General features: G+C 66.1%; 49 protein-coding genes, 2 tRNA genes and 1 pseudogene (2 of these 52 cut by a window edge). 31 read left to right on the top strand and 21 right to left on the bottom strand.

Annotated features, from left to right (window positions below):
• The 9 genes from BOS5A_RS08510 to BOS5A_RS08475 form a co-directional block, all read left to right on the top strand.
• Positions 1 to 350, top strand: the 3' end of a protein-coding gene (locus BOS5A_RS08510; RefSeq protein ID WP_151954791.1) for a Do family serine endopeptidase. It extends 1,183 nt beyond the left edge of the window; the window shows 350 of its 1,533 coding nt (coding positions 1,184-1,533); the start codon falls outside the window, past its left edge; its stop codon occupies positions 348 to 350.
• Positions 351 to 413: 63 nt separating this feature from the next.
• On the top strand, positions 414 to 2,078 hold the full coding sequence (locus tag BOS5A_RS08505; protein WP_151954790.1) for a helicase HerA-like domain-containing protein: 1,665 nt from the start codon (positions 414 to 416) through the stop codon (positions 2,076 to 2,078).
• Between the two features lie 247 nt (positions 2,079 to 2,325).
• Complete coding sequence (locus BOS5A_RS08500; protein ID WP_151954789.1) at positions 2,326 to 3,006, top strand: outer membrane protein; 681 nt, start codon at positions 2,326 to 2,328, stop codon at positions 3,004 to 3,006.
• Between the two features lie 148 nt (positions 3,007 to 3,154).
• Positions 3,155 to 4,402, top strand: coding sequence for an HD-GYP domain-containing protein (locus tag BOS5A_RS08495; protein ID WP_151954788.1), 1,248 nt, complete (start codon positions 3,155 to 3,157; stop codon positions 4,400 to 4,402).
• Positions 4,403 to 4,556: 154 nt separating this feature from the next.
• Positions 4,557 to 5,276, top strand: coding sequence for an ImuA family protein (locus tag BOS5A_RS16155; RefSeq protein WP_234419275.1), 720 nt, complete (start codon positions 4,557 to 4,559; stop codon positions 5,274 to 5,276).
• Positions 5,182 to 6,708 carry a Y-family DNA polymerase gene (locus tag BOS5A_RS08490; protein ID WP_325058554.1) on the top strand — a complete coding sequence of 509 codons (1,527 nt, stop codon included), beginning with the start codon at positions 5,182 to 5,184 and terminating at the stop codon, positions 6,706 to 6,708. Before BOS5A_RS16155 ends, BOS5A_RS08490 begins: the two co-directional genes overlap by 95 nt.
• Positions 6,705 to 10,079, top strand: a complete 3,375-nt coding sequence (locus BOS5A_RS08485; protein ID WP_151954786.1) for an error-prone DNA polymerase — start codon at positions 6,705 to 6,707, stop codon at positions 10,077 to 10,079. Before BOS5A_RS08490 ends, BOS5A_RS08485 begins: the two co-directional genes overlap by 4 nt.
• Before the next feature lie 49 nt (positions 10,080 to 10,128).
• Positions 10,129 to 10,890, top strand: coding sequence for a hypothetical protein (locus BOS5A_RS08480; RefSeq protein ID WP_151954785.1), 762 nt, complete (start codon positions 10,129 to 10,131; stop codon positions 10,888 to 10,890).
• A complete protein-coding gene (locus BOS5A_RS08475; RefSeq protein WP_199857301.1) occupies positions 10,842 to 12,587 on the top strand; it encodes a hypothetical protein in 1,746 nt (581 codons plus the stop codon). The genes BOS5A_RS08480 and BOS5A_RS08475 overlap by 49 nt, the downstream gene beginning before the upstream one ends.
• Here BOS5A_RS08475 and BOS5A_RS08470 read toward each other — a convergent pair.
• Both BOS5A_RS08470 and BOS5A_RS08465 read right to left on the bottom strand, forming a co-directional pair.
• On the bottom strand, positions 12,574 to 13,908 hold the full coding sequence (locus BOS5A_RS08470; protein ID WP_234419274.1) for a sensor histidine kinase: 1,335 nt from the start codon (positions 13,906 to 13,908) through the stop codon (positions 12,574 to 12,576). The genes BOS5A_RS08475 and BOS5A_RS08470 overlap by 14 nt on opposite strands.
• On the bottom strand, positions 13,899 to 14,573 hold the full coding sequence (locus BOS5A_RS08465; RefSeq protein ID WP_151954783.1) for a response regulator: 675 nt from the start codon (positions 14,571 to 14,573) through the stop codon (positions 13,899 to 13,901). Before BOS5A_RS08465 ends, BOS5A_RS08470 begins: the two co-directional genes overlap by 10 nt.
• A gap of 119 nt (positions 14,574 to 14,692) precedes the next feature.
• Between BOS5A_RS08465 and BOS5A_RS08460 the strand changes: the two genes are divergently transcribed.
• Positions 14,693 to 15,367 carry a hypothetical protein gene (locus BOS5A_RS08460; RefSeq protein WP_151954782.1) on the top strand — a complete coding sequence of 225 codons (675 nt, stop codon included), beginning with the start codon at positions 14,693 to 14,695 and terminating at the stop codon, positions 15,365 to 15,367.
• 44 nt (positions 15,368 to 15,411) lie between these two features.
• Here the strand turns inward: BOS5A_RS08460 and BOS5A_RS08455 are convergent, their stop codons facing one another.
• From BOS5A_RS08455 to hisG, 6 genes are all read right to left on the bottom strand, one after another.
• Entirely contained in the window at positions 15,412 to 17,052 is a 1,641-nt protein-coding gene (locus BOS5A_RS08455) for a DNA methyltransferase (protein ID WP_151954781.1), read from the bottom strand.
• A gap of 166 nt (positions 17,053 to 17,218) precedes the next feature.
• Complete coding sequence (locus BOS5A_RS08450) at positions 17,219 to 19,384, bottom strand: sodium-translocating pyrophosphatase (RefSeq protein ID WP_151954780.1); 2,166 nt, start codon at positions 19,382 to 19,384, stop codon at positions 17,219 to 17,221.
• A gap of 95 nt (positions 19,385 to 19,479) precedes the next feature.
• The gene (gene thiL / locus BOS5A_RS08445; protein WP_151954779.1) at positions 19,480 to 20,367 is read right to left on the bottom strand and encodes a thiamine-phosphate kinase; all 888 of its coding nucleotides are present in this window, start codon (positions 20,365 to 20,367) and stop codon (positions 19,480 to 19,482) included.
• A gap of 30 nt (positions 20,368 to 20,397) precedes the next feature.
• Positions 20,398 to 20,853, bottom strand: coding sequence for a transcription antitermination factor NusB (nusB, locus tag BOS5A_RS08440; RefSeq protein WP_151954778.1), 456 nt, complete (start codon positions 20,851 to 20,853; stop codon positions 20,398 to 20,400).
• Between the two features lie 55 nt (positions 20,854 to 20,908).
• The gene (gene hisD, locus BOS5A_RS08435; RefSeq protein WP_151954777.1) at positions 20,909 to 22,204 is read right to left on the bottom strand and encodes a histidinol dehydrogenase; all 1,296 of its coding nucleotides are present in this window, start codon (positions 22,202 to 22,204) and stop codon (positions 20,909 to 20,911) included.
• Complete coding sequence (hisG, locus tag BOS5A_RS08430) at positions 22,201 to 22,863, bottom strand: ATP phosphoribosyltransferase (RefSeq protein WP_151954776.1); 663 nt, start codon at positions 22,861 to 22,863, stop codon at positions 22,201 to 22,203. Before hisG ends, hisD begins: the two co-directional genes overlap by 4 nt.
• 65 nt (positions 22,864 to 22,928) lie before the next feature.
• Here hisG and BOS5A_RS08425 point away from each other — a divergent pair, with 65 nt between their 5' ends.
• The 3 genes from BOS5A_RS08425 to BOS5A_RS08415 all read left to right on the top strand — a co-directional run bounded on the left by BOS5A_RS08425 (position 22,929) and on the right by BOS5A_RS08415 (position 27,560).
• Positions 22,929 to 24,032, top strand: a complete 1,104-nt coding sequence (locus BOS5A_RS08425; RefSeq protein ID WP_151954775.1) for a DUF2332 domain-containing protein — start codon at positions 22,929 to 22,931, stop codon at positions 24,030 to 24,032.
• An 85-nt stretch (positions 24,033 to 24,117) separates the two neighbouring features.
• Entirely contained in the window at positions 24,118 to 25,677 is a 1,560-nt protein-coding gene (locus BOS5A_RS08420; RefSeq protein ID WP_151954774.1) for an MFS transporter, read from the top strand.
• A 137-nt stretch (positions 25,678 to 25,814) separates the two neighbouring features.
• Positions 25,815 to 27,560 (top strand): chloride channel protein, encoded by a 1,746-nt coding sequence (locus tag BOS5A_RS08415; RefSeq protein WP_199857411.1) that lies wholly within the window; start codon positions 25,815 to 25,817, stop codon positions 27,558 to 27,560.
• 12 nt (positions 27,561 to 27,572) lie between these two features.
• Here the strand turns inward: BOS5A_RS08415 and BOS5A_RS08410 are convergent, their stop codons facing one another.
• The 4 genes from BOS5A_RS08410 to aroA all read right to left on the bottom strand — a co-directional run bounded on the left by BOS5A_RS08410 (position 27,573) and on the right by aroA (position 32,026).
• On the bottom strand, positions 27,573 to 27,854 hold the full coding sequence (locus BOS5A_RS08410; protein WP_151955911.1) for an integration host factor subunit beta: 282 nt from the start codon (positions 27,852 to 27,854) through the stop codon (positions 27,573 to 27,575).
• A 187-nt stretch (positions 27,855 to 28,041) separates the two neighbouring features.
• Entirely contained in the window at positions 28,042 to 29,754 is a 1,713-nt protein-coding gene (rpsA, locus tag BOS5A_RS08405; RefSeq protein ID WP_151954773.1) for a 30S ribosomal protein S1, read from the bottom strand.
• 292 nt (positions 29,755 to 30,046) lie between these two features.
• A complete protein-coding gene (gene cmk / locus BOS5A_RS08400; protein ID WP_151954772.1) occupies positions 30,047 to 30,688 on the bottom strand; it encodes a (d)CMP kinase in 642 nt (213 codons plus the stop codon).
• A 3-nt stretch (positions 30,689 to 30,691) separates the two neighbouring features.
• Entirely contained in the window at positions 30,692 to 32,026 is a 1,335-nt protein-coding gene (gene aroA, locus BOS5A_RS08395; RefSeq protein ID WP_151954771.1) for a 3-phosphoshikimate 1-carboxyvinyltransferase, read from the bottom strand.
• A gap of 116 nt (positions 32,027 to 32,142) precedes the next feature.
• On the opposite strand from aroA, the gene BOS5A_RS08390 reads away from it, so the two are divergent.
• From BOS5A_RS08390 to BOS5A_RS08375, 4 genes are all read left to right on the top strand, one after another.
• Complete coding sequence (locus BOS5A_RS08390; protein ID WP_151955910.1) at positions 32,143 to 32,463, top strand: TIGR02300 family protein; 321 nt, start codon at positions 32,143 to 32,145, stop codon at positions 32,461 to 32,463.
• Between the two features lie 142 nt (positions 32,464 to 32,605).
• Positions 32,606 to 32,681: transfer RNA gene (locus BOS5A_RS08385), tRNA-Ala, on the top strand.
• A gap of 109 nt (positions 32,682 to 32,790) precedes the next feature.
• Positions 32,791 to 33,525 (top strand): acyl-CoA dehydrogenase, encoded by a 735-nt coding sequence (locus BOS5A_RS08380; protein ID WP_199857300.1) that lies wholly within the window; start codon positions 32,791 to 32,793, stop codon positions 33,523 to 33,525.
• An 83-nt stretch (positions 33,526 to 33,608) separates the two neighbouring features.
• Positions 33,609 to 33,776, top strand: coding sequence for a hypothetical protein (locus BOS5A_RS08375; protein ID WP_199857299.1), 168 nt, complete (start codon positions 33,609 to 33,611; stop codon positions 33,774 to 33,776).
• Between the two features lie 14 nt (positions 33,777 to 33,790).
• Here the strand turns inward: BOS5A_RS08375 and BOS5A_RS08370 are convergent.
• Positions 33,791 to 33,880: transfer RNA gene (locus tag BOS5A_RS08370), tRNA-Ser, on the bottom strand.
• Between the two features lie 208 nt (positions 33,881 to 34,088).
• On the opposite strand from BOS5A_RS08370, the gene BOS5A_RS08365 reads away from it, so the two are divergent.
• The 10 genes from BOS5A_RS08365 to mazG are packed head-to-tail and all read left to right on the top strand — an operon-like array spanning position 34,089 to position 43,110.
• On the top strand, positions 34,089 to 35,018 hold the full coding sequence (locus BOS5A_RS08365; RefSeq protein WP_234419397.1) for a lytic murein transglycosylase: 930 nt from the start codon (positions 34,089 to 34,091) through the stop codon (positions 35,016 to 35,018).
• Positions 35,002 to 35,742 (top strand): septal ring lytic transglycosylase RlpA family protein, encoded by a 741-nt coding sequence (locus tag BOS5A_RS08360; RefSeq protein ID WP_151954768.1) that lies wholly within the window; start codon positions 35,002 to 35,004, stop codon positions 35,740 to 35,742. The genes BOS5A_RS08365 and BOS5A_RS08360 overlap by 17 nt, the downstream gene beginning before the upstream one ends.
• Positions 35,743 to 35,766: 24 nt before the next feature.
• Positions 35,767 to 36,942 carry a D-alanyl-D-alanine carboxypeptidase family protein gene (locus BOS5A_RS08355; protein WP_151954767.1) on the top strand — a complete coding sequence of 392 codons (1,176 nt, stop codon included), beginning with the start codon at positions 35,767 to 35,769 and terminating at the stop codon, positions 36,940 to 36,942.
• A 10-nt stretch (positions 36,943 to 36,952) separates the two neighbouring features.
• The gene (tmk, locus tag BOS5A_RS08350) at positions 36,953 to 37,579 is read left to right on the top strand and encodes a dTMP kinase (RefSeq protein ID WP_151954766.1); all 627 of its coding nucleotides are present in this window, start codon (positions 36,953 to 36,955) and stop codon (positions 37,577 to 37,579) included.
• The gene (locus BOS5A_RS08345; protein WP_151954765.1) at positions 37,576 to 38,556 is read left to right on the top strand and encodes an AAA family ATPase; all 981 of its coding nucleotides are present in this window, start codon (positions 37,576 to 37,578) and stop codon (positions 38,554 to 38,556) included. The genes tmk and BOS5A_RS08345 overlap by 4 nt, the downstream gene beginning before the upstream one ends.
• A 39-nt stretch (positions 38,557 to 38,595) precedes the next feature.
• A complete protein-coding gene (gene metG, locus BOS5A_RS08340; RefSeq protein WP_151954764.1) occupies positions 38,596 to 40,149 on the top strand; it encodes a methionine--tRNA ligase in 1,554 nt (517 codons plus the stop codon).
• On the top strand, positions 40,149 to 40,925 hold the full coding sequence (locus BOS5A_RS08335) for a TatD family hydrolase (RefSeq protein WP_151954763.1): 777 nt from the start codon (positions 40,149 to 40,151) through the stop codon (positions 40,923 to 40,925). The genes metG and BOS5A_RS08335 overlap by 1 nt, the downstream gene beginning before the upstream one ends.
• Complete coding sequence (locus BOS5A_RS08330) at positions 40,922 to 41,686, top strand: MBL fold metallo-hydrolase (protein WP_151954762.1); 765 nt, start codon at positions 40,922 to 40,924, stop codon at positions 41,684 to 41,686. Before BOS5A_RS08335 ends, BOS5A_RS08330 begins: the two co-directional genes overlap by 4 nt.
• Entirely contained in the window at positions 41,683 to 42,291 is a 609-nt protein-coding gene (locus tag BOS5A_RS08325) for a retropepsin-like aspartic protease family protein (protein ID WP_151954761.1), read from the top strand. The genes BOS5A_RS08330 and BOS5A_RS08325 overlap by 4 nt, the downstream gene beginning before the upstream one ends.
• A gap of 48 nt (positions 42,292 to 42,339) precedes the next feature.
• Positions 42,340 to 43,110, top strand: coding sequence for a nucleoside triphosphate pyrophosphohydrolase (gene mazG / locus BOS5A_RS08320; protein WP_151954760.1), 771 nt, complete (start codon positions 42,340 to 42,342; stop codon positions 43,108 to 43,110).
• On the opposite strand, the gene hflX is transcribed toward mazG, so the two are convergent.
• The 3 genes and pseudogenes from hflX to BOS5A_RS08305 form a co-directional block, all read right to left on the bottom strand.
• Positions 43,097 to 44,383, bottom strand: coding sequence for a GTPase HflX (gene hflX / locus BOS5A_RS08315; RefSeq protein WP_151954759.1), 1,287 nt, complete (start codon positions 44,381 to 44,383; stop codon positions 43,097 to 43,099). The two genes, mazG and hflX, sit on opposite strands and share 14 nt — an antisense overlap.
• 10 nt (positions 44,384 to 44,393) lie before the next feature.
• A pseudogene (hfq, locus tag BOS5A_RS08310) lies at positions 44,394 to 44,969 on the bottom strand (RNA chaperone Hfq); the annotation flags it as partial.
• Positions 44,970 to 44,975: 6 nt separating this feature from the next.
• The gene (locus BOS5A_RS08305; RefSeq protein ID WP_151954757.1) at positions 44,976 to 46,331 is read right to left on the bottom strand and encodes an AmpG family muropeptide MFS transporter; all 1,356 of its coding nucleotides are present in this window, start codon (positions 46,329 to 46,331) and stop codon (positions 44,976 to 44,978) included.
• Positions 46,332 to 46,390: 59 nt separating this feature from the next.
• On the opposite strand from BOS5A_RS08305, the gene BOS5A_RS08300 reads away from it, so the two are divergent.
• Positions 46,391 to 47,530, top strand: coding sequence for an aromatic ring-hydroxylating oxygenase subunit alpha (locus BOS5A_RS08300; protein WP_151954756.1), 1,140 nt, complete (start codon positions 46,391 to 46,393; stop codon positions 47,528 to 47,530).
• Between the two features lie 6 nt (positions 47,531 to 47,536).
• On the opposite strand, the gene BOS5A_RS08295 is transcribed toward BOS5A_RS08300, so the two are convergent.
• On the bottom strand, positions 47,537 to 47,965 hold the full coding sequence (locus BOS5A_RS08295; RefSeq protein ID WP_151954755.1) for a response regulator: 429 nt from the start codon (positions 47,963 to 47,965) through the stop codon (positions 47,537 to 47,539).
• A gap of 131 nt (positions 47,966 to 48,096) precedes the next feature.
• Between BOS5A_RS08295 and BOS5A_RS08290 the strand changes: the two genes are divergently transcribed.
• Positions 48,097 to 49,227 carry a pseudouridine synthase gene (locus tag BOS5A_RS08290; RefSeq protein WP_234419273.1) on the top strand — a complete coding sequence of 377 codons (1,131 nt, stop codon included), beginning with the start codon at positions 48,097 to 48,099 and terminating at the stop codon, positions 49,225 to 49,227.
• A 3-nt stretch (positions 49,228 to 49,230) separates the two neighbouring features.
• Positions 49,231 to 49,767, top strand: a complete 537-nt coding sequence (rsmD, locus tag BOS5A_RS08285; RefSeq protein ID WP_151954754.1) for a 16S rRNA (guanine(966)-N(2))-methyltransferase RsmD — start codon at positions 49,231 to 49,233, stop codon at positions 49,765 to 49,767.
• Here rsmD and BOS5A_RS08280 read toward each other — a convergent pair.
• The 3 genes from BOS5A_RS08280 to BOS5A_RS08270 all read right to left on the bottom strand — a co-directional run bounded on the left by BOS5A_RS08280 (position 49,745) and on the right by BOS5A_RS08270 (position 53,353).
• The gene (locus tag BOS5A_RS08280; RefSeq protein ID WP_234419272.1) at positions 49,745 to 51,007 is read right to left on the bottom strand and encodes an MFS transporter; all 1,263 of its coding nucleotides are present in this window, start codon (positions 51,005 to 51,007) and stop codon (positions 49,745 to 49,747) included. The two genes, rsmD and BOS5A_RS08280, sit on opposite strands and share 23 nt — an antisense overlap.
• Positions 51,008 to 51,203: 196 nt before the next feature.
• Complete coding sequence (locus BOS5A_RS08275) at positions 51,204 to 52,850, bottom strand: inorganic phosphate transporter (protein WP_151954753.1); 1,647 nt, start codon at positions 52,848 to 52,850, stop codon at positions 51,204 to 51,206.
• 110 nt (positions 52,851 to 52,960) lie between these two features.
• Entirely contained in the window at positions 52,961 to 53,353 is a 393-nt protein-coding gene (locus BOS5A_RS08270) for a GFA family protein (RefSeq protein ID WP_151954752.1), read from the bottom strand.
• Between the two features lie 102 nt (positions 53,354 to 53,455).
• Between BOS5A_RS08270 and BOS5A_RS08265 the strand changes: the two genes are divergently transcribed.
• Entirely contained in the window at positions 53,456 to 55,735 is a 2,280-nt protein-coding gene (locus tag BOS5A_RS08265; protein WP_151954751.1) for an ATP-dependent helicase, read from the top strand.
• A gap of 28 nt (positions 55,736 to 55,763) precedes the next feature.
• Here BOS5A_RS08265 and BOS5A_RS08260 read toward each other — a convergent pair whose 3' ends face one another.
• Positions 55,764 to 57,671, bottom strand: the 3' portion of a protein-coding gene (locus BOS5A_RS08260; RefSeq protein WP_199857296.1) for a catalase. It continues 162 nt past the right edge of the window; only the last 1,908 of its 2,070 coding nucleotides appear in the window; its start codon lies beyond the right edge, outside the window; the stop codon is at positions 55,764 to 55,766.

The raw sequence follows: 57,671 nt of genomic DNA, 5'->3' as shown, positions 1-57,671 counted from the left end.
ATAATGATGACGATGGCCTGCCCGATGAGAACGCGCCGGGTACAACGGCACCGGCATCAAGTTCGCTGGGGATCAATGTCGTACCGCTGACGCCTCAGATCGCGCGCTCGCTCGGCGTTGATGCAACAACGCAAGGTGTCGTCATCGCGCAGGTTGATCCGTCGAGTGACGCTGCCCAAAAGGTCAAGCGCGGCGACGTGATTTCGTCGATTAACAGTACGCCCGTTCGGACCGCGGCTGACGTGGCCCGGGTCGTGGCGCAGGCCAAGGCGGCTGGACGGCCGCAAGTGTTGCTCAATGTGTCGCGGGGGCGCACGGGCGGCGTCTTCATCCCCGTCAAGATCAAGTAACCGCTTGGCGGCATTGCTGCCGCGGCTTAGGCTCCTCCCCGACCGGTTCGGGGAGGAGTTTTCATGTCTGACGGCATCTTCATCGGCGCAGGTGTCAGCGGCGCCGATCCGCAGGTCCTCCAGCTCAAGCGCGCGAACCGCCACGGGCTGATCGCGGGCGCGACCGGCACCGGCAAGACGGTGACCGTCCAGGGCATTATCGAGGGCTTCTCGGCCGCCGGCGTGCCGAGCTTCGTCGCCGACGTGAAGGGCGACCTTTCCGGTCTCGCGATGGCGGGATCGTCGCAGGCCAAGACCCACGAGATCTTCGCCGCGCGGGCGAAGGAGATCGGTTATGCCGGCTGGGCCTATGCCGACACCCCGGTTCAGTTCTGGGACCTGTTCGGCAAGCAGGGCCATCCTGTCCGCACCACCGTCTCCGAAATGGGGCCGCTGCTGCTGTCGCGGCTCATGGACCTGAACGAGGTGCAGGAGGGCGTGCTGACGATCGCCTTCCATGTCGCTGACAAAGAGGGTCTGCTGCTGCTCGATCTCGACGACCTCCAGGCGATGCTCGCGAGCTGCGCCGAGCGGGCGGACGAGCTGACGACGACCTATGGCAACGTCTCGAAGCAATCGATCGGGACGATCCAGCGCTCGTTGCTGCAACTGCGTTCGCAAGGCGGCGAGCATTTCTTCGGCGAGCCGGCGCTCGATATCCACGATTTCATCACCACCGACGATAAAGGCCGCGGCACCGTCAACATCCTCGCCGCCGATCAATTGATGGCGAGCCCGAAACTCTACGCGACTTTCCTCCTCTGGCTGATGAGCGAGCTGTTCGAGCAGCTTCCCGAGGTCGGTGATCCCGACAAACCGATAATGGTCTTCTTCTTCGACGAGGCGCATCTGTTGTTCGCCGACGCGCCCAAAGCCTTGCTCGAGAAGATCGAGCAGGTCGTGCGGCTGATCCGGTCGAAGGGGGTGGGGGTGTATTTCATCACCCAGAACCCGATCGATATTCCCGATACGGTCGCAGGGCAACTCGGTAACCGCGTCCAGCATGCGCTGCGAGCCTTCACCCCGCGCGATCAGGCAGCGGTGAAGTCTGCGGCGACCACCTTCCGCGCCAATCCCGGCGTCGATGTCGAAAAGGCGATCACCGAACTGAAGGTGGGCGAAGCGCTGGTTTCCCTGCTCCAGCCCGATGGCGCGCCGACGCCGGTGCAGCGCACGCTTATCAAGCCGCCAGCGAGCCGGGTGGGGCCGGTCACGCCTGTGGAACGCGGCGTCCTGATCCAGACCGACCCGATCGGGACCAAATACGACACCGTCGTCGACCGGGAGTCGGCAGAAGAGCTGCTGGCGGCGAAGTCTTCTGAGGCGGCGGCAGCGGCGGCGGCCGCGCGGGCTGCGGACGATGCGGAAAAGGCTGCGGCGATCAAGGCGAAGGACGATGCGAAGGCGGCGAAGGAGGCCGAGCGCGTTCGGCTGGCGACCGAGCGGGAGGCGGAGCGGCAGGCGCGTCTCCAGGCACAGGCGCAGCGCACCGCCGAGCGGGAAGCCGCCAATTCGCCGTGGAACCGGGCGATCACCTCCGCGACGCGCTCCGCGTCGTCCGCGGTCGGCCGTCAGGTCGCGAACGAAGTGTCGAAGGCCGTATTCGGCTCCTCGCGCGGCGCTGGCTCCGGGATCGTCGGCGGGCTGGTGCGCGGTGTCCTGGGCGGGCTGTTTCGCGGCGGGCGATAAATTCGATCCTTGCTGCGCCGCAACAATGGCGAGACCATGGCGGTGCCTTTCGGTCGCCGCAAATCGTTCATCTTTGGTGCAGAAACCGTGGCATGCGAGCCACAGTGCCCGGATAGTTCCGTCAATCTTTGGTGTGCGGCGCAACAATTCGCGCATGCGGCGGTTGTGCGGGTTCCTCCGTGAATGGCCCGGGTCGCAAACCAACTTTCGGGCAGCGGAGAAGAAACAGATGAGAAGGTAGATCTCCATGCGTAAGTTTGCGTTGCTCGGCGCCACCGCCGTCGTGTTCCTCGCCGTCCCGGCCGTTGCCCAGGACATGGCGGCTCCGGCCGATCCCGCGGCAGCCACCGCGCCAGCCCCCACCTATGACCAGACCACCACCACCGACGACGCACCCAAGGCGCCCGACGGCACCCGCGCATTCGGTATCGATCCGTACGTCGGCGTGATGGGCGGCTGGGAGCAGTTCGACAACGAACGCAACCCGGCCGGCATCCCGCAGGCCGTGAATGCCGATGGCACGATCAATCGCCACTACAAGCTGGACGGCGCACTGGTGCAGGGCGTGGTCGGCTTCAACGTGCCGCTGGGTCCCGTCTTCGTGGGCGTCGAGGGGAACGCGACCAAGGGCGTGTCGGGCGATATCGATTGGGAATATGGCGCTGCCGGCCGCTTCGGCTTCCGCGCCGGCGAGAGCGGCCTGTTTTACGGCAAGGTCGGATATCAGTGGGTCAATTTCGACAAGTTCGGCGACGACAGCCACGACTATAACGACGTGACCTACGGCATCGGCGCGGAATTCGGACCCAAGGACATTGGTCTGAAGGGCCTGACGGGCAATGCCGGCTTCCGCATCCGCACCGAAGTTTCGACCTTCGGCGCGGCGCACAGCTTCCGTCCGATGATGGGTATCATCACCCACTTCTGATGAAGTCATCGATCCGCGTATCGGGATCGTCCGGGGGCGGGGCCAGCGATGGCCTCGCCCCTTTGTCTATTCCTTACAACACGCAAGCGATAACGGTTCGGTAAGCACGTCTGCAGTATCAATCCGGTTCGGACCAAACGGACTTGCGATGACGCGACGACTTGCGCCTACCGATGTTACCCTTGGCATGTATGTGCAGGGCTTCGAGGGAAGCTGGCTGTCGCATCCGTTCTGGCGTTCGAAGTTTCTGCTGACCGATCCGGAAGACGTGCTGCTGATCCATGCGAGCAGGGTCGAGGCGGTGCTGGTCGACGAGGCGCGCAGCACGGTGTCGTTTGTGGGCGAAAAGGTTGCGGCTGCCGAACCGCCACGGGCCGGCAATGTCGCCCGGCGCTGGGCTTCGTCCGAGCCGCCGGCGCGCGAGGTGTGGCCGGTTTCGGATCCCCATGCCGCCGACCGCGCGCGCGCGACGAAGGTCGCAGGCGCCTCGAAAAAGGTAATGAAACGCGTGTTCGACGGATGCCGGCTGGGCCGCGCCATCCGGATGGACGAAGTCACCGACGTCGTCGCCTCAATCGAGGACGAGGTCGATCGCAACCGCACCGCGCTGATCGGCATTACCCGCCTGAAGTCGAAGGACGAATATACCTACCTCCATTCGGTCGCGGTCTGTGCGCTGATGGTCAATCTGGCGCGCGAGATCGGGTTGAAGGAGACCGAGGTTCGCGAGATGGGATTGGCCGGGCTGCTCCACGACGTCGGCAAGATGGGGGTGGACGAGGCCATCCTGAACAAGCCCGGCGCCCTCAGCGAAGCGGAATATGTCGCGGTTCGCCGTCATGCCGAGATCGGCCACGCGATACTCGAAAAGGGCGGCGAGGTGCCGGACCGCGTGCTCGACGTGTGTCTTCACCATCACGAACGGCTTGACGGGCGCGGCTATCCGCACCGGCTCGCAGGCGACGCGGTGAGCCTGGCCGCACGGATGGGGGCGATTTGCGATGTGTATGACGCGATCACGTCGCGACGCTCCTACAAGGAACCGTGGACCCCGGTCGAGACGATCACCGCGATGGAGCAGTGGGCGGGGCATTTCGATCCCAATCTGCTGTTTTCGTTTATGAAGAGTATCGGGGTGTATCCGCCGGGCACGCTCGTGCGGCTGCGATCCAACCAGCTCGCGATCGCGATGCCCAATGGCCGGCGCGGCTCTCGACCCAAGATGCTCGCCTTCTACTCGACCTGCGACCGTGAGATGATCGAGCCGCATAGCATCCAGCTTGCCGATCATCTCGGCGGCGACGGGGTGATTTCGCGCGAGGACCCCGATCGCTGGGGCTTGAGCGACTGGCCCGCGCTGCGCGATCACCTGATGGGGGTGAAGTTCGCGGCCTGACTTTCCGCTGCATGGGCACTTGACGTTCGACGCGATCCGGAGCGATAAGAACATAAAGTGAACATGAGTATGAGAATCGATGGATCGCCTTACCGCCTTTCGGCGCACGGTGGCCGGGATCGAAGGATCCTGTACCCCGCCACCTGCGCGTGTGATGGCCATGGGTCATCCCGCGATCGATGCCGCGCTCGGTGGCGGCATCGCGGCAGGGCGCCTGCACGAGATCTTCGCTCGCGACGTGCAGGATGCGAGCAGCGCGGCGGGGTTCGCGGCGATGCTGGCGCGGTTGATCGGGGGTGCCTTGCTCTGGGTGCGGATGGGCAAGGAGGAGCGGATCGGCGGCAAGCTTTACGCGCCGGGGCTTTGCGAGATCGGTCTCGATCCTTCGACGGCGATCTTCGGTGTGCTGCCCGATGCGGTGTCGGTCTTGCGCGCGGGGATCGATATCGCGCGGTGTCCCGACGTGGGGGTCGCGCTGATCGAGCTGTGGAAGACGCCCCGCGAGCTCGATCAGGTCGCGAGCCGGCGGCTGGCGGTCGCGGCGGAAAATGCGGGCACGACCGTTCTTTTGCTGCGCATCGATGCCGAACCGTCGCCCAGCGTTGCGCAGACGCGCTGGTCGGTGACGGCGGCGCCCTCGGCTCCGTTGCCGGCGAACGCGCCCGGCCATGCGACCTTCGACGTGGAACTGCTGCGCCAGCGCGGACGCGCGCAGGCCGGCCGCTGGCGAGTGGAGTGGGATCGTGAGCGAGCACGCTTCGTCGAACCCGGACTTCGCGATCACGCAGCGCCGCTATCTGGCGATCGCGTGCCCGACGCTTTCGGCGGATCGCTGGCGCCGGGCGCAGGACCGCGCCGGCAAAGCGGAGGATGATGGCCCGCTTGCGCTGATCGAAAAGCATCGCGGCGCGCTGCGGATCGCCGCGATCGATCAGGCTGCACAGGCGACCGGCCTGAAACCAGGGATGACGCTGGCGGATGCCCGCGTACGCGTCACCGAACTTCAAGCGGTGGACCATGATCCCGTCGCCGACCAGCGCTGGCTCGATCAACTGGCGGGGGCGTGCGGCCGCTATACGCCGACGGTCGCGATCGATCTGCCCGATACCATCCTGCTCGACATCACCGGCTGCACGCATTTGTTCGGGGGGGAGGCGGCGTTGGGCGCAGATGCGGCGAAGCGGCTGAACGGCATGGGCGCGCGGACCCGCCATGCCTTTGCCGATACGCCGGAGGCCGCCGCAGCGCTTGCGCGTTTCCCGCTGGCCAAGGGCAATCTCCACCGCTTGCCGATCGCGGCGCTCCGGCTCGGTGCGGCAGCGGAAACGGCGCTGGTTCGGGCGGGGTTGAAGACGATCGGTGATCTTGCCGCACGACCCACCACGCCGCTGACCGCGCGTTTCGGTTCGCTCGCGACCGCAGCGCTCGACCGCCTGCTCGGCCGTGCCGACAGCCGCATCGTCCCGCGCCACAGTTTGCCGGCCTTGGTCTTCGAACGCCGCTGCGCCGAACCGATCGCGCGGACGGAGATGGCGCTCGAAATCCTCGCCGATCTTCTGGTCGAAGCGGGGGGTGCGCTTGCCGGCCGCGGTGACGGCGGGCGCTGTTTTGTCGCGCGCTTGTGGCGCACGGATGGCGCGGTGCGTGACCTGGCGGTCGAGACAGGGTTGCCGACGCGCGATCCGAGAGTGGTGATGAGGCTGCTGCGCGAACGGATCGACGCGCTGGCCGATCCGCTCGATCCCGGCTTCGGGTTCGATGTGATCCGCCTCTGGGTGCCCGTCGCAGAGCCGCTGGCGGCCGAACAGGCGGAGCTCGACGGGAAAGGCCGCGCTGGCGCCGATACGCTGGCAGCGCTGACCGATCGGCTGGGGGTAAGGGTCGGCGCCGAGCAGCTGTGCCGCCTCATCGCGCGTGACACACATATTCCCGAGCGAAGCGTATCGGCGGTGCCAGCCGCGCAGGTGCGGGCCAGCCTCGTTTGGGAGGCGCCGGTTCCCGGCGAACCACCGCTGCGCCCTCTCCATCTGTTCGATCCTCCGCAGCCGGTCGAGGTGCTGGCCGAAGTCCCCGATGGCCCTCCTTACCGATTCCGATGGCGCGGAATGCAGCATCAGGTGCTGCGGCATGAGGGGCCCGAACGGATCGGCTGCGAATGGTGGAGGCATCGAGATCGCCCGGGACTGACGCGCGACTATTACCGGGTGGAGGATGGGGGCGGGCACCGTTTCTGGATTTTCCGGCACGGCCTTTATGGTGATGAGGTCGTCGATGCGCGCTGGTATATCCACGGACTGTTCGCATGACCGGCTATGCCGAACTGGTCGCGGCAACCTCCTATTCGTTCCTGCGTGGCGCGTCGCAGCCTTCGGACATGGTCGGGACTGCTCTTGAGCGCGGCTATGCAGCGATCGGCATTGCCGATCGCAACACCGTGGCGGGCGTGGTGCGTGCCTATGTCGCGCTGCGCGATGCGCCGGACATGGCCCGCGCGGCGCTGATCGAAGCAAGATCCGCAGCGAACGAGCCGCCCGATCCGAGCGAAGCGGAAGACGCCGGCTGTCGCATCGACATGCGCTTGCTGGTCGGCGCGCGGCTGGTATTTGTGGACGGCACCGCGGATATCGTCGCTTATCCCGCAACACGTCGCGGCTGGGGACGACTGACGCGGTTGCTGACCCTCGGAAATCGCCGCGCCGTCAAAGGCGACTGCATCCTGCGGCTCGATGATCTTGCCGATCATCTCGACGATCTGTTGTTGATCGTGCTTCCGGAATCGACTGCAACCGAGCAGACGGCGCATCGCAACCCCCCACCATTCGCAGCAACGGAACGCCCGCCGCTCCGCCTCGCTCCGCCGGCGTCACGCGCGTTACCCGCTGTGCTGGCCTATCTTTCCGGCCAGGCGCCGGGGCGGGTGTGGCTTGGGGCAACGATACATCGCCGCGGTGCGGACGATCGCCGGATGATGCGGCTCGCATCCACCGCGGCGCACACTGGGGTGCCGCTGATCGCAGTCGGTGATGCGCTGTATGCGACATCAGCGCAGAGACCGCTCCACGATGTGATGACGTGTATCCGCGAAGGCGTTACGATCACCGAGGCCGGACGTCGTCTGGAATCCAATGCCGAGCGCCATTTGAAGCCGGTCGAGGAAATGAATCGGCTGTTCCGCCGTTATCCCGAAGCGATCGCCGAAACGCGGCGTTTTGCCGAACGGATAAATTTCACGCTCGACCACCTCCGCTACGAATATCCGCACGAACCTGTCCCAGAAGGGTGGGCGCCGCAGGACTGGCTGGAGCATATCGTCACCGCCGCCGCGCACGAGCGTTACGGCGCGACACTTCCTCTCAAGGTGCGCAGGCTTCTGGACGAAGAGTTTGATCTGATCCGGACCCAGGAATACGCCTATTATTTCCTGACCGTTCACGATCTGGTGCGGTTCGCGCGGACGCGCCAGCCGCCGATCCTGTGCCAGGGGCGGGGATCGGCGGCCAATTCGATCGTGTGTTTCCTGCTGGGCGTTACCTCGGTCGATCCGCTGAAATATGATCTGCTCTTTTCGCGTTTCGTGTCCAAGGAGCGCAGCGAGCCACCCGACATCGACGTCGATTTCGAGCACGAGCGGCGCGAGGAGGTGATGCAGTATATCTATGATCGCTATGGCCGCGACCGGGCGGGGATCGCCGCGACCGTCATCCATTATCGGCCACGCAGCGCCGTGCGTGAGATCGGCAAGGTGCTGGGTTTCACGGAAGACGTCACTGCGCGGCTGAGCGGCACCGTCTGGGGCAGCTTCGCCAGCGACATGGAAGAGAAGCGCTACGCCGAAGCGGGTTTTGACCCGAACAGTCCCGACGTGCTGCGCCTGCGCGGGTTCGTCGATCAGCTTCTGCGATTTCCCCGGCATCTGTCACAGCATGTCGGCGGTTTCGTGCTGACCCAGGATCGGCTCGACGAGACCGTGCCGATTCACAATGCCGCGATGGACGACCGGACCTTCATCGAATGGGACAAGGACGATATCGACGCGCTGGGGCTGATGAAGGTCGATGTACTCGCGCTGGGTATGTTGACCTGCATCCGCAAGGCCTTCGATCTCATGAGGCAACACGGTCTTGGCGATCACGACCTCGAGGTCGATCTCGATGCCGAAGATTCCAAGGTCTACGACATGCTATGCGACGGCGAGAGTCTCGGCGTGTTTCAGGTGGAAAGCCGCGCGCAGATGAACATGCTGCCGCGTCTTCGTCCCCGCAAGCTCTACGATCTCACGGTGCAGGTGGCGATCGTGCGCCCCGGGCCGATCGAGGGCGAGATGGTGCACCCGTATCTGCGCCGGCGGCAGGGTCTGGAAAAGGTCGAATACCCTTCGCCAGCGCCGCCGCATGATCCGAAAGAACTAGAGACGTTGCTGGGGGAGACATACGGCGTGCCGCTCTTCCAGGAACAGGCGATGAAGCTGGCGATCGTGGCGGCGGGCTTCTCGCCGGAAGAGGCCAATCGGCTGAGACGGGCGATGGCGACCTTCCGCAACGTCGGTAAGATGCACGATTTCCACCAGAAGATGACCGACGGCATGGTCGCGCGGGGCTATGAGCGTGATTTCGCCGAGCGTTGCTATCGCCAGATCGAGGGGTTTGGCAGCTACGGCTTTCCCGAAAGCCACGCGCTCAGCTTTGCGCGGCTCGTCTATGTCTCGTCGTGGATCAAGTGCCATCACCCCGCGGTGTTCGCCTGTGCGCTGCTCAACTCGCAGCCAATGGGATTCTACTCGCCGGCGCAGATTGTCGGTGATGCGCGCAAGAACGAGGTGGACGTGCGCCCGATCGATGTGAAGACGAGTTTCTGGGACAACAGCCTGGAAAGCCGCGCCGATGGCAGCCTCGCCTTGCGGCTCGGCTTTCGCCAGCTCGACGGGTTTCGCGAGGTGTGGGCAGGGGCGATCGCGCAGGCGCGAGCGTCGGCGCATATCGACACGATCGAAGACCTGGCACGCTGCGCGAACCTGCCGCGCGCGGCGCTCGACACGCTGGCGCAGGCGGACGCATTCGCTTCACTCGGTCTCGATCGGCGCGGGGCGCTTTGGGAGGCAAGGCGCACGCCGCGTGACGAGCTCCCGCTGTTCGCCGCGGCACGGGCGCGCGAGCTTGCGGTCGAACCCGACATGGCGCTGCCGCAAATGGGGGCGGGGGAACATGTCGCCATCGATTACCAGACCATGCGGCTGTCGCTGCGCGATCATCCCATGCGCTTCATCCGCCCCGTTCTGACGGAGGAGGGAATGGTAAGCAGCGCGGACATCGCCGGGATCAAGGCCGGCGCCCGGCTGACCGTCGCGGGGATCGTTCTCGTCCGGCAGCGGCCCGGCAAGGGCAATGCGATCTTCGTCACGCTGGAGGACGAGGCCGGCGTCATCAACATCATCATGTGGGCGCGCACCTTCGACCGGTTCCGCCGCGCGGTGATGTCCGCTCGGCTGATGGAGGTGACGGGCGAGCTTCAGCGCAGCCCGGAGGGCGTGCTCCACGTCATGGCGGCGCGCATCCGCGATCGCTCGGCACTGCTCGGCAAGCTGACCGAGGACCCCGACGATACCGCCACGGCAGCGCCCGTCCGGGCGCATCATCCCCGCGATGTGCGATTGCTGCCAAAATCACGCGATTTTCATTAGCTTTATTTTCATTAGCGTCGCAGGCCCCGGCATATTAGGCGAAGCGCCAATGCCCGCGGCGTCGTATCTGTCCGGTTCGAACCGCGAGCGCACCCCGCTTCGCCGCCGCATCCTTTCCCTTTCGCTGGCGATCGCAGCGCATGTGCTGGTGGTGCTCCTGCTGCTCCGCCTCGCGCCCTCGCTGACCCCGCCGCCGAAAGGCGAGACGAGCCTTTCCACCTTCGATGCCTTGCCCGCCGCAGCCCCTGCGGAGCAACACGCCAAGGCCACCACGAAAGCCCAGGCAAAACGCGGCGAGCCGACCAAGACCTCGCCGAAGACGGCACCGACCGAGCCACCACCACCCGCGCCGCCGGTCAAGGCGCCGCTTCTCCTACCGGGCGGGATGGAACTCTTCGATGCCGCCGACATCTCCAAACTCGGATCGAAGAGCGATGACGGTGCGCGCGGCAATGCCGACAGCGGCAAGGAAAGCGTCGCCGCCTATGGCCCGGGCGAAGGGCCGGGCGGTGTGCGGCTCTACAACGCCGAATGGTATCGCGAGCCGACCAACGCGGAGCTGACGGGGTATATGCCGCCGGGCGGGCCACCGATCGGCTTCGGCCTGATCGCTTGCCAGACGGTGCCGGATTTCCGCGTCGAGAACTGCCGCGCGCTGGCGGAGTCGCCCGCCGGATCGGGCGTCGCGCGCGCCTTGCGACTGGCGGCGTGGCAGTTCCGGGTCAAGCCACCGCGTGTCGGCGGAAAGCAGATGATCGGCGCATGGGTGCGGATCAAGATCACCTTCACGCCGGGCGGCATGTCGTATTGAGCCGCGTGCTTCCCTTCGACAGGCGCGTGGTCCTTCGGCCGGTAAGCGACGGCGCCGGCCCCAGTCACCTCATAGCGATTGGCGAATATCTGCTGGTGATCGACCCATGGGCTTCGGAAATCCGACGCTACAGCGCCGCCAACATCGATGCGCCGCCCCATGTTGTGACCTTTCCGCGCAGCTTTGCGCCGTGGCGCACGAGGTGGGACGGGGATGACGTCCAGCTGATCAGCGAGCCGTTCGGGGGTGAGGATTGCTACGATTTTCGTCCGCGCTCAAGCATGACGATCGCGCAGGCGATGGTCGAGGTGATGCCGCTTTCGGGCGTATCCGCGTTCCCCATTACGCCTTGGCGCGGCCCTGACGATGGCGCCAGCACGCCGTCTTTCATTCCTCTTGGTGGTGATGGAGCAGAGATCTGCGCCCTACGCCGGGCAGGCTCGCTTTCGGACGGACGCTCGCTGTGGTGGTGGAGTGAGATCGATGGCTCGGCGCACGATATCGCCAGAGGGGGGCGTGTGTCCGCTCCGCACTTTGTCGGCGTGTTCGATCGTGACGGGAGCGGACCGGTGTCGACGGTCCAAATCGTCACCGCCACCTATGGTCCGTTAGCTCCCAACTCGTCGTTGCCGAACCCTTCGCTGCTGGTAAAGCCGGGCTTCGAATATCTGGCGGCAACCGACGATACGTTGTGGATCGTCGCGGCCGATACCGCCGCGATCCCTGCGTTCAACCTCCTTGCTTGCGACCTCAGCGAACTGGCGCCGGGCGAGCATGCGACCCTGTCGCTCGTCGATCCGCATGCCAGTGCGGTCGATCGCGATAATCCCGTGCACTCCGCCCCGCCACCTGTCGTCGTGACGATCGACGAACCTCCGGCGGGACCGCGCGACGCGTGGTTCCGGTCCGTGCGGGATCGTTTGCGCGCGCAGGCCACGCATGCATGGGCCTACCCGGAAGGCGCGGCGGCGCGGCCGTGTGGCGGCGCGGATCGATGCATCGTCGGCGCGGATGCATCGGGCGCGCTCGGCAGCGGCGAAGCGTTCTCCACGCCGGTCGGCGACAAGATCGACGGCAGAGGCGGGGCGGAGTGGATGCGGCCCCGCGACCTGATCGACGCCAGGGCCGGTGAGACGTTCCGCGGCATCCCCTATTCGATCGGCGGGTTCGACCTTGTCGAGACGTTCGATGTGCGCCTGGCGGATACCTACCGCGCGGGATCGCCCGCGCTCCCACCTCCCATCGGGCACATTCGCGAGGGACTGGAATGGCCGGACGCGGCGGCGAATTATCCGCTTGGCATCGATTGTTCGGCACTCGTTGCACGCATCTTCGGGATCAGGGTCCGCTCGACCGCAGAAATGGTTGCGCCGCGCCGTCTCCGGCTCTCCGATGGCAGGTTCGTGGAAGTCCCCCACGGCCCGGATCATGGCTGCGCCGAGCCGGTGCGGCATCTGCGCGAGATCCTGCCGGGCGACGTCCTGCTGCGCGAAGGGCATATAGTCATCTATTCGGAAGCGATGCCCGTGCCGGGCGGCTGGGCGATGCGCGTGTTCGAGGCGAGTTCACGCACCGGCCGGGTTGGGGAAAGCGTCTATGATCCGAGTTTCTTCGATGGCTGGTGGATCTTGCGGGTGCGACTGGAGGGTTCACCGGATTGTCCGCAATGGATCGAGGCCGCGCTTACCCGGTCCTGAGCGCAGCGGGCAAAGCGACCGTCACGAGAAGCCCCCCCAAATCCGACGTGCCGAGCGCGAGGCTGCCGCCGTGAAGGTCCGCGATTTCCTGCGCGATCGAGAGCCCGAAGCCGTCCCCATCGCCGCGTTCGTCGAGCCGCACGCCGGGCTGGAGCGCGCGCGTCCGATCCGGCGCAGACATGCCGGCGCCGTCATCCGCGATGGCAAGGCGTATCTGGCGCCCGCTCGTCGCCGCGGAAATCTCCACGCGCTTGCGCGCGTGCCGCGCCGCATTGTCGATGAGATTGCCCGCGAGCTCCGACAGGTCGGCCGGATCGATCGCCGCGGCAAGGTCATCCGGGATCGTGCAGACGATATCGACAGAACGATTGACGTGGATGCGGGCGATCGTCGCCACGAGATCGTCGACGACGGGCAAAAGCGCGGTCGCCGAGCGTGTGTTCAGGCTGCCGGCGCGGGCGCGCGCGAGGTGATGGCGGATCGTGCGGTAGATGCGATCGACCTGGGCGGCACGCGAAGGGTCATCGCGCAGCTCCAGCGCCAGTGTCGCGACGGGCGTCTTGAGCGCATGGGCGAGATTTGCCGCGGATGCCCGCGCGGTCGCGAGTGATGCTGCGTTATCGCGGATGAGCGCGTTCAATTCGTCGATCAGCGGCACCAGTTCGGTCGGCTGCTCGGCCGACACGGCGTCCATCTGTCCCGTCCTGACCGCCGCCACCTCGCCGCGCAGACGGCGCAAGGGACGCAGGCCAAGGCGCAGCTGGACGACCGCGGCGACGCCAAGCGCAAGGCCGAGGACCGCGAGGATCGTCAGTAGCGGAACCACAGCCGCGCGAACGGGGCGGGCGATGATCTCCGCCGGCGCCCCCGCGGTGAGGGTGACGGCGCCGCGTGTCGTCTGGATGATCGCCTGCCGCGTGTGCAGCGGCTTCCCGCGCGCATCCCGCACGTCGCCGGGATGTGGTCGCTCATCGACTGCGCGAGGGCCGGGCCCGGGTGGCGGACCGGGCGGCTGCACGAGTGCCGGAAGATCGCCGGTTCCCATCACGCCATCAGGGCCCGCGATCCGCCACTCCCAATCCGGCCCGTCCTCGATAAGGCCGCGGACACGCCCGATGCGGGACTTGTCGATGTGGCCGTCTCCGTCGATCACGGTCGCGAGCAATGCAAGCTGCGCATCGAGGCGCTGGTCGAGCCCTTGCATCACGAACCGCTCCATCACCCCCGCGATCGCCGCCCCTGCCAGCGCCAGAGCGAGCAGCGTCGCGACGAACGAAAGCGCCAGCAACCGCCCATGGATCGAGCGCGGAATCAGGCGCACGCGCTGTGTTCCGCAGTCAGCCGATACCCCCGTCCGCGCACCGTCTCGATCAGCGACGCGCCGATTTTGCGGCGCAGGCGACCGACAATGACCTCCAGACTGTTCGAATCGACATCCGCGTCCCCTTCATAGACGCGCTCGAGCAGTTCCAGCCTCGGAATCACTGCCTCGCGCGCCAGCATCAGTGCGGAGAGCACGCGCCATTCGAATGCAGTCAGTTTCAGCGGCAGGCCGTCCAGTTCGAACTGCCCGGACAGGGCGTCAAAGGTCAGCGGACCGCATTCGATCCGGTTGGCCGCGTGCCCCGAAGCGCGGCGAACCAGCGCCCGCAGGCGCAGCATCAGCTCCTCAACGCGGAACGGCTTGGTCATGAAATCGTCGGCCCCGGCCTTGAACCCCGCGACCTTGTCGGGCCAGCCGTCGCGCGCGGTCAGGATCAGGACGGGCATGTCGCGGCCAGCCGATCGCCAGGCGGTCAGGATCGACACACCGTCCTTGCCCGGCAGCCCGAGATCGAGGATCGCGGCGTCGTATCGTTCGGTGTCGCCGAAATGCCCGGCATCGATGCCGTCCGCGACCAGGTCGACCGCGCAATTCTCGCTCCGCAACGCGCGCGCGATCGCGGGGCCGAGGTCGGGATCGTCTTCCACAAGCAGGATGCGCATGCCGCTGGCTATCCGGAGGGGTTAAACGGAAACTGAACCGGAGGGTTCAGCGTGGAAACGGCGCGCCGGCCTAGAAGCTCCGTCATCGACCATGAAGTGGAGATGATGGAATGAATGCGATGAAATCCTTCGTGCCGCGGGTGTCGCGCCGCACGCAGATCAGCCTCGGCGCGGCGACGCTGCTGGCGCTGGGAGCAGCCGGCGGGGCAGGGGCGGTTTCGCTCACCCGCCCGTCGATCGAGATGGCGCCGACGGTGTCGACCGCGATCGCGAAGCTGCCGAGCGCATCGGGCGTGGTCACCGTGAAGGGCCGTGTCGCGGAGGTCTATGGCGACCGCTTCGTCCTGCAGGACGCGACGGGACGCACGATGATCGACGCCGGACGCGAGGCGCGGGGCACGGTGCAGCGCGGTGCCGCGATGACGGTGCAGGGACGGTTCGACGACGGGCAGGTGCACGCATCCTATCTCGTCGATCCGCAGGGTCAGATCGCAGCGGTCGGCCCCGCCGGTCGCCCGCCGCGTCCGCCGCGCGATAACGGCCCGCGCGGTGAAGGTCCTGACGGGCCGGGGGCAGGACCGCGTGGCCCGGGCGATGGCGGCCCGCCGCCGCCGCCTCCACCGCCCGGTGGTCCCGATGCAGGACCTGCGCGGTTTGCGGGGCAGCCCGGGCCCGCCGGATGCGGCAACGGCGCGCCACTGCCGCCACCGCCACCCCCCGTTGGCGCGGCGGGGCAGATGCCGCCTCCGCCCCCCGCTGACGCGGCTGCTGCGCCGCAGCCCGCGCGTCAATAGGCCGAAAGCGGGCCGCGACCTTCGGGACGCGGCCCGGTGCAAGGTTAGAGAAGGGCAGCCTGTCTCTCGCCCGATTCCCGATCCGGGCGCCTGAAGCCGGCGCCCGGATCGACCAGCGGTATGTCCGGGCGCTTGCCGACAAACAGATCGGCGAGGGTCAGGATCTGCAATCTGGCATAGGTTTTTCCGGTCGCGTCCGACAGCATACGGCCGACCGCGGCGGCCTCGCGTTCCATCGCGGATGTGGGCAAGGCCTTGGTGATGAAGATGCCGATCGGCGCCTTCTCCCGCTCCATCACGCTGTGGAGGTCGCGGATCATCTGCACCCCGACATGGTCGCCGCCCTTGACGGAGACGAGCGCCTTCTCGGTGCGCTTTCCGTCCGGTTTGAAATAGATGATCCCGTCGATCCCGCCGTCCGCGCCCTTCTTCTTTCCGCCGAACGGCATCGCATCGATCATCGATCCTGCCCACCACTGAAACTGGTATTTGTCGCGGGCGGCGAGGTCCTCGGCGGACGCGAGATCCTTGGGCGTGCCCTCGACGATGAAGGCCACCCCGGGAAACGCAGCCTTCATGCGCTTTTCGATCAGGCTGATCGCGAGATGGGTGACGTCGATGCCGATCCAGTTCCGGCCCAGTTTTTGTGCCGCATGAACGGCCGTGCCGCATCCGCAGAAGGGATCGAGCACGACGTCGCCCTCGCTGGAAGACGCGGCGATGATGCGTTCGAGAAGTGACAGGGGCTTTTGAGTAGGGTAACCAAGGGCTTCTCGTGCGGTGGCATTCAACGGGCTGATATCATTCCAAACGTTCGTCACGATCGAGCCTTGCTGCTCGTTAAGATAGCGCTTGAGAGCTATTCTTTTACTGAAATCGGGCTCGCCGGAACTCGTTATTGGATAATATAGGCGTCCTTCGTCATGAAGGCGCTGCATCGTGGTGCGTTCGTATCGCCAGCCTTTCGCAGGATAGGCGTAACCCTTCCAATCATACATCATGTTCGGTCGGGGGTTCGGGCTAGCCGCGTCACCAAGACGATACAGCCCGCGGCCATCATCATCGTCGAACCGATAAAATTTGGTAACATATTCGCTGTCGTGTTCGCAGTAAGCGGGTTTGAACCTGGTCTCTGCAGAACGTGCGTAAAAAAGGATTGTATCGCTGACATCGGCAAACTTATGCTTCGCGTCGCTGTGCGCGCTTTGGCGCTTCCAAATAATTTCGTTCCGATAAAGCTTCGGTCCGAATACCCCGTCGAGCAGCAGCTTCAGATAGTGGCTCGCGGTCGGATCGCAGTGAAGGTAGAGGCTGCCGGTCGGCTTAAGGACGCGGTGGAGCTCGATCAGGCGGATCGCCATCATCGACAGATAAGCCATCATGTCGTTCTCGCCGAGAAAGCCGCGCATTGCGTTCAGCAGGTCGAACGCTCTGGTGTTGCCGCTGCGCGCGACCTGATCGAAGGCGTCCTCGGCTCGGTCGTTCCAGTGCCATGTGTCTTCGAACGCCTCGATCTGGGCATCGGCCGACGTGCCTGCCGGCGATCTGAACAGGATGTTATAGTTCGCGTTCGAATTGAACGGCGGGTCGAGATAGACCAGATCGATGCTCGCGTCGGGAATCTCCTTGCGGAGAACCGCGAGATTGTCGCCGTAGAAGAGCTGGTTGGAAGGCCGGTTTCGCATCGCGCAGGAGATGCACGGTCGGGCGCAGTTCGCGCGGACGATCGAATCCGCTATGGACGATCCCGGGTCGACCCGCTCTTCGAATTTGCTCCATTTGCGATCCGTCCCAAACAAAAAGGGGCCACCGGCTTGTGCCGATGGCCCGCTTCTGCAGCGCTTTTGCCGGTCAGCCTGCGCCGTGTGCAGCCAGTGCCGCCAGCAACAGCAGTGCCACGATGTTGGTGATCTTGATCATCGGGTTCACTGCCGGGCCGGCCGTATCCTTGTAGGGATCGCCCACGGTATCGCCGGTCACCGCGGCCTTGTGGGCTTCGCTGCCCTTGCCGCCGTGGTTGCCGTCCTCGATATATTTCTTGGCATTGTCCCACGCGCCGCCGCCCGAGGTCATCGAGATCGCGACGAAGAGCCCGGATACGATGACGCCGAGCAGCATCGCGCCGAGCGCCGCGAAGCCCGAGGCCTGGCCGGCGACCGCGGTGATGAGGAAATACAGGACGATGGGTGAAAGCACCGGCAGCAGGCTCGGCACGATCATTTCCTTGATCGCGGCGCGGGTCACCAGATCGACGGTGCGGCCGTAATTGGGGCGGCTCGTTCCTTCCATGATGCCCGGATTTTCGCGGAACTGCGCGCGCACTTCCTCGACGACGCTGCCGGCGGCCCGGCCAACAGCGGTCATCCCGAATGCGCCGAACAGGTAGGGAAGAAGCGCACCGAGCAGCAGCCCGACGATGACGTACGGGTTGGACAGGCTGAAATCGACGGTCAGGTCAGGGAAATAGGTCTGGAGATCGGTCGTGTAGGCGCCGAACAGCACGAGCGCGGCGAGCGCGGCCGAGCCGATCGCATAGCCCTTCGTCACCGCCTTGGTCGTGTTGCCGACCGCATCGAGCGCGTCGGTGCGGTGGCGCACGTCGTCGGGCAGGCCCGCCATTTCGGCGATACCGCCCGCATTGTCGGTGACCGGACCATAGGCGTCGAGCGCGACGACCATGCCGGCGAGCGCCAGCATCGAGGTCGCGCCGAAGGCCACGCCGATGATGCCGGCGATCTGATAGGCGGCGATCACCGCAACGACGATGACGAGCGTCGGCAGCGCGGTCGATTCGAGACTGATCGCGAGCCCTTGGATCACGTTGGTGCCATGGCCGGTTTCCGATGCCTTCGCGATCGACTTGACCGGGCGGTAATTGGTGCCGGTGTAGTATTCGGTGATCCAGACGATCAGGCCGGTCACCGCAAGGCCGATCAGCATGCACCAGAACAGGTCCATGCCCGTAAAGCCGGCCGCGGCCGCTGGAGCGACCGGCGCCACGTCCGTGGTGAGGGAGTCGCTCGGCGCGTCCAGAAAGCCCGCGCCGCCGATCACCGCGTTCATGTCGCCAAGCGTCACTTGCGTGGCAACATAGATGGCGGGGATCGAGAGCAGCGCCGAGGTCCAGAACCCCTTGTAAAGCGCACCCATGATGCTGCCCTTGCCGAGGCGGACCATGTAGGTGCCGATGATCGAGGTGATGATGCAGACGCCGCCGACGACGAGCGGCAGGGTCATCAGCTTGAGCAGTTCGGCCGCATCCGCCTGGATCAGCAGCGCGATCGAGATCATCGTGACGCCGATGGTGACGACATACGTCTCGAACAGGTCGGCGGCCATGCCGGCGCAGTCGCCGACGTTGTCGCCGACGTTATCGGCGATGGTGGCGGGGTTGCGGGGGTCGTCCTCCGGAATGCCGGCCTCGACCTTGCCGACGAGGTCGGCGCCCACGTCCGCGGCCTTGGTGAAGATGCCGCCGCCGAGACGTGCGAAGATCGAGATGAGCGAGGCGCCGAACGCAAGCGCCGTCAGTGCCTCGACGATGATGCGGTCATTGGGCGCATGGCCGGCGGGGCCGGTGAGATACCAGAAGAAGGTCGAGATCGCGAGGAGGCCGAGCCCCGCGACGAGCATGCCGGTGACGGCGCCCGAGCGGAAAGCGGTGGTGAGGCCGCCCTGCAGGCTGGTGCGCGCGGCCTCGGCGGTGCGGACGTTCGCACGCACCGAGATGTTCATGCCGACATAGCCCGCAACGCCCGAGAGAACTGCGCCGATGACGAAACCGAGCGTGGAAATGATGCCCAGCGTGACCGCGATGATGACCGCAACGATGACGCCGACGATCGCGATCGTGGTATATTGCCGGCCGAGATAGGCCTTCGCGCCCTCCTGAATGGCGGCGGCGATGTCCTGCATCCTGTCGTTACCGGCGCCTTGCCGGAGCACCTGCTGGCTTGTCACGAACCCATACACCACGGCAATCACGCCGCAGAGCATGGCGAAATACACGGTCGTCATGCAGCACTTTCCCTCTCTTCGCTTTCCGGTGTGATGCGGACGCACCCCCGGCTTGCGGAAAGGTATAAGGGCGCAAGGAAGTTGCGCAAGCGCGGTTAAGCGTGATGCTGGAAGCCCAGATGCGCGGGCAGAGCGACGGGCGTTTCGCCGTCCCTCAAGGTCACGCCTTCGCCCGGCGCGAAGCTGCCGATGCGCGTCGCTTGCGCATGCGGGCTGGTCGCGGGGATCGCCGCGAAGAGCAGTTCGTAGTCGTCACCCGCGGTCGCTGCGGCCAGGCGATCGTCACGAAACGCGGCAAGCTCGGCAGAAATAGGCAGCAGCGCTAGGTCGATCGTGACGCCAAGACCGCTCGCCGCCGCCATCCGCGCGGCGTCGATGAGCAGGCCGTCGGACACGTCCATCATCGCATGCACCTGCGGAGCGAGCATCCGTCCCTCGTCGAGGCGTGGGATTGGGCGTCGGTAGCGATCGAGCAGCGCATCCGGCCCCCTCGCACCCTGCGCAATGGCGAGGCCCGCGCCAGCATCGCCGATGGTGCCCGTGACCCACAACCCGTCGCCAGCCTGCGCCCCCGAACGGGGCGGAGCAGGCCCGGCAACCCCGATCGCGGTCAGCGAGAGCACGCGCGCCGCTCCGGCCGCCAGCGACACGGTATCGCCGCCGAGAAGTGTCACGGAAAAACGGGTGAGCGCGCGGTGCAGCCCGTCCAGAAAGGCCGCATCCCAGGCCGCGTCGCTGAGCGGGTAGTTGAGCAGCACGCCTTCGGGCTTGGCGCCCTTGGCTGCAAGATCGGACAGGTTGGTCGCCAGCAGTTTCCAGGCGACATCGCCCGGCGGATCGCCAGTGAGGAAGTGGACACCCTCGACCAGGGTATCGGTGGTGAGCGTGTAGCGCCCCAGCGCAGCCGTATCGTCCGCAAGCAGCCGCGCACCCGGGTGGAGCGGCAGCGTGCGCAGACGGGCGAGAAACTCTGCTTCGTTCATCTCGCGGGGCCATCCACCGGGAAGACTGGCCTAGACCCGCACATCCCTGGCGATCGCATCGAGCAGACCGTTGACGAACCCCGACTCGCGTCGGTCGTGGAAAGCGTGGGCGACATCGACATATTCGCTGATAACGGCGCCGACCGGCACATCGTTGCGTGCAAGCAGTTCATAGGTGCCGCAGCGCAGGATCGCCTTCATCGGCTTGTCGAGGCGCCCGAGCGTCCAGCTACTCGCCAGCTTGGCCTCGATCGCGCGGTCGATCTCGCCGAGCCGCGCGGTCGTGCCTTTCACCAGATCGTCGAAAAAGCCGACCTCGGCTTCCGCATATTCGACATCCTCGATCGTGGCGCCGAGGCGGTGATTGTGAAATTCGTGCAGGAGCGACGGGATCGCCGTCCCCTCCATCTCGTGCTGGTAAAGCGCCTGGACGGCGGCGAGGCGCGCAGCGGCGCGGGCCTTGGTGCGATGGGCGGTGCGGGACATGGGATTCCATTTAGGGGGAAAGGCGGGGGTCGTCACCCTCGGCGGGGACCGACATTCAGTGGTTCAGGCGCAACCGCAGCGCGACCGAGGCGGCGTGGGCGGGAAGGCCTTCGGCATTCGCCAGCGCGACCGTTGCCGGACCAAGCGCCTTGAGGCTGTCTTCGTCCAGCCCGAGGAAGCTCGTCCGCTTCATGAAGTCGAGCACGGACAGCCCGGACGAGAAGCGCGCGCGGCGGCCCGTCGGGAGCACGTGATTGGGCCCGGCGACATAATCCCCGATCGCTTCCGGCGTGTAGCGGCCGAGAAAAACCGAGCCTGCGTGACGCACTTGGGCGAACAGCGCGTCGGGATCATCGACCGCGAGCTGGAGGTGCTCGGCGGCGAGCTGGTTGACCAGCGGCATCGCGGCGTCCAGCGTATCGGTCACGATGATCGCGCCGTTGGCGTCCCAGGCGGTACGAGCGGTGGCGGCGGTGGTGAGGTCGGGGATCTGGCGATCGACGGCGGTGGCGACTGCATCGGCGAAATCGGCGTCGTCGGTGAACAGGATCGACTGCGTCGTCGTGTCATGCTCGGCCTGGCTCAGCAGGTCGGCGGCGATCCAGTCGGGGTCGTTCTTCGCGTCGGCGACGACGACGATCTCCGATGGTCCCGCGACCATGTCGATGCCCACGACGCCGTAGAGTTGGCGCTTCGCCTCCGCGACCCAGGCGTTGCCGGGGCCAGTGACGACATCGACGGGCGCGATGCGGCGGGTGCCGTAGGCGAGCGCGGCGATGGCCTGCGCGCCGCCGACCCGCCAGATTTCATCGACGCCGACCAAGTGTGCGGCGGCGAGGACGAGCGGATTGATCTCGCCCTTCGGTGTCGGCGTGACCACGACCAGTCGTTCGACGCCGGCGACCCGCGCGGGAACCGCGTTCATCAGGAGTGAAGAGGGGTAGGCCGCCCGCCCGCCGGGGACGTAGATGCCGGCGGCATCGACCGGGCGCCACCGTGCACCGAGCCTGACACCCGCCGCATCGGTAAACGCGCTGTCCTCCGGCCGCTGGCGCTCGTGATAGGCGCGGATCCGGTCGTGCGCGAGGATCAGCGCGTCGCGCAAGACCGGGTCGAGCGCGTCGAAGGCGTTTCCACAGGCGGCCGGCTCGATCCGCCAGCCGGTTGCATCGAGATCGTGGCCGTCGAATTTCTTCGTGAACGCGGCGAGCGCGGCATCGCCTTCCTCGCGGACGCTCGCGAGGATGGTGCGGACATCGCGAGAGACGTCGGCGTCGGTTTCGCGGCGGGCATCGACCAGCGCGGCGAAATCGCGATCAAAGGTCGGGTCCAAAGTGGAAAGGCGGATCATGCGGCCTCGCGCGCCTCGACCGCCCGCCGGAACGCCTCGACCAGCGGCACGACCTCCGCGCGCGTCTTCATCGCCGCGCGGTTGACGATCAGGCGGCTCGTCACCTGCATGATCTCTTCCACCTCGACCAGCCCGTTTTCCTTGAGCGTCCGTCCCGACGACACGAGATCGACGATGCGCGGAGCGAGGCCGAGCGTGGGGGCGAGCTCCATCGCGCCATTGAGCTTCACGCACTCCGCCTGCACGCCCCGATTGGCGAAGTGCGCGGCGGTCACGTGCGGATATTTGGTCGCGACGCGCACATGGCTCCAGCCGCGTGGGTCGTCCTTCGCGGCCATGTCGGCGGGCTCGGCGACCGAGAGCCGGCAATGCCCGATGCCGAGATCGACGGGCGCATAGAGTTCGGAATAGGCGAATTCGGCGAGCACGTCGGAGCCCACAATGCCGAGTTGCGCCGCGCCGTGCGCGACGAAGGTCGCCACATCGAACGCGCGGACGCGGATCAGCTGGATGCCGGGATCGTCGGTCGCGAACCGAAGCGCGCGGCTGTCCTCGTCGCCGAACGCAGCCTCGGGACGGACGCCGGCCGCCGCGAGCAGCGACAGCGCTTCGGTGAGAATGCGCCCTTTTGGCACGGCGATGATGATCGGCATCGGCATAGAGGTGCGGGGCTTTACGCGGGGCCGTTCGCGGGTGCAACAGATGCGCCGAGGAGGAATGGCGCATGGCGGACGAAGCGGCAAACCGGGAAGCGTTCCGGATCCAGGCCTTCTACTGCTCGCGGATGGACGCGCCGATCTATGCGCGGCTTTGCGAAGTCATTGCCGACGCGCTCACCCCCGACACACGAACCGGCGCGCGCATTCTCGGCTGGGCGGGCGAACCGACGCGCGATGCCTTGCCGTTGCGCTTCGTCGGTGGGCTCCATGCGCTGGTGCAGGCGGGCAGCGATTCCGGGCTCGCGGCGGTGTTTCGCGGTGAGATAACCGACCGGGAAGCGATCGCGACTGCACTCCGGTCAGCCCTTCATGCGCATGACGATGCGCTATTGCCATGGCTCGACGGCCCGCCGCAGACCAACGAGCCGGGACGATCGGCCGCGCTGATGCTCGGCCTCATGGAAATCGCACGGCGACATGGACCGCGTCTAGAAATCCTCGAGATCGGATCGAGCGCGGGGCTGAACCTGCTGATCGACCGCTATCGCTTCGATCTGGGCGGAGTGACGGTCGGGCCGGACGACGCGCCGGTGACGATCGCCCCGGAATGGCGCGGTGTAGCGCCCGAACCTGTGCCGGTAGAGATCGTTTCCATCCGCGGATGCGACGTCCAGCCGCTCGACGCCACCGACCCTACGGTTGGGGCACGGCTCGCCGCCTATGTCTGGGCCGAAACCCCGGAGCGGGCCGAGCGCCTGCGCGGGGCGATCGCGATGCAGCGCGATCGGGGCGTGATGCTCGAACGCGCGGATGCCGCGGCGTGGCTCGCCGAACGCCTTGCCGTGCCGCAGGACGCGGGCGTCACGCGGGTGTTGATGCATTCCGTCGTCTGGCAATATCTGCCGGACGAAACCGCGCAGGCGATCCGCGAGATGATGAATGAGGTGGGCAATCGCGCAACGCCCGAACGTCCGCTCGGCTGGGTGATGATGGAGCCGGACCGCGCGCTTGCCCAACAGGTCATTCGCGTGAAGAGCTGGCCGGGGCACGCCGCAACTGCCGTCATCGGAACAGCGCATGCCCACGGCACATGGGTTCGTGGCGGGTTGGCGCACGATCCCGGTGGCGACTATCCGATCCCCGCATCGGCGCATGTCGTCACGGGATAGGCTGCGGGATTGCTCGCCAAATCGTCCTGTGCTCTGGCGGAGATGGGCAGCGAGAGCGCGCCGGGTTAGCGACGGGGCAGGGGTGATGGAATCGATCCTGGCAGGGCGGCGGGCGCGGTGGGCGTTCGTGGCCGGCTGTGTTGCGGTGACGGCGGGCGTCATCCTGCACCTGCCGATGTTCCTGATGGCCCGGTCGATGCACTACCACATGGCCGGGATGCCGATGGACGCGGGGATGCTGTTCGGCATGGCGCTGATCGTCGGCGGGACCGGGCTCGCCGGCTACGGCCTGTTGCCACGCGACGCGCTGCGGCTGCGCGCCCGTTTGCGGCACATGGTCGTCGAGGGGCCGCAGGACGCGCCGCTCGGCTCGGCGCACTGGGTGATGATGGGCGCGCTCGTCGTCGCACTGACGATCGACGTCATGAAGCCGGCCTCGCTCGGTTTCACGCTGTCTGGAATGACTGAAGAGTACGGAGTGCTGCGCGCGACCGCGTCGCTCGTGCCGTTTGCCGCACTGTCGGGGACCGTCGTCGGGTCTATCGTCTGGGGTTTCGTCGCGGATATCTATGGGCGCAAGGCATCGATCCTGCTGTCTGCGGTCATGTTCGTCGGAACCTCGATCTGCGGCGCGATGCCCAGCCTGGCATGGAACGTCGCGATGTGCTTCATGATGGGCGCCGCGGCCGGCGGAATGCTGCCCGTGACCTACGCGCTGCTCGCCGAGATGATGCCCAACCGTCACCGCGGGTGGAGCCTCGTTCTCGTCGGCGGGCTGGGGGCGGCGGGCGGCTATTTTGCCGCGAGCGGGCTGTCGGCGATCCTCCAGCCCATCTTCGGCTGGCGCATCCTGTGGCTGGCGAACCTGCCCACCGGCCTCCTCCTGATCTTCCTCGGCCGCCTGATCCCGGAATCGCCACGCTATCTTGTGGTGCAGGGTCGCTTGAAGGAAGCGGCCAGCGTGCTGCGGCGCTTCGGCGGCGGAGAGGTTCGCGAGGAGCGTCCGGCGGTGCGTCCTACCGACGCCGCGACCCCGGTTCCCGCGCTCCGCAAGGGCGGCGCGCTGATGGCATTCAGCATCGTCGCGCTCGCCTGGGGATGCGCCAATTTCGGATTGCTCTTGTGGTTGCCCGCCGATCTCGTCGCGCGCGGCTACAGCGTCGGCGTGGCGAGCGCGCTGCTCGCAAAGGCTGCGCTGATCGCGGTGCCGACGATCTTCGCCGCCGCGCTGCTCTACAGCCGGTGGAGCAGCAAGGGATCGTTGATCATCGGAATCGCCGTCCTCGTCGTCGGATTGGGCGGTGTTCTCTGGATCGAGCGGCAGGCAGGCGAGGTGAGCCCGGTGCTGCCGGTCGCGGCGCTCATCATCGGCGTCAATGCGATCATCGCGATCCTACTGCCCTATGTGGCCGAGAGCTTCCCCGCGCGCGTTCGCGGCCGCGCGACGGGCTGGGTCGCGGCGTGCTCGAAGGCCGGTGGACTCGGCGCGCAGGCGCTCGCGATCGCGGGGGCGGTGCCGCAGTTGGCGACGGTCGCCGCGCTGATCCTCGTGCCGGCGGCGCTGTCGCTCGCACTCATAGCCTGGCTCGGTCGCGAGACGCGCGGGACCGATCTCAATCAGCTGGATACCGCGATCCACGCCTGAAGCGTGAACGGCTGCGGTTGTTCGCCGCGGTGCCCTGTGCAAGGAGCGGTTTGCCCCGAAACCCTCCAGGCAGGTCCGCGCAGTTGAGCGAACGTCGCCCCATCACCCCGCCAAGATCGCACCGTCATCCCTTCGACCTGCCGCGGATCGAGCGGCCGACCGTGCTGCTCAACCGGTTCCAGCGCTGGGCGCGATCGAACGAAAGCGTTTTCATCCTGCTCGCGACAGCGGTCGGTGCGCTGGCCGGGCTGCTCAGCGTGATCCAAGGCGGGATCGCGCGCGGGTTGCAGCATCTCTTCTACGGCACACCGTCGGGCGTCCACCTGAGCGCGATGGACCGCATCGCGACGACAAGCCTGATTGCCTTGCCGATCGGCGGTTTGGTGCTGGCGGGTTTCACTTGGGCGACGCGGTCGCGCAAGCGCAACCTCGTCGACGCGGTGGAGGCCAATGCGCTGCACGGCGGGCGGATGACGCTTGGCGACAGCCTCATCGTCTCCGGCCAGACGATCATCTCGAACGGTTTCGGGGCGTCGGTTGGGCTGGAGGCCGCTTATGCGCAGATGGGCGCGGCGACGGGATCGATCGTCGGTCAGTGGATGAAGCTGCGGCGCAAGGACCTGCGCAATCTTGTCGGGGCGGGGACGGGGGCCGCGATCGCCGCGGCGTTCGGCGCGCCGCTGGCGGGCGCCTTCTATGCGTTCGAGATCGTGATCGGCGCCTATACCCCGTCGAGCCTGGCGCCGGTCGCCGCGGCGGCGCTGTCCGGCACGCTCGTCGCGCAGGTTCTCGGGGCGCAGCCCTATGTCATTTCCGCGCAGGCCGGCCTGCCGGTCGAGCCACACCACTTCCTCGTCTATGCGGGGCTCGGCGCGGTCTGCGCGCTCTTCGGCATATTGCTTATGCTCGCGGTGTCGCAGATGGAGCGGCTGGCGCGGCTGTTGCCCGGTCCCGACTGGCTGCGTCCGGCGATCGGCGGATGCGTGATGATCCCGCTCGCGATGTGGACGCCGCAGGCCCTCTCGGCCGGGCACGGAGCGCTCTACACCAATCTCGCCTTCGGGGTGCCGCTCGGTGTCCTGCTCGCGGCGCTGGCGGCGAAGGCGCTGGGGTCGATCGTATCGCTCGGCTTCGGCTTTCGCGGCGGTCTGTTCTTTGCCTCGCTGTTCCTGGGATCGCTCCTCGGCCATGCGTTCGCGATCATCCTCGCCAATGCGGTGGGCCATGTCGTCATCGATCCGCGCAACGGTGCGCTCGTAGGCATGGCGGCGCTGTCGGTGGCGGTGATCGGCGGGCCGATGACCATGGCGATGATCGTGCTGGAGGCTACCCACGACTTTACCCTGACCGGTGCGGTGCTGGCGGCCGCGCTCGTTTCCTCGACACTGGTGCGCGAGACGTTCGGCTATTCCTTCTCGACGTGGCGCCTGCATCTTCGCGGCGAAACGGTAAAGAGCGCGCGCGACGTCGGGTGGGTGAAGACGCTGACGGCGGGCAGCATGATGCGGCGCGAGGCGAACCCGACGCCCGCCGATATCACCATCGCCGAATTCCGCCGCCGTTTCCCGCTTGGTTCGACGAGCCGGGTCGTCTTGGCGGACGGGGAAGGGCATTATGCTGGCATCGCCCAACCGTCAGCGGCGTATCGAGACGGTATCGACGAGAGCGCAGAGGTGCGAACGATCGCCCGCGCGCAGGACGCAGCGCTGAAGCCGGACATGGATATCGTCGCGGTCATGCGCGCGTTCGACACGCTGGGCGGCGACGAGCTTGCGGTCATCGGTCCGGATCGCGGCGTGCTGGGGCTGGTGTCCGAAGGCTATGTCCGCCGGCGCTACGCCGAGGAGATCGAGAAGGCGCAGCGCGACCTGTTCGGGGAATAACTGCTTCGTCCGTCAGCCCATGTTGAGGCGGACGCGCATATCCTTGCCCGGCTTGAAGTAGGGTACGCGCTTCGCTTCGACCGGCACCAGTTCGCCGGTGCGCGGGTTCCTGCCGGTGCGAGCATCGCGGGCGCGGGTGGAAAAGGCACCGAAGCCGCGAAGCTCTACGCGGCCGTCATTGGCGAGGCGCTTGCCGATCTCATCGAAGAAGACCGTCACGATCGTCTCGATATCGCGCAGCGACAGCTCGGGATTGTCCACCGAAAGCTGCTGAACGAGTTCGGAACGGATCATCGCTTCCCCCAGGGTTTGAACGGGTAACAGGGTCATCAAACCGGACAATAGGTCCGTTTCGACATTGATACAGATGCGCGGCAAAAATATTGGACGGATCGGACATTACTACTCTGCCCGCCGCACAAAAAGAAGGGGCCGGCGCTTTTTCTGCGCCAGCCCCGATACTTAGGTCAGGATACCAGCCTTAGTTCTTGGTATCGCGTGCCTTCAGCGCCTCGCCGAGAATGTCGCCGAGCGACGCACCCGAGTCGGACGAGCCATACTGCGCCACCGCCTGCTTTTCTTCGGCGATCTGCATCGCCTTGATCGAGAAGGTCGGCTTCTTCGAACGATCGAAGCCGGTGACCATCGCGTCGAACTTCTGCCCGACCTGGAAACGCTCGGCGCGCTGCTCGTCGCGGTCGCGGCCGAGATCGGTGCGCTTGATGAAGCCGGTCGCACCGTCGTCGCCCGCCTGCACTTCGAGGCCCGCGTCGCGCACTTCGAGGACGGTCACGGTGACGACCTGGTTCTTGTTGAGACGCTCGCCAGCCGCGGCGATGCCGCCTGCTGCCGGGCCGCCACGCTCAAGCTGCTTCATGCCGAGCGAGATGCGCTCCTTCTCGGCATCGATGTCGAGCACGACCGCCTGGACGGTCTCGCCCTTGCGGTGCAGCGCCAGCGCGTCCTCGCCCGACACGCCCCAGGCGATGTCCGACATGTGGACCATGCCGTCGACGTCGTTGTCGAGGCCGATGAACAGGCCGAATTCGGTTGCGTTCTTAACTTCGCCCTCGACGGTCGAGCCGATCGGATGGGCAGCGGCGAACGCTTCCCACGGATTGTTGATCGCCTGCTTGAGGCCGAGCGAGATGCGACGCTTCTCGGCATCGACCTCGAGGACGACGACTTCGACTTCCTGGCTGGTCGAGACGATCTTGCCCGGATGAACGTTCTTCTTCGTCCAGGACATTTCGCTGACGTGGACGAGGCCCTCGATGCCCGGCTCCAGTTCGACGAACGCGCCATATTCGGTGATGTTCGTGACGCGGCCCGACAGCTTGGCGCCGACCGGATACTTGACCGATGCGGCCTCCCAAGGATCGCTCTCGAGCTGCTTCATGCCGAGCGAGATGCGCTGGGTGTCCTTGTTGATGCGGATGATCTGCACCTTCACCGTGTCACCGATGTTCAGGACTTCCGACGGATGCCCGACGCGCTTGTAGCTGAGGTCGGTGACGTGCAGCAGGCCGTCGATGCCGCCGAGGTCGACGAACGCACCGTAATCGGTGATGTTCTTCACGACGCCCTCGATGATCTGGCCCTCGGCGAGGCTGAGGATCAGGCCCGAACGCTGCTCGGCGCGGGTTTCCTCGAGCACCGCGCGGCGCGACACGACGATGTTGCCGCGCTTGCGGTCCATCTTCAGGATCTGGAATGGCTGCGGGATGTCCATGAGCGGGGTGACGTCGCGCACCGGGCGGATGTCGACCTGCGAACCCGGCAGGAAAGCGACGGCGCCCGACAGATCGACGGTGAAGCCGCCCTTCACGCGGCCGAAGATCACGCCTTCGACGCGGGCCGATTTCGAGAATTCCAGCTCCAGCTTGTCCCAGGCGGCTTCGCGGCGGGCGCGGTCGCGCGACAGCATCGCTTCGCCGTGCATGTTCTCGACGCGGTCGACATAGACCTCGACCTCGTCACCCACCTTCAGCTCGGCCTTCTGGCCGGGAGCGGCGAATTCGCGCAGCGGCACGCGGCCTTCGGACTTCAGGCCGACGTCGATGACGGCCAGGTCGTTCTCGATCGCGGTGACGGTGCCGTGGACGACGCGGCCTTCGAAACTGTCGGTCTGGCCGAACATGTCGTCCAGCATTGCGGCGAAATCGTCGCGGGTGGGGGTTGCCGTAGTGGCCATAAAGAGTAGCGTTCCTAAGTCGTTCGTTTCCGGCCAGCCGGTTGGTTCCGGCGGTCTTGGCCTTCCTTGCCGCGGCGGCCGATTGCCGTTCGCGGCATCCCGTGCCTAATCGGCGGAGGGCTTCTACGCGGATGCGCAAAAATGGGCGCTTGCGGCAATGCCGCACGCCGACCTCCGCGAAACCAAGCCCGCAGGACCGCGCGCCCTTAGCGCAAGGGCGTCACAAGGGCAAGCGGATCGACCGAGGCGCGGATGCGCTGAGGCTCTCCTCATGCCAAGGGAGGGGAGTCCGTTAGCCGACAGCGGCGCGCTTCGTCCCCAGCCGCGTCTCGACGAGCGTGATCGCCTTCTGCACCGATGCCTCGATCGACAGGAAGCTGGTATCGAGCAGCGCGGCGTCGGGCGCCGGCACCAGCGGGGCGGTGCTGCGGCTGCTGTCGCGAAGATCGCGCGCGCGAATGTCGGCCAGCACCTTGTCCAGACTGACGAAGCTGCCGTGCGCCGAAAGCTCGGCATGGCGGCGTTTCGCGCGGATCGATGGCGTCGCGCGGATGAAGAGCTTCGCATCGGCGTCGGGCGCGATGACCGTCCCGATATCACGCCCATCGAGCACCGCGCCCCCCGGTTGATGCGCAAACCGCTTCTGCCGGTGGAGGAGGGCGGAGCGCACGAGCGGATGCGCGGAGACGACCGAAGCGAGCTTGCCGATCTCGTCGTCGCGAAGATGCGGATCGGCGAGCGTCAGCTCGTCGAAATCGCAGGCCGCAACCGCGTCGGCCTCGATCGCCGGATCGAGCTCGAGCCGCTGCACGGTCGCGGCAACCGCGCGGTAGAGCAGCCCGGTATCGAGGTGCGGGAGATTGTAATGGCGGGCGAGCGCCTTGGCGATCGTTCCCTTGCCCGATGCGGCCGGCCCATCGACGGCGATAATCATAGACTAACGCGACCCCCCGGTCAGTTCTGCAAGCGTCTGGAAAAATGCCGGATAGCTGGTGGCGACCGGCGACGCATCGTCGATGGTGACGGGTTTGGCGGCATGAAGTCCAGCGACGACCATGCTCATTGCGATGCGGTGATCGAGTTTCGAGGCGATCTGCGCGCCGCCCGCGATCGACCCGCCGCCCGTGCCGTCGATCGACAGGCCGTCCTCATGCTCGGTGCAGGAAACGCCGCATGCTTCCAGCGCGGCGCGCATCGTCCCGATCCGGTCCGACTCCTTGACCCGCAACTCGTGCGCGCCGCGCGCAACGGTGCGGCCCGAGGCGAAGGCCGCCGCGACGAAAAGCGCGGGATATTCGTCGATCATCGACGGCGTAAGCTCGGGCGGCACGTCGATTGCGGAAAGGGGGGCATGGCGGACGATCAGGTCCGCGACCGGCTCGCCGCCGATCGTGCGGGGCTGCGCCTCGCTGATATCGGCACCCATCATCCTGAGTGCAGTGATGAGTCCGGTGCGGGTCGGGTTCAGCCCGACATTGCCGATCACGATGTCGCTTGCCGGGACGATAGACGCGGCGACCATCCAGAATGCAGCGGAAGACGGATCGCCCGGGACGACGATCTGCTGCGGCTTCAACTCCGCTTCGCCGGTGATCCGGATGACCCGGCCTTCGGAGCCTTCTTCCACGCTCAACTTGGCACCGAAGCCGGCGAGCATCCGCTCGCTATGGTCGCGGGTCGGAACCGGCTCGATGACCGTGGTGATGCCCGGCGTGTTCAGTCCGGCGAGCAGGATCGCCGACTTCACCTGCGCGGAGGCGACCGGCAGCGTGTAGGTGATCGGCACCGCCGGACACAGGCCGCGGACCATCAACGGCAGCTTGCCGCCGGGGCTCGCGGTGATGTCGGCGCCCATCGTGCCCAGAGGAGCGATGACTCTGCCCATCGGGCGCCCCGACAGGGAGGCATCGCCGACGAAGGTCGCGGTGATCGGATGGCTGGCGACCAGCCCCATCAGCAGCCGCGTCGAGGTGCCGGAATTGCCCATGTCGAGCGCTTGTGCCGGCTGGAGGAGCCCACCAACGCCGACCCCGTCGACGTGCCAGATGCCATCATCGTCGCGCGCGATCGTCGCACCCATCGCCCGCAGCGCAGCCGCCGTGGCGAGGACGTCCTCGCCCTCGAGAAGCCCCTCGATCCGGCTGCGCCCGACCGCGAGCGCGGAAAACATCAGCGCGCGGTGGCTGATCGACTTGTCGCCGGGCACGCGGGCGGTGCCGGCAAGTGCGCCGCGCGGGGCGCTTTCGAAGGGGCGAGGGGCTGGGTGCGACATGGGCGGTGCGCGCTTTGACAGTGCGCTTGCGCTATGGCAAGGCGCCCACCACTTTGCCGGGGACACCCCCGCAATCAGCATTTTCCTTGACCCAATTTTACGAGGTAACACGCGGCATGATCAAGCCGGAATGGGGCACGAAGCGTACGTGCCCGAAATGCGCGACGCGTTTCTACGACCTGGAAAAGGATGATCCCGTCACCTGCATCAACTGCGGGTATGCCTGGGAGCCCGAGCCGATCCTGAAGTCGAAACAGCCCCTGCCGTTCGAACAGGCAAAGACCGAGAAGGCACCCGACAGTGATCTGGCGGGCGATGACGAAGATCTGGACATCGATACCGGTGAAGACGAGGAACCGTCGCCCGATGACGAGGTCGATCTGGGCGGCGATGACGACCTTGGCGTCGAAACAGAGAAGCAGGACGACGACAACTGATCGAAATTCGGGGCGTTCGCGTATCGCGGGCGCCTCGATAATCCTGCGACGATCGCAGCGATCCTTTTTTTGGCGATGGAGCGAAATGGCCCGTTGCCAAGCCCGCGAAGCCCGGTTAGGGGACGCGCCTTCCCGAGACGATGGGGCCGTAGCTCAGCTGGGAGAGCGCTGCAATGGCATTGCAGAGGTCAGGGGTTCGATCCCCCTCGGCTCCACCATCCTCCCGTAGATTTCCGTTCTTGCGCGCCGCAGTCGATGACTGACGGCGATTTTTCGTCGTGGATAGGCCGGTCACGCGTTGCGACGGACACGGCTGACGCGACGTCGTTGAGGAGACTGGCCGCCGCGCTCGGTGATGCGGCGGAGCGCTGGCGCAGCGGGTTCGTGCCACCGCTGGCGCACTGGCTCTATCATCTGCCCGAGGATGACCGGTCGGCGCTTGGCCCGGACGGACACCCGGCGCGCGGCGATTTCCTGCCACCGATCGCCGAGCCGAAGCGGATGTGGGCGGGCGGCCGCGTCGCCTTTCTGGCGCCGATCGCCATTGACGCCGTGATCGAGAAGCAAACGACCATTGCGGCGATTACCCGGAAACTGGGGCGGAGCGGCGCGATGACCTTGGTCACGCTCCGGCACGAGATTTCCACGGATGGAACGTGCGCGATCGAGGAGGAGCAGGACCTCGTCTTTCTTCCTCGCGCGCCGTTTGCACCGCCGCGTGCGATCGACGTGCCGGCGCCGGCCGCGTCGCGCGTGATGATGGCCGACGCGACGCTGCTCTTTCGATTTTCCGCGCTGACCTTCAATGCGCACCGGATTCATTATGATCGCGACTATGCGCGAGACGTCGAGGGCTATCCTGATCTCGTCGTCCACGGCCCGCTCCAGGCGATGTTTTTGATGAATTTCGCATTGGAGAACGGCGCTCGGCCCAGCCGGTTTGCCTATCGCGGGCACGCGCCGCTGATCGTCGATCGCCCGTTCACCGTTGCGCGCAACGGGCCGTTTCTGTGGGTGCGCGATGATAGCGGGACGGTGACGATGACGGCACGGATCGACTGAAATTCCGTCCCATCGGCGGACAGTCTCGCGTTAACCCTCAATAGCGCGCGACCGAATCGTAAACGCGGCGTTAACGTCGCGCCATGACCAGAAATTTCGTCCTGACCAACGAGGGGGCCGGACACCCCTTTCGCCGCCGGATGCCTCCGGTTCGTATCGCTCCGGCACCGCGCGGAGACGATCACGACCTGAAGCTGTTCGTGCTCAGCTTCACGGCATTCTTCATCTGCTTCTACACGTTCATCATGTAAGACATTGAAGACGCTGGCGGAGAGGGTGGGATTCGAACCCACGGTGAGCGTGAACCCACGGCGGTTTTCAAGACCGCTGCCTTAAACCACTCGGCCACCTCTCCGCAGCCGCGCCGCTTCTGACCGGGTGCGCCCGCTTGTGCAAGACCCGCGACGACCGGTTTATGGCTTCGGCCGCGACTGTGGCACTGTTCGGCCATGGCTTTTTGGGGGGATCGGGCGCGGCGCGCTCGTAATTCGATAGCGGCGATCATTCTGGCGGCGACGGGAGGGCCCGCGCTGGCGCAGGACGATGCCGGCTTTGCGCGATACATGGTGGAGCTTCGCCAGCAGGCGCTGGCGCAGGGCGTGTCGACGCGCACGGTGGACGCGGTGTTCCCGACGCTCAGCTACAATCCACGCGTGGTTGAGCTCGATCAGGCGCAGCCCGGCAACCCCAATTCCACGACCGTGTCGATGTTCGCGCCCTACCGGATCAAGCATGTCGATGCGGCGCGTATCGGACGGGGACGCTCGACCTATCAGGCGCAGCGTAGCCGGCTCGCGCGGATCGAGAACGAAACCGGGGTGCCGGAATCGATAATGGTCGCGATCTGGGGGCATGAGACCAATTACGGCAGCTATACCGGGGATTTCGATCTGCTGCGCAGCCTCGCCACGCTCGCTTATGAGGGGCGCCGACGCGCGCTGTTCTCGGGCGAGTTCATCGCGGGACTCAAGATGCTCGACCGCGGCGTGACGCGCAGCGAACTCAAGGGCAGCTGGGCCGGCGCGACCGGTAACCCGCAATTCCTGCCTTCGATCTATCTGCGCCTCGCCCGCGACGGCGACGGGGACGGCCGCGCCGATATCTGGAACAGCCCCGCCGACACGCTGGCTTCGATCGCGAACTATTTCGTCAACGCCGGCTGGCGGCCAGGCCAGCCATGGGGCGTCGCCGTCGATGTGCCCGCCAGCTTCAACCGGTCCGAAGTGACGAACCGCATGGTCTCGCCGCGCTGCCCACGCGTGTTCGAGCGACATAGTGGCTGGCGGACGATGGCCGAATGGCGTGCGCTCGGCATCCGGCCGCGGGACGGGCGCTGGCCGGGCGATAGCGTGATGGCGACGCTGCTGGAGGCGGACGGCCCCGGCAAGACCGCGTATCTGCTGACCAGCAACTACCGCGTCATCCTCGATTACAATTGCTCGAATTTCTATGCACTTTCAGTAGGGTTGCTAGCCGATGCGATCGCTGGCTGAGATGCTCGCCCTCGCGCTGTGGGCCTCGATCGCCGGCGGCACGGCGATGGCTGCGCCGACCGCTGTGTCGTTCGACCGGGTGGGCGTTGCCACCTGGTATGGCGAGGAGCTCAAAGGCGCGAGGACCGCGTCAGGCACGCCGTTCGATCCGTCCGCGGTCACCGCTGCCCACCGGACGCTGCCGCTCAACTCCTATGTCGAGGTGACCGCGCTCGATACCGGCCGGACGCTGCTGGTGCTGGTGAACGATCGTGGACCCGGCCGGCGCGACCGTGAGATCGATCTGTCGCGCCGGGCGGCGCAAATGCTCGGCATCGATCGCAATCCGAAGGCGCTGGTGCGGATTCGCGCGGTGCAGCCACGCGCCGATGAGATCGCCGCTCAGCGCAAGGGCAGCGCGACGCTGCGCCTCGACGCTTCGCCCGAACTCCTCGCCGCGTTGAAGCGCTATCGCTCCGGCGACCGACCCGGAGCAATCCCCGCTGCGATGCCGCTGCAGCCCGTGCTGGTCGAGGATGCGCGATACACCGTTCGCGTCGCGACCTTTTCGAACAAGGTCCGCGCAAAGGCACTTGCGGACTCGCTCCACGGCCAAGCCGTCAGCGATGACGGACTTTGGCGCGTGGAAACCGGCCCCTTCACGGGCGGTCGCGCCGCGCAACGCGCACGTGACGCCGCGGCGGCACGCGGCTATGGCGATGCCCGCATCGTTGCTTTCGACTGACTTTCGAACGGATTTGTTTCTCCCATGACCAGAATTGCCGCCGCGCTCGCCCTCCCGCTCGTTGCCATCGTTGGCGCCTATCCCTCGACGGCTGCGGCGCCTGCGCCGCAGTTCCAGACCGAAGCGCCGGTCGCCTACATGACCGACCTTTCGTCAGGCGCGGTGCTGTTCGAGCGTGATGCCGACCGCCGCATGCCGCCGGCGTCGATGGCGAAGATGATGACCGTCTATGTCGCGTTCGACATGGTCGCGAAGGGCGAGTTGAAGCTCGATACCGAATTCACGATGCAGCCCGACACGTGGAAGAAGTGGCATGCGCAGGGATCGACGATGTTCCTGTCGTCTGGCGAGAAGGTCAGCGTCGCAAATCTGCTCTACGGCATCGTCACGCTGTCGGGGAACGACGCGTGCATCGTGCTGGCGGAAGGAATCTCGGGGACCGAGGCGGCGTTCGTCGATCGCATGAACCAGATGCGCGACAAGCTGAAGCTGACGAACAGCAATTTCGGTACCGCGAACGGCTGGCCCGACAACGGCGTGACCTATGTGTCGGCGCGCGATCTCGGCACGCTCGCTGCCCGCACGATCGAGGATTATCCCAAGCTCTACAAGCAGTTCTATTCGCGCCCTGACTTTACCTGGGGCAAGACGCTCGGCTCGGGCGATGCGATCACCCAAGCGAACCGTGATCCGCTGCTCGGACGGGTCGCTGGCGCCGATGGCCTGAAGACCGGACATACCGAAGAGGCCGGCTACGGCTTTACCGGCTCGGCCGAACAGAATGGTCGCCGCCTCGTGATGGTGCTGGCAGGCATGACGAGCTGGAACCAGCGCGTGAACGATTCGGTGCGCTTCATGGAATGGGGTTTTCGCGCTTGGCAGGCGAAGCCCGTCGTGAAGCAGGGTCGCAAGGTCGCCGACGCCGCCGTTCAGCTGGGCGATGCCTCGACCGTCGGGCTCGTCGCCCCGCGCAACCTCACCGTCACGCTGCCCGCGGGCATGACCCCGCAGATGCAGGGCAAGGTCGTCTATCAGGGTCCGATCAAGGCACCGATCAAGGCCGGCACGCATGTCGCCGATCTCGTCATCACCTCGCCCGGCCTGCCACAGCAGACACTGCCGCTGGTCGCCGAAAAGGATGTCGGCGAGGCCGGTTTCTTCGGTCGCGCCTGGGCTGGCCTGACCGGCTTGTTCGGCTGAGGCGGGGCGGATGATCGGTCGCTTCCTCTCGCTGGAGGGCGGGGAAGGGGCGGGCAAATCCACGCAGGCGCGGGCGCTCGCCGCGGCTCTGGAGGCGCGCGGGGTCCACACCCTCGTCACGCGCGAACCCGGCGGCAGCGAGGGCGCGGAGGCGATCCGCGCGTTGCTGATGCAGGGCGATGTCGCGCGCTGGAGCCCGCATACCGAGGCGCTGCTGTTCGCGGCGGCGCGCGCCGACCATGTCGAAAAGACGATCCGGCCGGCCGTAGCCGCGGGCAGCTGGGTTATCTGCGATCGCTTTCTAGACTCGACGCGGGCCTACCAGGGAGTCGCGGGCGGGATCGACGATGCCGCGATTCTGGCGCTCCACGCGTTCGGCAGCCGGGGACTTTTGCCCGACCGGACCTTCGTCCTTCATCTGCCCGCCGCGGACGGCGCACGGCGCGCGGAAGGACGGGACGGCGCCGCAGCGGATCGGTTCGCCGCGCGCGAGGCCGGCTTCCATGCCGACGTGGCGCGCGCGTTCGAAGGCTTTGCGGCGCGCGAGCCGGAGCGATTCCGGATGATCGATGCCGGCGTGGCGCCCGGAGCCGTCACCGCAGCACTTCTCGCCGGGTTGGCCGACTGGCTGCCATGACGTCACTCTACGGCAACGCCGCCGCCCGCGCCGCGTTCGGGGCAGCGATCGACAGTGGCGTCCTGCATCACGCCTGGCTGTTTGCCGGTCCGGAGGGCGTCGGCAAGGGCAGCTTCGCAGTGGCCGCCGCACTCCGCCTGCTGGCCGAAGGGGCGGCGCCCGGCGTGCGGTTTTCCGACTTTGACGTGCCGAGCGATCATCCGGCAGCATCGCTGATCGCCGCGGGATCGCATCCCGATTTCCGGCGTCTCACTCGCTTGCCCAAGGACGCCGACAAGCCCGATGGCGAGCGCGCGCGCAGCATCACCATTGCGCAGGTTCGCGCGTTGCTGCCGATGTTGGCGACCACGCCGTCGCTGTCGCCGCGCCGGGTCATCGTCATCGATGCGATCGACGATCTGGAGCGGGGCGGCGCCAACGCACTCCTCAAGAGCCTGGAAGAGCCGCCCGCGGGCACGATTTTCCTCCTCGTCAGCCACGCGCCAGGACGATTGCTGCCGACGGTCCGCTCGCGCTGCCGGATCCTCCGCTTCGAGCCGCTGGACGATGCCGACATGCGGGCGGCGCTGCGGTCGGAACTGCCGGACGCATCAGCCGAAGAGATCGATGCCTTGGCGCACGCCGGTGACGGCGCGCCGGGCAGGGCGCTCCGCTATGCCGGGCTCGATCTGCCGGCGATCGATACCGCGCTGGCGGGCTTTGCGCGCGATGGCGATCCGGGCAATACGGCCCGGGCGCGACTGGCGAAGGCGCTGTCGCTTAAGGCCGCGCAGCCTCGATACGAGCTCTTTCTGGATCGCGCCCCGACGATGATCGCCGAGGCCGCGGCGCACCGTCGCGGCGAAAGCCTGCGCACCGCGCTCGACGCCTATGATGCGGCGCGCGAGCTTGCCGGCGCCGCACGCGGGCTGTCGCTCGACGCGCAGGGCACGGTGTTCGAGATGGCGGGGATCGTCGCGCGTCTCGCCTGTGCCTAGCCGCTTCACGCCGCGCGCGCGTTGTTCTAGGGGACGCGGATGGGCGACCCCTTCTATATCACCACCGCGATCAGCTACCCCAATGGACGGCCGCACATCGGCCACGCCTATGAGGCGATCGCCGCCGATGCGCTCGCGCGCTTCCAGCGCCAGCGTGGTCGCGACGTCCGCTTCCAGACCGGCACCGACGAGCACGGACTGAAGATGGTGCAAGCCGCGCGCGAGGCCGGCAAGCGCGTCGAGGATCTTGCTGCAGAAATGTCATCGCACTTCAAGGCGATGTGCGATGCGCTTGATATCAGCTACGATCGATTCATCCGCACCACCGAACCTGCGCATCACCGCGCCAGCCAGGCGATCTGGGAAGCAATGGCGGCTGCGGGCGACCTCTATCTCGATCGTTACGAGGGCTGGTATTCGGTTCGTGACGAAGCCTTTTATGACGAGAAGGAGCTCGTCGTCGGGGAAGGGGGCGCGAAACTCTCTCCGCAAGGCACGCCGGTCGAATGGACCGCTGAGGAGACGTGGTTCTTCCGTCTCTCGAAATATCAGCAGCCGCTGCTCGATCTCTACGCGTCACAACCGGACTTCATCCGTCCCGAGAGCCGGCGCAATGAAGTTGTCCGTTTCGTCGAAGGCGGGCTTTCGGACCTGTCGGTTTCCCGTACGAGCTTCCATTGGGGCGTTCCGGTCCCGGGCAGCGATGGCCATGTGATGTATGTCTGGGTCGATGCGTTGACCAATTATCTCACCGGGACCGGCTATCCCGATACGACCGGCGACAACCGCTACTGGCCGGCCGATCTTCATTTGATCGGCAAGGATATCGTTCGTTTTCATGCCGTTTACTGGCCGGCATTCCTGATGTCTGCAAAGATCGCTCTGCCGAAGACAGTGTTCGGCCACGGCTTCCTGCTCCACCGGGGCGAGAAGATGTCGAAGAGCCTTGGCAACGTCGTTGATCCGAGTGAATTGGCCGACGCATTCGGGATCGATGCACTGCGTTATTTCCTGTTGCGCGAAGTGAGCTTCGGCCAGGATGGAAGCTATTCGGCCGAAGCGATCGTGACCCGCGTCAACGCCGAGCTCGCCAACGCGTTCGGCAACCTCGCGCAGCGAACCTTGTCGTTCATTGCCAAGAACCTGGATGGCGAGTTTCCCAAGTCGGGCAAGCCCGAGGACGCCGATGGAATTCTGATCGAGGAAGTTATCGTCGCGGCAGCGGCGATGAAGGCGGCATTCGAGGATCTGGCGCTTAGCCAGGGCGTAGAGGCGTGGCTGCGCGGCGTCTTTGCGTGCAACCAGTATATCGATGCGCGGGCGCCGTGGGCGCTGCGCAAGACCGATCCCGACCGGATGCACGCGGTGCTCCGCACGCTGGTCCGGGCCATCCGTATTCTCGCGATCACGATCCTGCCCGTCGTGCCGACCGCAGCGGCAAAGGTGCTCGACCAGATCGGTGCCGATGCGCGCGATCATGCGGCGATCGATGATGACGGCTGGTATGAGGCGCAGGCCGCCAGCGGTTTCCGCATCGCACCGCCGACCCCGGTGTTTCCACGGCTGGAGTTGCCCGCTGAGGTAAACCCGTAGTGCTCGCCGACAGCCATTGTCATCTGAATTACAAGGGCTTGGTCGAGGATCAGCGCGCGGTGCTCGAGCGCGCCCGCGCTCGCGGCGTTACCGCGATGCTCAACATATCCACCCGTGAGCGCGAATGGGACGATATCGTCGCGACCGCGGAGCGTGAGCCGGATGTGTGGGCCAGCATCGGCATCCATCCGCATGAGGCTGATGCCCATTCCGAAATTGATGTCGCCAAACTCGTAGCGCGCGCAGCACATCCGCGGGTCGTTGGCCTGGGCGAAACCGGGCTCGATTATTTCTACGACCATTCCGACCGCGCCCGTCAGGCGGCGAGCTTTCGCACCCACATCGCGGCCGCGCGCGAAACCGGCCTCCCGGTCATCGTCCACACTCGCGATGCGGAGGACGAGACCGCCTCGATCCTGCGAGACGAACTGGGGAAGGGCACCTATACCGGCGTCATCCACTGCTTTACCGGCACCGGCGCCTTTGCCGATATCGCGCTCGACCTTGGCTTCTACATCTCGATCTCGGGTATCGTGACGTTCAAGAATGCGCGCGAGCTTCAGGAAACCGCCGCGCGGCTACCGATCGATCGCCTGCTTATCGAAACCGATGCTCCGTTCCTTGCGCCCGTCCCGCATCGTGGCAAGACCGGCGAGCCAGCCTTTGTGGCGGACACAGCGGCGTTTCTCGCCGATCTCCGCGGTGAAAATGTCACAGAACTAAAGGCAATTACCGCGCGCAACTTCCACACCTTGTTCGCCAGGACCAAGGCGTGAAGGTTCGCATTCTCGGCTCGGGCACCTCGTCGGGCGTGCCGAGAATCGGGAATGATTGGGGTGCATGCGACCCGCAGGAACCACGCAACCGGCGCACCCGCGCGTCGGTCCTCGTTCAGAGCAAGCACACGACGATCCTGGTCGATACCAGCCCGGATATGCGCGAGCAACTACTGGCGGCAAATGTAGGCGCACTCGACGCCGTCATCTGGACGCACGATCATGCCGACCACACGTTCGGCATCGATGACCTTCGTCAAGTCTACCACATGATCGGGCGCCCGGTGAAAGGCTATGCGCGACCGCAGACGATCGCGGCTTTGCGTCACCGCTTCGACTATGTGTTTGAAGGGGCTCACGGCTATCCGCCGACGGTCGATCTCCAGCCGCTGCCCGATCGCCTGACGATCGGCGACATCGCGATCGGTGTGGCCGATCAACCTCATGGCGGAATCGACACCGCCGGTCTTCGCTTCAGTCATGACGACAAACATGCCGGTTATGCCACGGATTTTCATAACCTAACCGATGCGATGGCGGCGCTCTACAGCGGGCTTGACGTGTGGGTCGTAGATGCGCTGCGCCGGCGCGAACACCCATCGCATCCGACCCTGGAGCAGGCGCTGAGCTGGATAGGACAGCTTCAGCCCCGGCGCGCTGCGCTCATCCATATGGACCAGTCGATGGACTACCGGACGCTGTGCGAAGAACTCCCGAAGGGCGTCGAGCCGGGGTTCGACGGTCTGGAGTTTCATCTGTGAATGACCAGACCGGTCAGGCGATGATCTATGCGCTGATGCTTATCCTGCCGCTGTCAGCGCTCCTGGCACGTCGCGTGCCGATCGGCGCGACGGTAAAAATGGCGCTGGCATGGCTCGCGATCTTTGTCGTCGGCCTGCTGCTCGTCGCGCAGCAGGATCGCATCAAACCCTATTGGCAGCGCGCAAGCACCGCCTTGCTGGACAGCGACCAGCGGGTTTCCGGCGAGACGGTGCGCATCGCGATGGCCGCCGACGGCCATTTCTGGGCGCAGGCGGATATCAATGGCGTGCGGCGACGCATGCTCATCGACAGCGGCGCGACGACGACTGCGCTTTCCGTCGATGCGGCGCGCGCAGCCGGCATCGATGTCGACGAGAGTCCGCTGCCGGTGATGATCGAAACCGCCAACGGAACGATCACGGCAAGGACCGCGACGGCGAAGCGCCTGCAGGTCGGCGGCATCGTCGCGCGCGATCTGCCGGTGGTGGTGTCCGATGCGTTCGACGAAACCGACGTGATCGGGATGAACTTCCTGTCGCGACTGGAAGGCTGGCGGGTCGAGGGCACCACGCTTATCCTCCAACCGAAACACGCCGACAATTAACATAATATATATTATCGGTATATCTGATTTGCCGAAAGGACCCATCCGTTGATCGATCGGCTCATCGCCATCATGGCCCGCCTGCGTCACCCTGAATACGGATGCGAATGGGATCGCGCGCAGACATTTGCGACGATCGCACCCTATACGATCGAGGAAGCCTATGAGGTCGCCGATGCCATCGCGCGCAACGACACCGATGATCTGAAGGACGAGCTCGGCGACCTGCTGCTTCAGGTCATTTTCCACGCTCGCATGGCCGAGGAAGCCGGCGCGTTTGCGTTCGCCGATGTGGTCGAAGCGATCAGCGACAAGATGGAGCGGCGCCATCCCCATATCTTCGGTAACGCGGCGGTCTCGCCCGGTTGGGAAGCGATCAAGGCGGCCGAACGGAGCGAGAAATCGACGCACGGCGCGCTGGGTGGAGTCGCAGCCGGGCTACCCGCGCTCCTACGCGCCGAAAAGCTGCAGCGCCGCGCGGCGCGTGTCGGGTTCGACTGGCCGGATGCGGCCGGTCCCCGCGCGAAGATCGATGAGGAACTCGCAGAGATCGAGGCGGCCGGGCCGGCAGAGGTCGAGGGCGAAGTCGGCGACCTCCTATTCGCCATCGTCAATTGGGCGCGGCACTTGGACGTCGATCCGGAATCGGCTTTGCGCGCGGCCAACGCGAAGTTCGAAATGCGCTTCCGTGCGATGGAAGCGGTCGCCGGCGATGCCTTTCCAGGCCTGTCGCTCGACGCTAAGGAGGAGCTATGGTTTCAGGTGAAGAAGGCCAGTCAACCCACGGATATTGCGGAAGATGAGGTCACCGCCGGTTGAAGCGTTCGTAATCGCGTTCAGCCAACCGCACGTCGTAGACGGAGCGTTCGCCGTCCACATAATGCGCGAGGACCTCGCCGTGCGCATGAAGCCATGCCGCGCCGGCCCCGTCCGAGGCGTCCAGCGCGACGGTGTAGCGGCGATGTCCCTTGGTCAGTAGCTCGCTAACCGCCGCGATCAGCGTGTTAGTCCCCTCCCCGGTCAGCGCCGACAGCGCGACGACATTGTCCCGCCGCGAGGCGTCGGCCAGCAGCGTATTGCGGCGTTCGGCGTCGAAAAGGTCCAGCTTGTTCCAGACCTCGATTGTCGGCGTTCCCTCGGGCACGCCGATCTCGCCCAGCACCGCCTCGACGTCCGCGCGCTGCGCCTCGCTGTCGGGATGCGCCACGTCGCGGACGTGGATCAGCAGATCGGCGGATACGACCTCCTCCAGCGTCGCCTTGAACGCTGCGACCAGCTGGGTCGGAAGTTCGGACACGAACCCGACAGTGTCCGATAGGATCGCCTTGTCGATCCCGGGGAGCGAGATCTGGCGCAACGTCGGGTCCAGCGTCGCGAACAGCAAGTCCTTCGCCATGACGTCAGCGCCTGTCAGCCGATTGAAAAGGGTCGACTTTCCAGCATTCGTGTAGCCTACGAGGGCGATGACCGGCCACGGCGCACGCTGACGGCGATCGCGGTGCAGCCCGCGAGTCCGCGTCACTTGCTCGAGCTCGCGCCGCAGGCGGGCCATGCGATCGCGGATCAGCCGCCGATCCGCCTCGATCTGGGTTTCGCCGGGGCCGCCGAGGAAGCCGAACCCACCACGCTGGCGCTCGAGATGGGTCCAGCTTCGCACCAGCCGCCCGGCCTGATAGTCGAGATGCGCGAGTTCGACCTGCAGCCGCCCTTCCGCGGTCGCCGCGCGCTCGCCGAAGATTTCCAGGATAAGGCCGGTGCGGTCGATGACCTTCGCCTCGATCGCCTTTTCCAGATTCCGCTGCTGTATGGGCGTGAGCGCGGCGTCGAAAACGACCAGATCCGCTTCCTCCATCCGTGCGGAGGCAGCCAGCGCCTCGACCTGCCCCGACCCGATCAGCGTCGCCGGGCGCGGCGCCCGGACGCGGATCGCGTGCTTGTCGGCGACGACGATCCCGATCGCCTCGGCCAGACCAGCCGTTTCCTCCAGTCGCGCCTCCGCGTCGCGCGATGACGCGCCCTGGTCCGGATAGACGATAAGCGCCCGCGCCCCGCGAGAGAACTCGTCGCGGTCGCGTTCGAAGCCGGTACTCAATCGATGATCCTTAGTTGTCGTCGGATTCTTCCGGCTCGTCAGCAAGATTCAGCGGACGCGAAGGCTGGATGGTCGATACCGCGTGTTTGTAGACGAGCTGCGCCATGCCATCGCGGTGCAGCAGCATACAGAACAGGTCATAGGCGGCGATCCCGCCCTGCAGCATCACGCCGTTGACCAGGAACATGGTGACCGGGTCTTCCGACTTCCTTACCGCGTTGAGGAAAACCTCCTGCAACAACGGCTGCTTGCGGGGCACTTCTCCCATCGCGTCGACGATTCCGGCCACGTCGATGGGCCCCGATGGCATGATGGTGGAGATCGCATGCTTGTAGATCAGCTGCGACTGGCCGTCGCGGCGCAGCAGCACCGAGAAATTGTCGAACCACGTCACGATGCCCTGGAGCTTCACGCCCTTGACGAGAAACATCGTGACCGGCGCCTTGGATCGGCGCAGCGAGTTCAGGAACAGATCCTGAAGCGAGCTCTGTTTTTCGGCCATGTGCGTAGGTCCTTGCTTTTGGCGGAGTTTGCCCCGCGGTGCGCCGGTTCCCCCGGCGTCGGACGCAGCCCCCGTTGGACCCGCGCCGCGCTAATCTAGGGTCGCACCCCCCGAAGGTCCAGCGCGCGCATCGCCTTCGCCGACCGTTCCCGCGGTGCCGATCGATTGATCGATCAACCCGGCGCGCATCATCCACCAGAAGAGGAAGACGCCCGGTAGCGCGACGACCGTCGTCAGCAGGTAGAAATCGACATAGCCGATGCTCTCGACAAGCCCGCCCGCCGTCGTGCCGCTCAGGAAACGGCCGACGATGCTGGAGGCGGCGGAAATCAGCGCATATTGGGCGGCGGTGAAGCGCAGATTCGCCAGCGCGGAGAAATAGGCGACGACGGTGACGCCGCCGATTCCGCTCGAAAAATTCTCGAACCCGATCGCGCTCGCCATGCCGATATTGGAATGGCCGGCGGCGGCCAGCCCTGCAAAACTGAGATTGGAGATCGCCATCAGGACAAGGCTGATGAGGACCGATCGCTTCATGCCAAGCCGCGCATACATCACGCCGCCCACGAACACGCCGATCAGCAGCGCCCAGAAGCCGACGCCCACGTCGTAGATCGCGATCTCGTCCTTGCTGAAGCCCAGATCGTTGAACAGCAGCCGGAAGGTAAGATTGGCGAGCGTGTCGCCGATCTTGTGGATGAGAATGAAGACCAGCACCAGCACCGCGCCGCGCCGCTGGAAGAATTCCGCGAACGGACCGATAATTGCGGTGCCGATATCGAGGCGCGGCCGCTTGGCGGTAACTTCCTCGTGCCGCTTGGACTCGCCCATGAACAGCGCGACGAGCAAGGCCGGTGCGGCAAAGACCGCACTGAACATGTAGGCCGTCGTCCAGCCCGCGCGTGCCGCGATGACCAGCGCGAGCGCGCCAAGCAGCGCGGAACCGATCCGCCATCCATATTGGCCCATCCCTGCGCCCACGCCGAGCTGGCGCGGCTCGAGCAGCTCGATCCGGTAGGCGTCGATGACGATGTCGAAACTTGCCCCCGCAAATCCGAGCAGCAGCGCGGCGGTCGCAGTGCTGGCAAGCGAAACCTTCGGATCGGCAAGCCCCAGGTTGAACGTGGCGATCACGACGAGCGCCGCAAGCACGATCAGCCACGACACGCGTTGTCCCAGCCGGCCGAGGACCGGGATCCGCACCCCCTCGATGATCCATGCCCACAGGAACTTCAGATTATAGGTGAGGATGACGAGCGCGAAGGCGGTGACGCTCTTCTTCTCGATCCCCGCTTCGGCAAGGCGGCTGGCGAGCGTGCTGTTGATCATCGTCAGCGGAAAGGCGGACGACAGGCCCAGTGCGAGTGACGCGATCGGCGCCTTTTCCAGATACGGCCGCACGCCGTCCCACCATGTCGCTCCGCGAACGCTTACGCCGTCACTCAAGGCTTGCTCCCCTCACCCAAGCAGAGAACACTAGGGGTCTAAGGACGGAGAGGAAAGGCATGAACGCAACCAGAGGTCGCCTAGCCCCCACATCCGGCCAGCTCGCGCTGGCGGCGCGGCTGGCGCAAGGCGGCTCTCGCGCGGCGGATGCTATCACGCATGTGAATGCTGACGCCTATACGTCGCCCGGGCGCCACGCGGCGGAGCAAGCGCAGATCTTCGCGTGCACGCCACTCGTGATCGCGCCGTCCGCGCTCTTGCCCGAGCGTAACATGTCGGTTCCGCATGACGGGTTCGGCAAGCCCCTGCTGATCGCGCGCGACAAGGACGGAGAGGCGCACGTCCTTCTGAACGTCTGCCGACATCGAGGCACGCGGCTCGTCGAGGGCACCGAGAGGATTTGCGCGCCGCGGCTCACCTGCCCCTATCACGCCTGGACGTACTCCCTCGACGGCGCGCTGACCGGACTGCCGCGACCTGACAGCTTTCCCGGCCTCGACAAGCGCGATTTCGCGCTAAAGCATCTGCCGACGCGTGAGGCGGGCGGGCTCATCTGGTTCGCCTTCAACGACGACGCCGATTTTGCCGAGGCGGACGAGTTGGGTCAGGATTTCGATGCGTTCGGACTTGCTGGCCAATATCTCTTTCGCCGCCGCACCCATGATGTGGCTGCGAACTGGAAACTCATCATGGATGCGTTTCTGGAAAGCTATCACGTCCAGCGCCTGCATGCGGCGACGATCGGCAAATTCTTCCGGGACGGCGTCGCTACCGGAGACATGATCGGGCCGCACCAGCGCTCGGCCGTCGGGCGGGACGTGTCGGCGGAGGCTGTCGCCGCCGAAGACTGGCCCACGCTTCGCTCGGCGATCACCTACACCTACCAGATGTTCCCGGGCACGATCCTGATCGTCAGCCCCGATTATGTGAACCTCATGACCCTGATGCCGCAGGCGCACGACCGCGTGTTGGTGGAGGATTTCATGCTCATTCCCGAGGCGCTCGCAACCGAAAAGGCACTGGACCACTGGGAGCGTAGCTGGAACCTCCTGGACGGCGGCGTCTTCGCCAGCGAGGACTTCCGAGCCGCTGCGCTTGGCCAGCAGGGCCTGCAGTCGGGCGCGATCGATCGGATCACGCTCGGCACGCTCGAAGCCGGTATCCGCACCTTTCACGATCAGGTCGAGGCGCGTCTGTAGCGCGTCTCAGGCAGCAACACCGAACAGCGTGAATCCGCTCGGCAGGCGGCGCGGCGGTTTGCCCGCGCGCACCTTCTCGCACGTCTCGATCGCCGACAGCAATCCGCGCTGCGTATAGGGCTTGCTGAGCCACCCGATCGCCAGCGCCTCCGCCTCCTGAGGGGCATGCCCGGTCACGAACAGGACAGGAATCGATCGGGCCTGGGCCGCTCGGGCGACGTCCAGCCCGCTGCCGTCCGCCAGCGAGACGTCGACCAGCACCAGGTGAACCTCACTATCCCCCTCGAGCACCGCCACGGCGTCGGCGACCCGATCGACCGTAGCGACCACCACATATTCCTGCTCGGTCAGCAGATGCTCGGCATCGAACGCGATCAGCGGCTCGTCCTCGACGACGAGGAGACGCAGGATCTGACGCTTCTTCTTCCCGAACATGTCCCGCTCCACCCGCGCCGTGCCGCCACGGCCCGCACGCGATATTCGCCTTTTGTCCCATAACGCCGCGCGGGCGAATCGGCTGCAAAATATTCTGCACGCGGCAACACAATGATTGTATCAGCACGCGCATGTCGCTTCCGCCGAAATCCGCCCCTCCATCCGCCCGATCGGGTGAGGCGCCCCAACGCATCGCCAAGCTGCTGGCCCGAGCGGGCGTCGCGTCGCGCCGCGAGATCGAGCGGATGATCGGCGAAGGCAGGATCGCGATCGATGGCGTCGCGATCGATACGCCCGCGACCATCCTGACCTCGCTGGCGGGCGTCACCGTGGACGGAAATGCCGTCGCCGCGGCCGAGCCCGCACGGCTGTTCCTGTTCCACAAGCCGCGCGGCGTCCTGACCACGGAGCGCGATCCCGCCGGCCGCCCGACCATTTACGACCGCCTGCCGAAGGACCTGCCCCGGCTCATGCCCGTCGGCCGCCTTGATCTGAACACCGAGGGGCTGCTGTTGATGACGACCGACGGGGAGCTGAAGCGGTTGCTCGAACTGCCCGCGACCGGTGTCGAACGCGCCTACCGGGCGCGCGCCTACGGCAATGTCACGCAGGCGCAATTGGAGGACCTGATCGAAGGCGTCGAGATCGAGGGCATTCGCTACGGATCGATCGACGCCAATCTCGAACGCCGGACCGGCGCCAACGTCTGGATCGAGATGATCCTGACCGAGGGCAAGAACCGCGAAGTGCGCCGCGTGCTCGAATATCTCGACCTCGAAGTCTCCCGACTGATCCGGACGCGCTACGGCCCGTTCATCCTCGGCGACTTGCCGGTGGGTGGCATCGGCGAGGTGCGTCAGCGCGACCTGGCCGCGTTTCGCAAGAACCCGACGAGCAAGACACTCCAGCCTATGCACGCGCCGGACACCGCTCCCTCGACTGCGCGCGCGTCGATCGCAAAGGTCGGCATGGTTGAACCCGAACGTCCATCGACCCGGCCGCAGCGGCCCGCTCGTCCGCAGCAGGTGCAGCGGCCGGCAAGGCCTGCACCGACGGCGGTGCCCGCACGCGGTGGACGCCGCGAGCGGGATCCCTCGCACGACACGATCGCGAAGCCCGCTCGCGCCGCACGAGTCCGCGCGCACCGCGACGCGACTGGCTCGACGACCGCGGCCGAATGGAAGCCCCAAGTGCCACGCGGGAAGTATCCAGAGCCCCGCTCCGGTGCCCGGCCCGCCCGGCCGCCGCGGACGCGGAAGTAACCAATGCGGATCATCGCCGGAACGTGGCGCGGTCGGCCGATCACCGCCTCGAAGGGCGATGTCACGCGCCCAACCGCCGATCGCACGCGTGAAGCGCTGTTCTCGATGCTCGCCAGCCGTCTCGGCAGCTTCGAAGGACTCAGCGTCGCCGATCTGTTTGCCGGATCGGGCGCGCTGGGACTTGAGGCGCTGTCGCGCGGTGCCACCTCCTGCCTCTTCGTGGAGCAGGATCGCGATGCGCTCGACGCGCTGCGTGCCAATGTCGCCAAGCTCGGCGCCAAGGCCGATATCCGCGCGGGGTCGGTGTTGTCGCTGGGCCCCACGCCAGCCCCCCGCGATCTCATCCTCATGGACCCGCCCTATGGCACCGGCGCGGGAATCGTTGCGCTCGACAAATTGAGCCGGCTTGGCTGGATCGGCCCCGCAACATGGGTGAGCCTCGAAACCGCGAAGCAGGAAGAGGTCGCACTGGACGGTTTCGCGGTCGATGCCAGCCGGGTTCACGGCAAGGCGCGGGTCACGCTCCTTCGCCGCGCTTGAGGATCAACAGTCCTGCGCCGCTCAGGATACCCGCCGCCACAAGGTAGAGCCCGACGATGCCGATCCCACCGCGCTCGACCAGCGCCTGCGCGGCGATCGGGGCAAGCGCGCCGCCGATGATCCCGCCGACGTTGAACGTCACTGACACGCCGGTGTAGCGGACGCCCGACGGGAAGAGGCTCGGCAACCATCCGCCGAGCGGTCCATAGGCGAAGCCCATCACGAACAGCGCGAGCGCGAGCCATGTAAAGACTTCAACGGTCGCGCCGCTGGCAAGCATCGGCCCCATGAGCGCGCCGGCAAGAGCACAGCCGGCAAAACCGATCCAGAGCATCGCCCGCGCGCCACGCCTGTCGGCGGTGACGCTCGCCACGATGATCCCCGCCGCCAGAAACAGGATCGCGACAAGCTCGATCGCCAGAAAAGCCTGGCGCGAATAGCCGAGCGCCGTCGTGCCGTAACCAAGCGCGAAGGCGGTCGCGAGGTAGAAGAGCGAGAAACAGGCGACGACCGCTAGCGTGCCCGTCAGCACCGCCCGCGCATGACCGGCGAACAACGTCGCGATCGGCACCTTGGGCAGCGCGTCTGCGGCGGCTGCTTCGCGGAAGGCTGGCGTCTCGGTCACCTTCAACCGAACCCATAACCCCAGCGCGACGAGGACCGCGCTGGCTAGAAACGGCAGACGCCAGCCCCAGGCAAGGAATTGCGCGTCGGTGAGGACGAACCCGAGCAGGAGGAAGAAGCCGTTTGCTGCCAGAAAGCCGACGGGCGCACCGAGCGGCGGGAACATCCCCCAGGTGTTGCGCCGTCCGGCCGGGGCATTCTCGACCGCGAGCAGCGCCGCCCCGCCCCACTCGCCGCCGAGGCCCAGCCCCTGGCCGAAGCGAAGCAGGCACAGGAGTGCTGGCGCGACCCAGCCGACCTGCGCGTGGGTCGGCAAGAATGCGATCGCGACGGTCGATCCGCCCATCAGCATCAGCGATGCGACGAGCGTCGACTTCCGACCGAGCCGATCGCCGAAATGACCGAATATGATGGCGCCGACCGGCCGCGCAACGAAGGCGAGGCCAAAGCTGGCATAGCTCAGCATCAGTTGCGCGGATGCGCTGTCGGACGGAAAGAACAACGGCCCGAAAACCAACGCGGCGGCGGTCGCGTAGATGTAAAAATCGTAGAATTCGACTGCGGTGCCGACGAGGCTCGCAGTCAGAATCCGGCGGGACGACACAGCGGCAGACACCGCGCCTCTGTGCGCTGGCCGCCTCGACACGTCAAACCGCGCCGAAAGCAGAATCCTGCATGCGCTGCCACGCGATTGTCACGAATTTGCGTCAATAGGATGCTGTCGCGGTTTGAGCCGCGCATCTGCCGGGCGTGGCCCCCTGCCCGGCCCTTCCCTGAACTGCGGGCGGCCCGTTGCGGCCGCCCATTTTTTGTCAGTGTCCGGTCGCGTGCACGATCGCCAGCAGAAGCCAGTACAAGCCGCCCGACAGCGCCATCGCAACGGGCAGCGTCATGAACCAGGCCAGCACCATGTTGATGATCGTGCGCCGCTGGAGCGACTGGCCATTGCCGACCGCTGCACCGGCCACGCCCGATGTCAGGATGTGCGTCGTCGAAACGGGCAGGCCCTTGAACGCGGCGAGCAGGATCGTGCCCGCCGCCATGATCTGCGCAGAAGCCCCCATGCCATAGCTGAAGTGCGACGAGCCGATCTTCTCGCCGACCGTCACGACGATCCGCCGCCAGCCGACCATCGTGCCGAGGCCGAGCGCGAGCGCGACCGTCACCTTGACCCAGGTCGGGATATAGCGCGTGCCCGTCTCCAGCTTGCCCTGATAGCTGCGCACCACGGTGGCATCGGCGGCCGATAGCCCGGCGCCGACATGATCGCCCTTCACCATCAGCTTCGTCGTATCGAGGACGAGATACATGTCGTTGCGCAGGTTCGGCGTCGCCGCCGACGGCACCTTGCCGAGCGAACCATAGCTCGCGATCCGCTGCGTCACGTCGCGTGAGACGGTATCGAGCGCGGCGAACACCCGCGGGCTGTCGACCTGTTTCGCCTGCAGCGCATCGGCAAGCACTGCGCGCGACTGAGGCATGGCGACCTGCTCGCCGCCTGCCTTCATGCGGAACACATTGGCCGCTTGCGTCGCGCTCTGGACGAACGCCGGCGTTGCGCTTTCCGGCACGGTGCGATTGAGCGCATAGGCCGTCGGCGCACAGCCGATGAGGATCAGCATGATGAGCCCCATGCCCTTCTGCCCGTCATTGGCGCCGTGCGCGAAGCTGACGCCCGTCGCGCCGAAGACGAGCAGCGCGCGGATGCCCCTGGGCGGCGGCGCATCGCCTTCCGGTTCGCGGAAGAGTTTTGGATCGCGTGCGAATGCCTTCATCGCGAGCATGCAGATCAGCGCGCCGCCAAAGCCGATCAGCGGGCTGATCAGCAGCGCGGACAACACCGTCTCGACCTGTCCCATGTCGAGCCCCGAAGTCCCCCCGGTGGTGCCCGACAGGAGCTCGTTGGCAACGCCGACGCCGAGGATCGAGCCGATGAGCGCGTGGCTGGAAGAATTGGGAATCCCGAAATACCAGGTTGCGAGATTCCATCCGACTGCCGCCAGCAACAGTGCGAAGATCATCGCATAGCCGGCCGCCGAGCCGATGTTCAGGATGAGATCGACCGGCAGCAGCGTGATGATCGAATACGCGACAGCCCCCGTCGAGGCCATCACGCCGATGAAATTCCACACACCCGACCAGATAACCGCAACCGGCGCCGACATGGCGTTGGTGTAGATCACTGTCGCGACCGCGTTGGCGGTATCGTGAAATCCGTTCACGAACTCGAATCCCAGCGCGATCAGCAGCGCTAGCCCGAGGAACAGGAACACCCCGGTCGCCAGCGTCTCGCCGACCTGCTGCGTATCGATGAAGATGCTGTAGCCCGCATACACCAGTCCCGCGATGCTCGCGGCCAAAAACGCAAGGCGCACGGAGGGATGAAGCGGGCGATCGATGCCATGCGGCGAGCGAGCGGGCGAGGCAGACTCGCCGGCCGCGAGAGCATTGGTAGCCATGATGATCCCGCCTTCGCCCCGATCGATGACAATTTGATGACAGCGATCGATCCAGCGGCGGTTTCGCTGTCGGCCTGATCACGTCTTCAGGGCGCCATCCTCTCCCGAGGTCAGCCGGGATAGCGTTCGAATCGCGGCAGGTCACCCGTCGACTTCATCCACGCCGGGTCGTCGGCGATCTGGATATGGACGGTCGCGGGAAAAGCGTCGGGATCGTCGAGTGTAGCGATCTGGATGTCGATCTGACCGGGAAACGCCGCCTCGCTGGTATAGAACAACCCCGTTCCGCACGTTCCGCAGAATTGCCGGCGACCATCCTCCGACGACCGGTATTCCTTCGTCTCGCCGACGATCGTCACCGCGTCGCGCGGGAACAGCGCCCATCCGACCATTTGAGCCCCGGAACACCGCGTGCAATCGCGGCAATGGCACAGCGCCGCGTGGGCAGGCGCGCCCTCCACCGTGTAGCGTACCGCGCCGCAATGACATCCTCCGCTGGGCATCGATTCTCTCCCGGTCGTTCGCTTCATGTTCTCACGATCGCTTCGTCGCGGCAAGCCCGCGAGAGCTTGCTTCGAGCGCCCGCGTTCCCTAGCTGTTCACGCGTGACCCCACCTGCGCCCTCCCCTGCCGATCCGCCCTATCTCCGCGGCCTGAACGCGCCGCAGCGCGAGGCGGTGCTGACCACCGAAGGCCCTGTCCTCGTCCTCGCGGGCGCAGGCACCGGCAAGACCGCCGCGCTCACCGCCCGGCTCGCCCACCTCCTCTACACGCGCAAGGCCTATCCGTCGGAGATCCTGAGCGTCACCTTCACCAACAAGGCTGCGCGCGAGATGCGCGAACGCGTCGGACGGCTGGTGGGCGACCTGGTCGAGGGGATGCCATGGCTCGGCACCTTTCACGCGATCGGCGCGAAGATGCTTCGCCGCCACGCCGAGCTCGTCGGACTTCAATCCAACTTCACGATCCTCGATACCGACGACCAACTCCGCCTGCTGAAGCAGCTCATACTAGCCGCCGATATCGACGAGAAGCGCTTCCCCGCCCGCAGCCTCACCGGACTCATCGACCAGTGGAAGAACCGCGGCCTCACCCCCGCAGAGATCGATGCCGGCGAAAGCGAGCGCTACGCCAACGGCCGCGGCGGCGAACTGTATGAACAATATCAGGCGAGGCTGCGCGCAGTGAACGCCTGCGACTTCGGCGACCTGCTGCTCCACATGCTGACCATCCTGAAGCGCGACCGTGAGGTGCTCAGCGCTTATCAGCAGCGCTTCCGCTATATCATGGTCGACGAGTATCAGGATACCAACAGCGTCCAGTATCTCTGGCTGCGCCTCCTCGCGCAGGAGCGCCGCAACCTGTGCTGCGTCGGCGACGACGATCAGTCGATTTACTCCTGGCGCGGCGCGCAGGTGGAGAATATCCTGAAGTTCGAGAAGGACTTCCCCGGCGCCGTTGTCATCCGCCTGGAGCAGAATTACCGCTCCACTCCGCACATCCTCGCCGCCGCTTCCGGCGTCATCGCCCATAATGGCGGCCGCCTCGGCAAGACCTTGTGGACTGAGGAAAGCGCCGGCGAGAAGGTCAAGGTCCTCGGCATCTGGGACGGCCCCGAGGAAGCGCGCCGCGTCGGCGAGGAGATCGAGGCGGCGCAGCGAAACGGCACCAGCCTCGACGATGTCGCGATCCTCGTGCGCGCCCAGCACCAGACCCGCGAGTTCGAGGACCGCTTCATCGCGATCGGCATGAATTACCGCATCGTCGGGGGCGCACGCTTCTACGAGCGCATGGAGATCCGCGACGCGCTCGCGTATCTGAGGGTCGTCAACCAGCCCGCCGACGATCTGGCCTTCGAACGCATCGTCAACACCCCAAAACGCGGCCTCGGCGACAAGGCGCTCGCCAAGCTCCACATGCTCGCGCGGGCGGAGGGCGTGCCCCTCACCATCGCCGCCGCGCGCATTCTCGATACCGACGAGTTGACCCCGCAGGCCCGCCGCGCGCTCGGCAACCTCGTCGGCGATATCGCCCGCTGGCGCGACATGGCGCGCGACCTGCCCCATGCCGAGCTCGCCCGCCAGTTGCTCGACGAAAGCGGCTACACTGCGATGTGGCAGGCCGAGAAATCGACCGAGGCCGCCGGCCGCCTCGAAAACCTCTCCGAACTCGTCCGCGCGATGGAGGAATATGAAAGCCTCGGCGCGTTCCTTGAGCATGTCAGCCTCGTAATGGACAACGAGGCCGCCGCCGGCGACCCACGCGTCACCATCATGACGATCCACGCCGCGAAGGGCCTCGAGTTCGATACCGTCTTCCTCGTCGGCTGGGAGGAAGGACTTTTCCCCTCGCAGCGCGCGATCGACGAAGGCGGGACGTCGGCGCTCGAGGAGGAACGCCGCCTCGCCTATGTCGCGATCACCCGCGCACGCCGCCGCGCGGTGGTCCTCCACGCCGCCAATCGCCGCATCTACGGCCAGTGGTCGTCATCGATCGCCTCGCGCTTCGTCGGTGAACTGCCGGATGCGCATATCGAAACGGAAACGACGATGTCGGGCGGCGAGAGCCTGTGGCGCGCAAATTGGTCCGAACATGCCGATCCGTTCAGCACTGTCGGCCGAGGCACCGGCCGCGGCCCCGGCTGGCAGCGCGCGGCCGGCGCTGGCACCAGTTTCACCGCGGGTCCGTCCCGTGTGGTCGAAAGCCGCGCCAGCGCGATCAGCCTCGGCAACAAGGGCCGCGACGATCTGGCGGTCGGAATGCGCGTCTTCCACCAGAAATTCGGCTACGGCGAAATCGCCGAGATCGAGGGCAACAAGCTCGAGATCGATTTCGAGCAGGCCGGCCGCAAGCGGGTGATGGACAGCTTCGTCAGCCTGGGGTGATCGCGCCGGCGACCACCCCGATATCCATTCAGGCGAGCGCGCGCACCTTCGGCTCGCGATCGTAAAAGCGTTTCGCTGCGGCCTTCACAAAGGCGTCGCCCAGATCGGTGACGCCCGCGTCGGCCTCGATGCCGGCCTTGTCGAGCAGCGGTTTCGCCGCTTTCGAGGCGCCGATCGCCTTCAGGTGGCCGAACGCGTCCATCGCGAACTGCACCGCCGCGCCCTGTTTCATCAGCGCCCGGCAGCCATCGTCCGACAGAACGATCGCGACCGCATCGAAGATCTGCGAGGGCGAGCCCGCCAGTTGGCCGTCGGCTTTCATGACATTGCCGTCGGAAAGCTTCGCGCCGCCCACCTTCGGTGCGACGACAACGGGCTTGCCGCCAGCCTTTTCGACCGCAGTCTTCACCTTGGCGACGTCGCCCGCATCCGACCCATCCGCGATGAGAATGCCGACCGCGCGGCCTTCCAGCGTCGCTTTCATGTTCTTCTGGGTGGACAGCGCAGGAGATGGCTCCATATCGACGGCCGCGCGCGCTGGCTTCGTCTTGGCGGGCAGATCGATTCCCAGCCCGTCCGCCACGCGCTTGGCGAGCCCCTCATCGACGTTACGCAGGTTCGCGACCATCCGCGGCTGGACCTGTTCAAGTCCGACCTTCGACAGCTCGAAAGTGAAGGACGACGCGATATGCGCGCGTTCATTGTCGGTCATCGACGTCCAGAACAGCCGCGCATGGCTGTAATGGTCGGAGAACAATTCCGCGCGAACCCGCAGCTTCTCGCCGCTCTCGTCGGTGCCGGTCGAGGCCGGGTTAGTGGTGAACCCGGTCATCGGGCACTCGCGCGGGCCGCCTTCCTCGCCGTGCGCGGCCAGGCTGTTCGGTTCGTAGTTCGCGCGCCCCTTCGGCACGTTCATCTGCATCTGCCCGTCGCGCTGGAAGTTCATGACCGGACATTTCGGCGCGTTGATCGGTAACTGGTGGAAATTCGCCGTCCCCAGCCGCGACTTTTGCGTGTCGAGATAGCTGAACAGCCGCCCCTGCAGCAGCGGATCGTTCGAGAAATCGACGCCGGGCACGATGTTTGCCGGGCAGAACGCGACCTGTTCGGTTTCAGCAAAGAAATTGTCGGGATTGCGATCGAGGACCATCCGCCCGATGATCCGGACGGGCAGCACCTCTTCGGGGATCAGCTTCGTCGCGTCGAGCACATCATAAGACTGCGCTTCGGCAAAGGCGCGGTCGAAGGTCTGGATGCCGAGTTCCCATTCGGGAAAGTCGCCCGCATCGATCGCTTCGAACAGGTCGCGCCGATGATAATCATTGTCGGCCGCCTGCAGCTTCAGCGCCTCGTCCCAGACGGTCGATTGCAAGCCGAGCTTCGGCTTCCAGTGGAATTTGACGAAGGTGGCTTTGCCATCGGCATTCACCAACTGGAAGGTATGGATGCCGAAGCCTTCCATCATCCGCAGCGACCGCGGGATCGCGCGATCGGACATCGCCCACATCAGCATGTGCGTCGTCTCCGGCATCAGCGATGCCCAGTCCCAGAACGTGTCATGCGCGCTGCCCGCCTGCGGATAGGCGCGATCCGCCTCCATCTTCACCGAATGGACAAGGTCGGGGAACTTGATCGCGTCCTGGATGAAGAACACCGGGATGTTGTTGCCGACGAGATCCCAATTGCCTTCGGTGGTGTAGAATTTCACCGCGAAGCCCCGCACGTCGCGCGGCGTGTCGACCGACCCGGCACCGCCCGCGACGGTCGAGAAGCGGGTGAAGACCGGCGTCTTCGTGCCCTTCTTGAACAGCGCCGCCTTCGAAAGGTCGGAGATATCCTCGGTCGCCTCGAAATACCCGTGCGCAGCAGAGCCGCGCGCGTGGACGATACGCTCGGGAATGCGTTCGTGGTCGAAATGGAAGATCTTCTCGCGAAG

The organism is Sphingomonas sp. EC-HK361 (assembly GCF_902498785.1).
GTDB lineage: Bacteria > Pseudomonadota > Alphaproteobacteria > Sphingomonadales > Sphingomonadaceae > Sphingomonas.
This window is presented reverse-complemented; position numbering and strand designations above follow the sequence as displayed.

Excerpts from the sequence above, each read along its gene's own strand:
- BOS5A_RS08500 (WP_151954789.1), top strand. The coding sequence starts at position 2,326 with ATGCGTAAGTTTGCGTTGCTCGGCGCCACCGCCGTCGTGTTCCTCGCC.
- aroA (WP_151954771.1), bottom strand. The coding sequence starts at position 32,026 with ATGTCGCACCCAGCCCCTCGCCCCTTCGAAAGCGCCCCGCGCGGCGCA.
- thiL (WP_151954779.1), bottom strand. The coding sequence starts at position 20,367 with ATGAACGAAGCAGAGTTTCTCGCCCGTCTGCGCACGCTGCCGCTCCAC.
- BOS5A_RS08300 (WP_151954756.1), top strand. The coding sequence starts at position 46,391 with ATGAACGCAACCAGAGGTCGCCTAGCCCCCACATCCGGCCAGCTCGCG.
- BOS5A_RS08355 (WP_151954767.1), top strand. The coding sequence starts at position 35,767 with ATGACCAGAATTGCCGCCGCGCTCGCCCTCCCGCTCGTTGCCATCGTT.
- BOS5A_RS08290 (WP_234419273.1), top strand. The coding sequence starts at position 48,097 with ATGTCGCTTCCGCCGAAATCCGCCCCTCCATCCGCCCGATCGGGTGAG.
- BOS5A_RS08455 (WP_151954781.1), bottom strand. The coding sequence starts at position 17,052 with ATGCGAAACCGGCCTTCCAACCAGCTCTTCTACGGCGACAATCTCGCG.
- BOS5A_RS08505 (WP_151954790.1), top strand. The coding sequence starts at position 414 with ATGTCTGACGGCATCTTCATCGGCGCAGGTGTCAGCGGCGCCGATCCG.
- BOS5A_RS08345 (WP_151954765.1), top strand. The coding sequence starts at position 37,576 with ATGACGTCACTCTACGGCAACGCCGCCGCCCGCGCCGCGTTCGGGGCA.
- BOS5A_RS08480 (WP_151954785.1), top strand. The coding sequence starts at position 10,129 with ATGCCCGCGGCGTCGTATCTGTCCGGTTCGAACCGCGAGCGCACCCCG.
- BOS5A_RS08450 (WP_151954780.1), bottom strand. The coding sequence starts at position 19,384 with ATGACGACCGTGTATTTCGCCATGCTCTGCGGCGTGATTGCCGTGGTG.
- nusB (WP_151954778.1), bottom strand. The coding sequence starts at position 20,853 with ATGTCCCGCACCGCCCATCGCACCAAGGCCCGCGCCGCTGCGCGCCTC.
- BOS5A_RS08365 (WP_234419397.1), top strand. The coding sequence starts at position 34,089 with ATGGTGGAGCTTCGCCAGCAGGCGCTGGCGCAGGGCGTGTCGACGCGC.
- BOS5A_RS08485 (WP_151954786.1), top strand. The coding sequence starts at position 6,705 with ATGACCGGCTATGCCGAACTGGTCGCGGCAACCTCCTATTCGTTCCTG.
- BOS5A_RS08475 (WP_199857301.1), top strand. The coding sequence starts at position 10,842 with ATGGGTGCGGATCAAGATCACCTTCACGCCGGGCGGCATGTCGTATTG.
- BOS5A_RS08270 (WP_151954752.1), bottom strand. The coding sequence starts at position 53,353 with ATGCCCAGCGGAGGATGTCATTGCGGCGCGGTACGCTACACGGTGGAG.
- BOS5A_RS08465 (WP_151954783.1), bottom strand. The coding sequence starts at position 14,573 with ATGCGCATCCTGCTTGTGGAAGACGATCCCGACCTCGGCCCCGCGATC.
- hisD (WP_151954777.1), bottom strand. The coding sequence starts at position 22,204 with ATGATCCGCCTTTCCACTTTGGACCCGACCTTTGATCGCGATTTCGCC.
- BOS5A_RS08420 (WP_151954774.1), top strand. The coding sequence starts at position 24,118 with ATGGAATCGATCCTGGCAGGGCGGCGGGCGCGGTGGGCGTTCGTGGCC.
- hisG (WP_151954776.1), bottom strand. The coding sequence starts at position 22,863 with ATGCCGATGCCGATCATCATCGCCGTGCCAAAAGGGCGCATTCTCACC.
- BOS5A_RS08410 (WP_151955911.1), bottom strand. The coding sequence starts at position 27,854 with ATGATCCGTTCCGAACTCGTTCAGCAGCTTTCGGTGGACAATCCCGAG.
- tmk (WP_151954766.1), top strand. The coding sequence starts at position 36,953 with ATGATCGGTCGCTTCCTCTCGCTGGAGGGCGGGGAAGGGGCGGGCAAA.
- rsmD (WP_151954754.1), top strand. The coding sequence starts at position 49,231 with ATGCGGATCATCGCCGGAACGTGGCGCGGTCGGCCGATCACCGCCTCG.
- BOS5A_RS08360 (WP_151954768.1), top strand. The coding sequence starts at position 35,002 with ATGCGATCGCTGGCTGAGATGCTCGCCCTCGCGCTGTGGGCCTCGATC.
- rpsA (WP_151954773.1), bottom strand. The coding sequence starts at position 29,754 with ATGGCCACTACGGCAACCCCCACCCGCGACGATTTCGCCGCAATGCTG.
- cmk (WP_151954772.1), bottom strand. The coding sequence starts at position 30,688 with ATGATTATCGCCGTCGATGGGCCGGCCGCATCGGGCAAGGGAACGATC.
- BOS5A_RS08495 (WP_151954788.1), top strand. The coding sequence starts at position 3,155 with ATGACGCGACGACTTGCGCCTACCGATGTTACCCTTGGCATGTATGTG.
- BOS5A_RS08425 (WP_151954775.1), top strand. The coding sequence starts at position 22,929 with ATGGCGGACGAAGCGGCAAACCGGGAAGCGTTCCGGATCCAGGCCTTC.
- BOS5A_RS08375 (WP_199857299.1), top strand. The coding sequence starts at position 33,609 with ATGACCAGAAATTTCGTCCTGACCAACGAGGGGGCCGGACACCCCTTT.
- BOS5A_RS08460 (WP_151954782.1), top strand. The coding sequence starts at position 14,693 with ATGAAATCCTTCGTGCCGCGGGTGTCGCGCCGCACGCAGATCAGCCTC.
- BOS5A_RS16155 (WP_234419275.1), top strand. The coding sequence starts at position 4,557 with ATGGCCATGGGTCATCCCGCGATCGATGCCGCGCTCGGTGGCGGCATC.
- metG (WP_151954764.1), top strand. The coding sequence starts at position 38,596 with ATGGGCGACCCCTTCTATATCACCACCGCGATCAGCTACCCCAATGGA.
- BOS5A_RS08390 (WP_151955910.1), top strand. The coding sequence starts at position 32,143 with ATGATCAAGCCGGAATGGGGCACGAAGCGTACGTGCCCGAAATGCGCG.
- BOS5A_RS08275 (WP_151954753.1), bottom strand. The coding sequence starts at position 52,850 with ATGGCTACCAATGCTCTCGCGGCCGGCGAGTCTGCCTCGCCCGCTCGC.
- BOS5A_RS08295 (WP_151954755.1), bottom strand. The coding sequence starts at position 47,965 with ATGTTCGGGAAGAAGAAGCGTCAGATCCTGCGTCTCCTCGTCGTCGAG.